We start from the raw sequence: 55891 nt of genomic DNA on the forward strand, positions 1-55891 counted from the left end.
CCCTCATCCCCCTCTGGGCGGCCGGTCAAGCTCATCAAGCCCCCCAGCCCCTGGATCATGAAGTCATACCCGGCGCGCTTGGCGTAAGGGCCGGTCTGTCCGAACCCGGTGATCGAGCAGTAGATCAACTGCGGATTGATCGCCTTCAGCGAGTCATAGTCCAGGCCATACGCGGCCAGGCCGCCCACCTTGAAATTCTCGATCAGGATATCGGACTTGGCCGCCAGCTCCCGCACCAGCCGCTGACCCTCTGGCCGCGTAAAGTCGATGGTCACCGACTGCTTGTTGCGATTGGCCGACAGATAATAGGCAGCTTCGGTCGTGTTCTCGCCTCTGGCATCCTTCAGGAAGGGCGGCCCCCAGGCGCGCGTATCGTCACCATTGCCGGGACGCTCGACCTTGATGACGTCAGCCCCCAGGTCCGCCAGGATCTGCCCAGCCCAAGGCCCGGCCAAGACCCTCGATAAATCCAATACCCGCAGATGCGAAAGCGCGCCCATGACCGTTCTCCTATTAATAGAACGCCTGGATACCGGTTTGCGCACGCCCCAGGATCAGCGCATGAACGTCGTGCGTGCCTTCGTAGGTGTTCACGACTTCCAGGTTTACGAGATGACGAGCGATACCGAACTCATCGGAAATACCGTTGCCGCCCAGCATGTCCCGCGCCATCCGAGCAATATCCAACGACTTGCCGCAGGAGTTGCGCTTCATGATCGAGGTAATCTCGACTGCCGCCGTGCCCTCATCTTTCATACGCCCCAAACGCAGGCACCCCTGCAGCGCAAGCGTGATTTCAGTCTGCATGTCGGCCAGTTTCTTCTGGATCAACTGATTGGCCGCGAGCGGACGACCGAACTGCTGGCGATCCAGCGTGTATTGGCGAGCGGTGTGCCAGCAGAATTCAGCGGCTCCCAAAGCGCCCCAGGAGATCCCGTAGCGCGCTGAGTTCAGGCAAGTAAACGGGCCTTTAAGACCACGGACATCGGGGAAAATGTTCTCTTCCGGGACGAATACATTGTCCATGACGATTTCGCCGGTGATCGAAGCGCGCAGCCCGACCTTGCCATGGATAGCCGGCGCGCTCAGCCCCTTCCAGCCTTTTTCAAGAACGAAACCGCGAATATCGCCAGCATCGTCCTTGCCCCAGACGACAAAGACATCAGCGATCGGACTGTTGGTGATCCACATCTTGCTGCCCGTCAGGCTGTCGCCACCTTCCACTTTGCGCGCACGAGTAATCATCGCGCCTGGGTCGGAACCATGGTTCGGCTCGGTCAGACCAAAGCAGCCGATCCACTCGCCAGACGCCAGCTTCGGCAAATACTTCTGCTTTTGTGCTTCAGTCCCGAATTCATTGATCGGCACCATGACCAGCGAGGACTGCACGCTCATCATCGAGCGATAGCCGGAATCGACGCGCTCCACTTCACGCGCGATCAGGCCGTAGCTGACGTAGTTCAGCCCGCTGCCGCCGTACTGCTCAGGAATGGTTGCCCCCAGCAAGCCCACTTCACCCATCTCGCGGAAAATCGCCGGGTCGGTTTTCTCATGGCGGAACGCCTCCAGCACTCGCGGTGCCAGTTTCTGCTGGGCGAACTGCTCGGCAGTGTCGCGAATCCTGCGTTCTTCTTCGGTGAGCTGCTGATCCAGCAACAATGGATCGATCCAGTTGAAGCTCGCTTTGCCGGCCATGAAAGAGTCCTCGCCAATTAAATGAAAATCGTGGGTTGATCCTAGGCGCGGTTTCCTACAAGGGCAAACGAGGATTACGCACTATGCTGTGCTAATTTCTCACTCCGTAAACGCCATAAACCCTGTTTAAGCAGTTATTGAGTGAGACTTACGTACATGCGCCGCAAAATTCCCAGCACAGCCGCCCTGGTCAGTTTCGAGGCTGCCGCACGCCATGAAAGCTTCACCAAGGCGGCACAGGAGCTTTCTCTCACGCAAGGCGCTATCTGCCGACAGATCGCCAGCCTGGAGGATTTCCTCAGCGTCGAGCTTTTCCGACGCTCGCGCCGAGGGGTCAAACTGACCGAAGCGGGTCTTTCCTACAGCCGCCGGGTTGCCACCCAACTGGATGCCGTCGAGCGCGACACACTTTCCGTGATGGGGCACACCGGCGCGAACGTGATTGAACTGGCCGTGGTTCCGACCTTCGGCACCCAATGGCTGCTGCCACGCCTCAAGGACTTCCAGCAGCAACATCCGGAAGTCACCGTCAACTTGACCAACCGCACACGCCCTTTTCTCTTCGCGGACCCTGAGTCTGATGCCGCCATTTATTTTGGTGACGCGGACTGGTCCGGTACCGAATCCCACAAACTGATGGGTGAAAATCCGATGCCGGTATGCAGCCCTGCGTTACTGGATGGTCGGAATGGCCTGACACCCGAGGCGATCGCCGAACTCCCCCTGCTCCAGCAGACCACTCGCCCGTACGCGTGGCGCCAGTGGTTCAACGCTCAGAACCTGAACATTGCACGAGACCTGACAGGCCCTCGTTATGAACTATTCTCCATGCTCGCCCAAGCGGCCATGCACGACATGGGCGTTGCGCTGATTCCGCCCTTTTTGATTCAGCGCGAGCTTGCAGAGCAACGTTTGGTCGTGGCCAACCGTAACGCGCTATCGAGCATCAAGGCCTACTACCTGATGATTCCGGAGCGAAAGGTCGAATCCGCCTCTCTTCGAGCTTTTCGTGATTGGTTGGTGAAACAAGCTACGGGCTATCACCTTGATTAATAAGGGAAAGCAAAAGTCCTACTTAGGTAGTCAACTAACAAAAGACGCTACAGATATAAGTTTATGTCGCATTCAGTCAATCTGTTATGAAACCCGTGAAGTAGTCTCCAAAGCGTCTAAATACATGGCTTAGAGCCATATCGCGCAGCGCATCAGCGCTTATTCATCTGGCCGATGGGAAAAATTGTCAATTTGAACCTAAATCCTTGGAAAGCACGGCCCACAAGGGCTGTCGATCGATAATTGCGACATTCGGTCACAGGGTGACTTGTAGTTAATTTTCCGTCACCCGTCATAATCCCTTGAAGGGCTGAATTTTCGCCTGCAAAATGCCGCGCCCCGCCTGGTTTGGCGGGATCGTGCTGATCGGCCGCCCCAGCCGCACCATCCGAAGTGCCTGGGTTTACTCAATAAGATCACGCAGGAGATTTGACGTGCACATTGGTGTTCCCCTCGAAACCCAAACGGGTGAAACACGGGTTGCTGCTACCCCGGAAACCATCAAGAAGTTGATCGGCCAAGGCCATAAAGTCACTGTCCAAAGCGGCGCCGGTATCAAGGCCAGCGTTATCGACAGTGCCTATGAGGCAGCGGGCGCAACCATTGGCAGCGCCAGTGATGCATTCGGGGCCGAACTGATCCTCAAGGTGGTCGCTCCCAGCGACAGCGAACTGATGCTGATCAAGAGCGGCACCGTTGTGGTGGGCATGCTCAATCCGTTCAACAACGAAACCATCGCCAAGCTGGCCGAACGCGGCATTACCGCTTTCGCCCTTGAGGCCGCGCCACGTACGTCCCGCGCCCAGAGCCTGGATGTGCTGTCGTCTCAAGCGAACATTGCCGGCTACAAAGCGGTGCTGCTGGCCGCTCATTACTATCCGCGCTTCATGCCGATGCTGATGACGGCAGCGGGCACCGTAAAGGCGGCGCGCGTACTGATTCTCGGCGCCGGCGTAGCCGGGTTGCAGGCGATTGCCACGGCCAAGCGCCTGGGCGCCGTGATCGAGGCATCGGATGTGCGCCCTGCGGTGAAGGAGCAAATCGAATCCCTCGGCGCCAAGTTCGTCGACGTGCCTTACGAGACCGACGAAGAGCGTGAATGCGCCGTCGGCGTCGGTGGTTACGCCCGGCCCATGCCAGCCAGCTGGATGCAGCGCCAGGCCCAAGCCGTGCACGAGCGCGCCAAGCAGGCGGACATTGTCATCACCACCGCATTGATTCCGGGCCGCAAGGCACCGACTTTGCTGAGCGCCGAAACCGTCGCGCAGATGAAACCCGGATCGGTGGTCATCGACCTCGCGGCCGCCCAGGGCGGTAACTGTCCGCTGACCGTGGCTGATCAGGTAGTGGTCGAAAACGGCGTGACCATTTGCGGCCCGACCAACCTGGCCGGTGAAGTCGCGGCCGACGCTTCGGCGCTGTACGCCCGTAACCTGCTGGACTTCCTGAAGCTGGTCTTCACCAAGGAAGGTCAGTTCGACGTGAACCTGGAAGACGACATCGTCGCCGCGTGCCTGATGTGCCGCGACGGCCAAGTCATCCGCAAAAACGCCTAAGCAGGGATTCAGACAATGGAAGAGCTTATCTCCCCCGGTATCTACAACCTGATCATCTTTGTGCTGGCCATTTATGTCGGTTATCACGTGGTCTGGAACGTAACGCCCGCGCTGCACACGCCATTGATGGCGGTGACCAACGCCATTTCGGCGATCGTGATCGTCGGCGCCATGCTCGCTGCAGCGCTGACCGTAACACCTCTGGGCAAGACCCTGGGCACCCTCGCCGTGGCCCTGGCCGCCGTGAACGTGTTCGGTGGCTTCCTGGTGACGCGCCGCATGCTTGAGATGTTCAAGAAAAAAGCCCCGAAAGCCGTAAAAGAAGAGGCGCCCAAGTAATGAGCATGAACCTGGTAACGACGCTCTACCTGATCGCGTCCATCTGCTTCATCCAGGCCCTCAAAGGCCTGTCGCACCCCACCACCTCCCGCCGCGGCAACCTGTTCGGCATGCTCGGGATGGCGTTGGCGGTGCTCACCACTGTGGGCCTTATCTATAAGCTCGGTGCTGAGCTGGCCACTGCCGGCATTGGCTACGTCATCGTCGGCCTGTTGGTTGGCGGTACTGCTGGCTCGATCATGGCCAAGCGCGTCGAGATGACCAAGATGCCGGAGCTGGTCGCCTTCATGCACAGCATGATCGGCCTGGCGGCGGTGTTCATTGCCATCGCGGCGGTCGTCGAACCGCAGTCCCTGGGCATTGTCAAGCAACTGGGGGATTCGATTCCGGCGGGTAACCGTCTGGAGCTGTTCCTCGGCGCCGCCATCGGTGCAATCACCTTCTCCGGCTCGGTGATCGCGTTCGGCAAGCTCTCGGGCAAATACAAGTTCCGCCTGTTCCAGGGCGCACCGGTACAGTTTGGCGGCCAGCACAAGCTCAACCTGATTCTGGGCCTGGCAACGCTGGGCCTGGGCCTGACCTTCATGTTTACCGGCAACCTCGGCGCGTTTGCCCTGATGCTGGCGCTGGCGTTTGTCCTGGGTGTACTGATCCTCATCCCGATCGGCGGCGCGGACATGCCGGTGGTGGTCTCGATGCTCAACAGCTACTCCGGTTGGGCAGCGGCGGGTATCGGCTTCTCGCTGAACAACTCGATGCTGATCATTGCCGGTTCGTTGGTGGGTTCGAGCGGTGCGATTCTCTCGTACATCATGTGCAAGGCGATGAACCGTTCGTTCTTCAACGTGCTGCTCGGCGGTTTCGGCAACACGGCCGATGCTGCTGGTCCGGCAGGCTCCAAAGAAGCCCGCCCAGTGAAATCCGGCTCGGCTGACGACGCTACCTTCCTGCTGACCAACGCCGACACGGTGATCATCGTTCCAGGCTACGGCCTGGCGGTGGCCCGGGCGCAACACGCGCTGAAAGAACTGACCGAGAAGCTGACCCACCACGGCGTAACCGTCAAATACGCGATCCACCCGGTGGCCGGTCGCATGCCCGGGCACATGAACGTCCTGCTGGCCGAGGCCGAAGTGCCTTACGACCAGGTGTTCGAGATGGAAGACATCAACTCCGAGTTCGGCCAGGCCGACGTGGTGCTGGTACTGGGCGCCAACGACGTGGTCAACCCGGCGGCGAAGAACGATCCGAAGTCGCCGATTGCCGGCATGCCGATCCTCGAGGCTTTCAAAGCCAAGACCATCATCGTCAACAAGCGCTCGATGGCCAGCGGCTATGCCGGCCTGGACAACGAGCTGTTCTACCTCGACAAGACCATGATGGTGTTCGGTGACGCCAAGAAGGTCATTGAGGACATGGTCAAAGCCGTGGAATAACCCCATCGCTGTTTCACCCAAAAACGCCCCGACTTGTCGGGGCGTTTTGATTTGTATCAAGGCAAAATATTACCGTTCCGGTAATGATGTTTTGCCTGAAACGCCCGTAATAGACGCCTAAAATGCGACCTTTGTAGCGGGTCGGGCACAGCGCTAATTCACTAGACTGCGCATCTTGCTTTCCAGCCCGAGATAATCCCTATGTACCGTGATCGCATCCGTCTGCCTTCGTTATTGAACAAAGTGATGAGCGCTGCCGAAGCAGCCTTGTTGATTCAGGACGGCATGACCGTTGGCATGAGCGGTTTTACCCGCGCTGGAGAAGCGAAAGCAGTGCCCCACGCCCTGGCTGAGCGCGCCAAGGTGACGCCGTTGAAAATCAGCCTGATGACCGGCGCGAGCCTGGGCAACGACCTCGACAAAGAGCTCACCGAAGCCGGTGTACTGGCGCGACGCATGCCGTTCCAGGTCGACAGCACGCTGCGCAAGGCGATCAATGCGGGCGAGGTGATGTTCATCGACCAGCACCTCTCGGAAACCGTCGAACAACTGCGCAACGGCCAGCTCAAGCTGCCCGATATTGCCGTGATCGAAGCAGTAGCCATCACCGAGCAAGGGCATATCGTACCGACCACGTCGGTGGGTAACTCGGCCAGTTTTGCCATCTTCGCCCGGCAAGTGATCATCGAGATCAACCTGGCCCACAACCCGAACCTGGAAGGGCTGCACGACATTTATATCCCGACCTATCGCCCTACCCGCACGCCGATTCCCCTGGTGAAAGTCGACGACCGCATTGGCAGTCCCGCGATCCCGATCCCGCCGGAAAAAATTGCTGCCATTGTCATTACCAACCAGCGGGACTCGCCTTCGACCGTCGCGACACCCGACAGCGACACCCAGGCCATTGCCGATCACCTGATCGACTTCTTCAAGCAGGAAGTCGCGGCTGGACGCATGACCAATAAGCTCGGGCCGTTGCAGGCCGGAATTGGCAACATCGCCAACGCCGTGATGTGCGGACTGATCGATTCCCCGTTCGAAGACCTGACCATGTATTCCGAGGTCCTGCAGGATTCGACATTTGACTTGATCGACGCCGGCAAGCTGAGTTTCGCCTCCGGCAGCTCGATCACCCTGTCGGGTCGACGCAATGCCGACGTCTTCGGAAACCTGGAGAAGTACAAGGACAAACTGGTCCTGCGCCCCCAGGAAATTTCCAACCATCCCGAAGTGGTGCGCCGCCTGGGCATCATTGGTATCAACACCGCGCTGGAGTTCGACCTGTACGGCAACGTCAACTCCACCCATGTCTGCGGCACGCGGATGATGAATGGCATCGGCGGTTCGGGGGATTTCGCCCGTAACGCCCACTTGGCGATCTTCGTTACCAAGTCGATTGCCAAGGGCGGCGCCATTTCCAGTGTCGTGCCGATGGTCAGCCATGTGGACCATACCGAACATGACGTTGACATCCTGGTGACCGAGATCGGCCTGGCCGACCTGCGGGGCCTGGCGCCGAGGGAGCGGGCACGCGTGATCATCGACAATTGCGTGCACCCTTCCTATCGCCAGGCCTTGAATGACTATTTCGTCGCCGCGTGCGCCTTGGGCGGGCATACCCCGCATATCCTTCGCGATGCACTGAGTTGGCACCTGAACCTGGAAGAAACCGGGCGCATGCTGGCTGTCTGATACAGCTGGATCACCGTTTATCGCAAATACAGTTTTGGTTGCTGCCTGCCATTCGCTTCCCTCGCACCAAAAACTGTACTGCTGTACCGGTGTTTTCCTACAGTCTTTTCCCTCAAAACTGCCAGCAGCGTATAAAATTGCACCAATAACGTGCGGATAGGTACAGTTGCTTCAATATCGACCAGTACACCGCCCTTTAACAGTTAACTGGTCTCTCACAATACAGGTGAACTGTATCTAGAGAGACTGGCCAAACGAGAGGATCATGGGCACCAGTTAAACCACTACCTAATCCCGCCACAAGCGGAAGGATGTCAACCATGGAACGTACACTCAGTTCCGAGCTGTTTTTCGAAGACAATGCTGAAAAAAACCAGGCTTCCCTGCCTCTTCGCGTTATCGCCAACCTGATGTTGTGGCAGCGCCGCATCGCCAGCCGTCACCAACTGGCTCGTCTGGATTCGCGCCTGCTGGCTGATGCCGGTATCAGCGAAGCACAACGCTACGAAGAGCTGAGCAAGCCGTTCTGGCGCTAACTCAGCGTCGCTGGCCCTGACCCACCGGGTCCACTGCCAGCACCGAATTGAACAAACAAGACCCGTCGCGGGTAACCGCGACGGGTCTTGTCGTTTCCGGGCCCCGATTTTTAGGGATGTGTGGAGAAAATAACAGTTTTCATAAAAGTAAAAACTTACCAGTACAGTTATGCTTGAACCGTAACGACCCCATGCAAGCGTCCTACAGTGACGCTCGCAAGGGCTGTCAGCCAACGCGTTCCTGCCCTAATATCGAGGCGAACGTGGCGAAGCGAGTCGAGCATGCGTCTCCTCTTCCAGCTACACGCACCGGCATCACCCTCATTCAAGGAGTTTCATCATGATCCGTCTTCGCCTGCTCAGCGCAGCTGCTCTCCTGGCCGTAGCCGCCCATTCCAACGCCAGCAGCTTTATTGTTACCACTGATTCCCTCGTCGGAGCGCTCAAAGCCACGTCCGACGTGACTTCCGATGCAACCTCGTCATTGCGTGACAACAAAATCGTTCAAGCCGCCCGTGACGACGCTGCCAGCTTCGTCGCCAGCGAAGGCGCCATTCGTGGTGTGAAACTGGAAAGTGCCCTGGATTACATCCGCCACCAGGCACCGCATCTCAACGCCACCGATGCGCAGCTGGCCCAGGCCATCCTGGTGATCTGATGCAACATGAAACATCGGGCGCCAATTGGTGTTCCGATGTTTCAGCACTGGCTCTGGCCCGCAGGTTTGCGCTAGCCTTCAGGCTCGCCATCAACCGTCGAGTCCCATGCGTTTTTACTCAGATCTGTTCATCGCGTCTTTCTTCGTCGTTTCTTGCTGGTCCGTGCCGGCCCATGCCTTCGATGTATCTACCCAGCAAGTGGTGGTCAGCGGCTATGCCACGAGCATGGTGACCTCCGCGCCCTTCGACCATAAACTGATCGTCGCCGCTCGTGATGACGCTGCGGCCTTCATTGCCAGCGACGGGCAGTTGCGAGGTGCACAACTGGAATCGGCCCTGGACTACCTGCGCCGGACCCAGCCAAAACTTCATGCCAGCGACCTTGAACTGGCACAAGCAATTCTCGTCCAATAGTTATCCTTATTTTTCCGGAGTCGTTCCATGCGTAGCCCGCTGATTGCTGCCGCCCTCGGCCTGTTGGTCTTGGCCGATGTGGCCCAGGCACAAACACTGGTAGCCACCAGTAACATCATCGTCCGCGCCTCACAGCGCACGATCGATTTCACCTCCGACACCACCACGTCCATCCGTGATTCGAAAATCGTCCGCGAAGCCCATGACGATGCGGCCAGTTTTGTCGCCAGCAATGGTGAAATTCGTGGTGCTCATCTCGAGGCCGCCTTCGACACCTTGCGCACCCGCGTACCGGAAGCCCGGGATGCCAGTGACCAGGTTCTCGCCGAAGCCATCCTCGCATTGTGAGGCGGTTCGCCGCCTGGATGGCGGCCGGGGTCTTGCTGCTCACCGGCAGCATGGCCCAGGCCGGCCTGCAACTGCACCTCAACGTCGAAGGACTGAGCCCGGCGCAACAGCAGGCCAGCCAGGCGCTGCTCGATGAAGCCATGCAAGCCCTGCCGCCGCGCTTCATCGAGCGACTGGACCGACGCATCAACGTCGGCTGGACCGACCAGATGCCCGCCAATGCCTACGGCCAGGCCTCGTTGGTGTCGCAACTGGACCTCAACAGCAACCTGCTCGACAGCCTTGTCGACGGTAGCGCCGCGACGCAAAAGACCCAGCGCCCCCACGGCACCGTCCGCCGGGAAATGCTCGCCACGGTCTTGCATGAACTGACCCACATCTACGACCGCTCGCGCCTGTGGCCAGACGCCGAACGCACGCTGATCCAGCGTTGCACTCGACGCAACGGCAGCGCCGGGCTGATCGGCCTCCCCGATGAATGCCGGGGCCAGAACGACCGCCGCTTCACCCTCAGCGATGATCCACGCTTGCTGGACCTCGCCGGCTGGCCGCAATACGTCGGCCGTCGCGGCGCGCGGGAACAGCACAACCGCCAGGTCGCCCGCAGCCCGGACCTCTACGAAACGAGCAGCCCCAAGGAATTCGTCGCGGTCAATATGGAGTACTTTCTCCTCGACCCGAGCTACGCCTGCCGACGCCCGGCCCTGTATCGCTATTACCGGGAACACTTCGGCTGGGCGCCTGCCGCCAAGGACACCTGCGCCCAATCGTTCGCCTTCCTCAACGCTGGAAACGACTTCGCCAAGACACCCCTGGGCAAGGTCGATCCAGAGCGGGTCTATGCCATTGATTACCTGCTGGCCGAGGCCAATCAGAACTGGGTAAGCCGCTGGGGCCACAGCATGCTCCGGCTGGTGATCTGCGCACCGGGCCGGCCACGCGGGCCAGACTGCCGGCTGGATCTGGACCAACACTTGGTGCTGTCCTACCGCGCCTTCGTGGGCGATGTGCAGTTGTCGAGTTGGGACGGGCTGGTCGGCAAATACCCCTCGCGCCTGTTCGTATTGCCGTTGGCCCAGGTGATCGATGAATACACCAAGACCGAGCTACGCAGCCTGGCATCGGTGCCGCTGATCCTGTCGCGCACCGAAATCGAGGAAACGGTCGAGCACGCCGCCGAAATGCACTGGAGCTATGACGGCAACTATTACTTCCTGTCCAATAACTGCGCCGTGGAGAGCCTGAAACTGCTGCGCAGCGGTAGCAACAACAAGCAGCTCAACGACCTGGACAGCATCATGCCCAACGGCCTGCTGGAAGTGCTCAAGGGTCGGGGCCTGGCAGATACCAGCGTGCTGGATGACCCCAAGGAAGCCTTGCGCCTGGGCTACCACTTCGACTCATTCCGCGAGCGGTACCAGGCCATGTTCGATGTGCTGAAGAAATATCTGCCGATCAAGCAACAGACGGTGGAAGACTGGCTGGCCCTGGACGCCGCCGAACGCCGCGTCTGGTTCGACCAGGCGGACCTGCGCACCAGCGCGGCGTTGTTGCTGCTGGAGCAGGCCAGTTATCGTCGGCAGTTGTTGTTGGCGCAGGATGAAGTCAAACAGCGCTACCTCGGAGCCCGTGAGTTGCAGAACGGTGGCATGGAAAGGGCTAACGCGACGCTGCAGCAGATCCTCGCCAATAGCGGTTTCCTCAGCCGCCCGGCCGAACTGCTGGGCAGCAGCGGCTACGGCTTGCCGCAACCCAGCGAGTGGCAACGCCTGGAATCGGAAAGCAGTTTGCGGCAAAAGCAACTGCAAACACTGACAGGCGATCTGGACAAGGAAGTCCGGGCCTTGCTCGAACCGAGCCGCGCGGCTGAAATTGCTGCAAGCGAGGCCAATGTGAAGGAGATCGGCGAGCATTTGCGCGAACTGCACAAGGCCGGGGGCGGGTTGGAGTTGCCCTGACGAACAGGGTCGTCATTGTGGCGAGGGAGCTTGCTCCCGCTCGGCTGCGAAGCAGTCGTAAACCAGCCAATGCGCCCTCTCTGAAAGAATTGCATGAACCTGTTTGGGGCCGCTCGCGACCCAGCGGGAGCAAGCTCCCTCGCCACAAGAGCAATCCCGGCGCAATAAAAAAGGGTTCAGAACCTAGTTCTGAACCCTTTTTTTGGCTCAGCGCCGAACCAGGAATCAGCCGAGACGCGCCTTGCGCACACCATCAGCCAGCGCCGCACACAAGCTCAACACGCCATCGATCGCCTGTTCCGATGTGTCGGCGCTGGCGATATGGTCGATCAGCGCCGAGCCGACCACCACCCCGTCGGCCAGCCGTGCGATGGCCGCCGCCTGCTCCGGTGTACGAATACCGAAACCAATGCTGATGGGCAGATCGGTATGGCGGCGCAGGCGCGCCACGGCTTCTTCCACATGCTCCAGCGTCGCGGCGCCGGCGCCGGTCACGCCCGCGACCGACACGTAGTACACAAAGCCCGAACTGCCGTTGAGCACCGTCGGCAACCGCACATCGTCAGTGGTCGGCGTGGTCAGGCGGATGAAATCCAGGCCAGCAGCCTGGGCCGGTTCGCACAGTTCGCTGTTGTGCTCGGGCGGCATGTCCACGACGATCAGGCCATCCACGCCAGCGTCCAGCGCCTCGCCAATGAAACGCTGCACACCATAACGGTGGATCGGGTTGAAGTAGCCCATCAACACCAGCGGTGTCTCAGTGTTGTCTTTGCGGAACTCACGAACCATCTGCAGGGTTTTCGCAAGGTTCTGCTGGGCCCCCAGGGCGCGAATGTTCGCCAACTGGATCGCCGGGCCGTCAGCCATCGGGTCGGTGAACGGCATGCCCAACTCGATCACGTCGGCACCCGCCGCCGGCAGGCCCTTGAGGATCGCCAGCGACGTGTCGTAGTCCGGGTCGCCCGCCGTGACGAAAGTCACCAGGGCGGCGCGGTTCTGTTCCTTGAGTTCAGCAAAACGGGTTTGCAGGCGGCTCATCAGTGTTTCTCCTGCTGGGACTGTTCCATGTGGTGCATCACGGTTTGCATGTCTTTGTCGCCACGACCGGACAGGTTGACCACCATCAGGTGATCTTTCGGCAGGTTGGCTGCGCGCTTGAACACTTCGGCCAGGGCATGGGCGCTTTCCAGTGCAGGAATGATCCCTTCCAGGCGACAGCATTTGTGAAAGGCTTCGAGGGCTTCGGCGTCAGTGACCGAGGTGTACTGGACGCGGCCAATGTCGTGCAACCAGGCATGTTCCGGGCCGATACCGGGGTAGTCGAGCCCCGCGGAAATCGAATGGGCGTCGATGATCTGGCCGTCGTCGTCCTGCAACAGGAAGGTGCGGTTGCCGTGCAGTACGCCGGGGACGCCGCCGTTCAGGCTCGCCGCGTGCTTACCGGTCTCGATGCCATAGCCTGCGGCTTCGACGCCGATGATTTCGACACTCTTGTCGTCCAGGAACGGGTGGAACAGGCCCATGGCGTTGGAGCCGCCACCAATGCACGCCACCAGGCTATCCGGCAGGCGACCTTCCTGGGCTTGCAGTTGATCGCGGGTTTCCTTACCGATCACCGCTTGGAAGTCACGCACCATCGCAGGATAAGGATGCGGGCCCGCCACGGTGCCGATCAGGTAGAACGTGCTGTCGACGTTGGTGACCCAGTCGCGCAGGGCCTCGTTCATGGCGTCTTTCAGGGTGCCGGTGCCGGCGACCACCGGGATGACTTCCGCCCCGAGCAGCTTCATGCGGAACACGTTGGCCTGCTGGCGCTCGATGTCGGTGGTGCCCATGTAGATCACGCAATCCAGGCCGAAACGCGCGGCCACGGTGGCGGTGGCCACGCCGTGCATACCCGCGCCGGTCTCGGCGATGATGCGTTTCTTGCCCATGCGCCGCGCCAGCAGGATCTGGCCGATGCAGTTGTTGATCTTGTGCGCGCCGGTGTGGTTCAGCTCTTCACGCTTGAGGTAGATCTTGGCGCCACCGCAATATTCGGTCAGGCGCTCGGCGAAGTAGAGCGGGCTCGGACGACCGACATAGTCACGCTGGAAGTAGGCCAATTCCTCAATGAAGGCCGGATCTTCCTTCGCCACTTCGTACTCACGGGCCAGATCAAGGATCAGCGGCATCAAGGTCTCGGCCACATAACGGCCGCCGAATGCGCCGAACAGGCCGTTGGCATCAGGGCCGCTGCGCAGGTTGAAAGAGGTCGTAGGCTGGGTCATCGGGCGCTCCAGGCAAATGCGTTGAAAGACAATGAGGTTCACTCTACCCCTGACATCCCTCAGTGAAAACCGATAAGATCGCCGCAACCTGTCAGGAAAACTCACAAATAAAATGAGCCACGACCTGCCCCCCCTCAACGCCTTGCGCGCCTTCGAGGCCACCGCCCGCCTGAACAGCGTAAGCCAGGCGGCCGAACAGCTGCACGTCACTCATGGCGCTGTAAGTCGACAGTTGAAGGTGTTGGAAGAGCATCTGGGCATCAGCTTGTTCATCAAGGACGGGCGCGGCCTTAAACTCACAGATGCCGGCGTGCGCCTGCGGGACGCCAGCACCGATGCGTTCGAGCGTTTACGCGGTGTTTGCGCGGAGCTGACACAACGTACGGCAGACGCCCCGTTTGTACTGGGCTGCTCGGGAAGCCTGCTGGCGCGCTGGTTTATTCCTCGCCTGGGCAGGCTCAATGCTGACCTGCCGGATTTGCGCTTGCACCTGTCCGCCGGCGAAGGCGACCTGGACCCCAGGCGACCGGGATTAGACGCCTTGTTGGTATTCGCCGAGCCGCCCTGGCCGGCCGACATGCAGGTGTACGAACTGGTGAGCGAACGGATCGGTCCCGTGATGAGCCCGCACTACGCCGGATTCGCTCGATTGCAGGGTGCACCAGCGAGCGCGCTGCTCGACGAACCGTTGCTGCACACCACCTCGCGTCCACAGGCTTGGCCGGCCTGGGCACGGCAAAACGACCTTGAACCCCAGGCATTGAAGTTCGGGCAAGGATTCGAGCATTTATATTATTTGCTGGAAGCCGCCGTAGCGGGGTTAGGCGTGGCGATAGCGCCCGAACCGCTGGTGGCCGAGGACGTGCGCGCCGGTCGCCTGGTCGCGCCGTGGGGCTTCGATGAAACCGCGGCGAGACTGGTGTTGTGGCTACCCAAGCGCGCCGCAGACGGGCGCGCTCGGCAATTGGCCCAATGGCTCAGGCATGAGCTGGGCCAACCGGTTCAGTCACCGCGTTTGCACAGCAGGTAAGCAGCCAGCAAACCCAGCGCACCGACCGCGACACCGGCCGTGGTCCATGGGTGTTCCTGCGCGTAATCTCGCGTGGCGATCCCGGTTTCACGGGTTTTCACCTTGACCTCTTCATAGGCGGCGCTGAGCAGATGGCGAGAATGTTTCAGCGCGTTTTCGGCATTGGCCTTGAGCGACTTGAGGGGTTTACGCGACTCGTCCGAAGCGTCATCCTTCAGACTTTCCAACGACTTGAGCAGACTTTCGATCTCCGCTTCCATGCTTTGCAACGAGGCTTTGCGTAACGAAGTGCTGGCCATGGTGGCTCTCCTGCAGTGGTTGAGTTCGTGTGTGAATTGGGACTCCGACGGTTTGGGAAAGTGCAGTAAATCTGAACTTTCACCGCTTGAGCGGCCACACATGTAAGGCGAAAAATCGCTGCTAGGCTGTTAAAGACAACCAAGGAGAACGTTATGAGTGATCACCATACGTACAAAAAGGTCGAACTGGTCGGTTCCTCTCCCACCAGCATTGAAGACGCCATCAACAACGCCCTGGCCGAAGCCAGCAAAAGCCTCAAGCACTTGGAATGGTTCGAAGTCACGGAAACCCGCGGCCACATCGAAAATGGCCGGGCCGCGCACTTTCAGGTGACGATCAAGGTCGGTTTCCGGATTGCCAATAGCTGAGGTTCGTTGAACTTGCACGCTGGCGGAGTGCCATAGGGAGTGGCGATGCGCTATGGTCTGCGCATTACGTTTTCCAATACCTGCCCTATTTGATCCGACCAAGGAGTGCGAGCGATGAACAAGTTGATGGTGGCCCTGGGTTTGCTGAGCCTTGCCGGTGGTGCGTTTGCGGCCGGCAAGCCCTGCGAAGAGCTGAAAAGCGAAATCGCAGCGAAGCTGGACGCCAAGGGCGTGTCAGGTTATTCGCTGGAAATTGTCGATAAAGGCGCAGCGGCTGAAGGACAACAAGTCGTCGGCACCTGTGAGAGCGGTACGAAGGAAATCGTCTACAAGCGCGGCTGATAGCGCGTTCAGTTCAAAGCCGACGCACAGCGTCGGCTTTTTATTGGCCGCGATTCAGCCCTTCATGACCTGCGCCAGCAACTCGTAGGAGTGCAAGCGATCAGCGTGCTCATACAGATCACTGGTGAAAATCAGCTCATCGGCCTGGGTTTGCTCGATCAGCACTTGCAGCTTGGCGCGAATCTTCTGCGGACCGCCGACCATGGCTAGCCCCAGGAAATCGCCGACCGCCTCCTTCTCATGGGGCAACCAAAGACCGTTCATGGACTCGACCGGCGGGCGCTGCACCAGGCTCTGGCCGCGCATCAACGCCAGGATCCGCTGGTACACCGACGTCGCCAGGTAATCGGCCTGTTCATCAGTATCCGCAGCCACCAGCGGCACGCCGAGCATCACATAGGGCTTGTCGAGCACCGCCGACGGCTTGAAGTGGTTGCGGTAGATGCGAATCGCCTCGTGCATATATCGCGGTGCGAAATGGGAGGCGAATGCGTAGGGCAAACCGCGTTCACCGGCCAATTGCGCACTGAACAGACTCGAACCCAGCAGCCAGACCGGCACGTAGGTGCCGGTGCCGGGCATGGCGATGATGCGTTGATCCGGGGTACGCGGGCCCAGGTAGCGCATCAGCTCGGCCACATCCTCGGGAAAATCGTCCGCGCTGCCGGAGCGCTCGCGACGCAGTGCCCGGGCGGTCATCTGGTCGGAACCTGGTGCGCGCCCCAGCCCCAGATCGATTCGACCCGGATAGAGGCTTTCCAGCGTGCCGAACTGTTCGGCGATGATCAACGGTGCGTGATTGGGCAGCATGACGCCACCGGAGCCGACGCGAATGGTCGAAGTGCCCCCCGCCAGATAACCCAGCAGCACCGCCGTTGCCGAACTGGCGATACCGTCCATATTGTGGTGTTCGGCCACCCAGAAGCGGGTGTAGCCGTATTTTTCCACGTGCTGCGCCAAGTCCAGCGAGTTGTGCAAGGATTGAGCGGCATTGCCATCGGCGCGCACAGGCACCAGGTCGAGGGTTGAGAATTTCACGTCGGACAGCTGTTTCATGGGCCGGGATCTCCAACGGCGTTCCGGGCTTTTTCCTACGGGTAAAAGCCTGCCGTTTCTTAAAGGTGTGTGCCATTGCAATGTGGGCATATACCCGAGTTTCAATAGTTGCGACGAAATTTCCTACTAAATTCGTCGGCTAATCGACAAGGTGAACTTTTCCAGGCGGTCTATCCTCACAACCCAGACAGTTAAGAAAACACCCAGGCGCGGCGTTCGCGCCGGATCTTCAGGAGGCAGACATGGCTATCATCAAGAAAGCATCGGCTCATTGGGAAGGTGACCTGAAAACCGGTATCGGCTCGATTTCCACGGAAACCGGCGTGTTGCGCGAGGCGCCCTATGGCTTCAAGGCGCGATTCGAAGGCGGCAAGGGCACCAACGCCGAGGACTTGAGCGGCGCGGCCCACGCCGGCTGCTTTTCCATGGCCTTTTCGATGATCCTGGGCGACGCCGGGCTCAAGGCCGACAGCATCGACACCAACGCTGAAGTGACCCTGGACCAGGTCGAGGGCGGTTTCGCGATCACGGCGGTCAAGCTGATACTCAAGGCGAAAATCCCCGGCGCGAGCCAGGCGCAATTCGACGAATTGAGCAAGAAAGCCAAGGAGGGGTGCCCGGTATCCAAAGTGCTGAACGCCCAGATTACCCTGGATGCGACGTTGGTGAACTGACCCATGAAAGGGTCGCAGCCTTCGCAGGCATTATCGAAGGCTGCGATTTCTTGAATACGGTCGAGCTGTTTACCCTGGCGCAATTATGATCGAATGAAGCTCGCAGTTTCAGCGCACAGGCAGTGCGTGCTGCCATGAGGAATTCGAACATGAAACGATCAGCCCTGGTGGTCATCGGCTGCGCATTCGCTGCATCAGCCCTTGCGGCTCCCAAATCCTGTGAGGAGCTGAAAGGGGAAATCGAAGCGAAGATCCAGGCGAACAACGTGTCGTCCTACACGCTGGAAATCGTCACCAATGACGAAGTCCACGACGAGAACATGGTGGTGGGCAGTTGCGATAACGGCACGAAGAAAATCATCTACCAGAAGAACGACCGCTAGGGAGTCCTACGGAACGCAATTGATCTGCCGTTCCTCGGCGACGATTTGACGCTTGCCGTCATAGAGCCGGGCGCTCGGCGTGAATGCCAGGTTGCGAGCCTCCAGACGATAGCGCTGGCCGGCCTCGAAATGGTCGTAACGCACGAGCATATAGCACATCCGCTCTTGGGGTTCGGCCTGCATGCCCACCCCACCCCCACTGAATACTTCGAAGTCGAAGCGCACTTTCAGTTCGTGGCTGCCCGGCGAAACCTGGAAGAACCGTCCGTCGCGCAAGCGCTGGCCGTCCAGGCTTTCAGCCATCAGCATTTTGCCGCCCGGCATCGGCGTAGCAAAATCAACCCACGCCATGTTCGGGTCGACCTGGGGCAGCGGGCTCGTTGCGCAACCGCTCATGGAGACCAGGGCCAGTAACAGCAAGGATAAGCGCATGATGAGTTTCCTTAAAACCAGGCCCTGAGCATAGCGCCAATCACGTTTGTTGGCAGCCCGCCGGCGTACCTTGCCCCACCACCTTGCGTTGCTGATCGTAAAGCTTGGCCCATGGCCGGAAACCAATGCTGCCGGCCTGCAGCTGGTAACGTTGGCCGGCATTGAAATCCTTGAATTTCAGGCTCAACCGGCAATCGCGCCACAGCGGCTCCGCGTCCGGGCCGATGTTGCCGGGTTCGACGGCAAACTGGTAACGCACCGTCAACTCATGGCTGCCGGGTTGCACTTCGAAATAACGTCGGTCGACGGACATCTTGTCATCGACTTCCAGCGCCTGTAGCGCGGTGTCCTGCTGGTTGCCCAGATCGATCCACGCTTGGGATGGATCGGGGTCAGGCAAGCCGGCACAACCGGTGAGCAACAACAGGCCACTCGTCAGCATCAACACGCGCATAGCGAAGCTCCAGGCAAGCGAGATAGTCTTGTGGGCAGACTTCCCAGGGTGATTCCAATTGATCAGGCCGCGTTCAAGCCATCGGTTACTCGACCGTGTTTTCCAGATTTTGTTTCCAGGCCTCCTGCTTTTGTTACTGAACGGTTGCGCTAGCGCCGGTTATTACAGCCAACTCGGCGGCGGGCAGCTAAGGCTGTTGCAGGCCCGCGAGCCTATCGACCAGGTCATTGTCGACCCCGCCCGCGATCCCCAACTCAAGGCGCACCTGGCCCCGGCGCGCGAGGCACGGACGTTCGCCAGTACTCACCTGCATCTACCGGACAATCGAAGCTATCGCCTGTATGCGGATATTGGCCGGCCGTTCGTAGTCTGGAATGTCTTCGCCACGCCAGAGTTTTCCCTGGCACCGCCCACCCATTGTTTTCCCGTTGCCGGTTGCGTGGCTTATCGCGGCTATTACAGCCAGGGCGCCGCCCGTGGCGAGGCCGCGTTGCAGCGCTTGCAAGGCATGGACGTCACGAGTGGTGGGGTAGAAGCCTATTCGACGCTGGGCGGGTTCGACGCTCCGATCCTGAGTTCCATGATGCATTGGGGCGACGATCGCCTGGCGACGCTGATCTTTCATGAACTGGCGCACCAACGGTTTTATGTACAGGACGACACCGAATTCAATGAGTCCTTCGCCACCTTCGTCGAACAGGAAGGCACCCGGCAATGGCGCGCCAGTCGAGGGCTGGCGCCGGACAATGGCAAGCAGGTGCGCCAGCGCGACCAGTTCATCCAACTGATCCTCGATACCCGCCAGCGCCTGGAAAAGCTCTACGCCCAACCCTTGCCGGCCGAGGGAATGCGCCAACACAAAGCGGCGGAGTTCGAACGCCTGCGCACCGACTATGAGCAACTGCGCGATACCCAATGGGCAGGCGATAAACGCTACGACGCCTGGGTCTATGCGCCCTTGAACAATGCGCGATTGCTGCCGTTCGGGCTGTATGACCAGTGGGTGCCGGCGTTTGCGGCGCTGTTCAAGCAGAAGGATGGGGACTGGGTTGGGTTTTACACGGCGGTGGAACAGCTGGGCAAATTGCCGATCGACGAGCGCAAGGCGGCCTTGAAGGTGTTGGCGGAGCCGAAGACTTCCGCGGACTAGGCGGGCGCCATCGCGAGCAAGCTCGCTCCCACATTTGTTCGTCGTTGTTCATGCCATCCAGGCTCGACGCCGTTTCAGTGTGGGAGCGCGCTTGCTCGCGATAGCGGTGGGTCAGCTTGCTTCAATGGTGACGGTACTATCGCCATCGCGAGCAAGCTCGCTCCCACATTGGATGCCTCGCCACGGCCAGCAACGGCACATAAAAAAGGGCATACCGATTCATCGGTATGCCCTTTCGATTGCTGCTTTCTTCCCCCTGGCCGAGGTACTCGTCGCAATTATGGGTTAACGCTATCTTTCAAGAACTTGCCTGGTTTGAAGGCAACGGTGTTGCTGGCCTTGATCTTTACTGGCTCACCGGTTTGTGGATTCTTGCCAGTGCGGGCGCCGCGGTGGCGTTGCAGGAAAGTGCCGAAGCCCACCAGGGTAACGCTGTCCTTGCGGTGCAGGGCGCCGGTGATTTCTTCGAGGACGGCGTTGAGGACGCGGTTGGCTTGTTCTTTGGTGAGGTCTGCTTTTTCCGCGATAGCGGCGGCGAGTTCTGGTTTACGCATGAAATGAAGCCCCTTTGACGGTTTTTTTGTTGTTATGTCCGTGCTGTTCTCTTTGGAACAGCCCCTAAGGCGCCGCAGGCTCTACTCTGCGGCAGACGGGAGTGAGGATGGCACGGTGCCGAACACCGCGCCAGTGTCCGGAAGACCTTTGTGGGACCAAAAGTAGGGTTTTTGCGACAGAACGACCAGTATTTACGCCAGCAGGGCTGGAAGCTCCTTGTTCAGCGCCAGTTTCTCCATCACTGCCGTGCCCGTCAGCGCGTAGCCCAACAGATTGCCTTGAGCGTCTCGGCACAGTGCCTTGATGTCCGCGCCCAGCCCTTCGACGCTCCACACGCCTTCGCTGCCTCGCGGTGGCGGCGACACGACCAATGGGCACACCGGGGTTTTTACGGTAATCGGCATGGCACCGTAACTGACGGCAGTCGGGTTGCCGGCCAGGGTTTGGGCCAAGGCCCGGGCGCAGCTCATCAGCGGCATGACATACAGCAGGTTCAAGCCGTCGACCTCGGCGCAATCGCCCAGGGCGTAGATATTGGCGTGGGAGGTTTTCAGGTGGCGATCGACCACGACGCCGCGGTTGGCCACCAGCCCGGCGGCCGCCGCCAGGTCGATGCGTGGACGCAGGCCGACGGCCGAGACCACCAGGTCGCAGGCGATCACCTGGCCGTCGGACAGGTGCGCCTCCAGCCCATCGGCGACCTTCTGCAAGCGGTTGAGCACAGGGCCCAGGTGGAAGCGCGCGCCGAGGCTTTCCAGCCCGGCCTGGACCGCTGCCGCAGCGGCCGGATGCAGCAGCGTCGGCATGACTTGCTCGCACGGCGCCACCAACTCGACTTCGTAGCCCCCCAGGCTCAGGTCGTTGGCGAACTCGCAGCCAATCAGACCGGCACCCAGCAGCAACACCCGGCGCTTGCCGACGGCCGCAGCCCTGAAGCGCGCGTAGTCTTCCAGGTCGTTGATGGGAAAGATCAGGTCCGCCGCGTCGCCCTGTACCGGCACGCGCACGGTTTCGGCGCCCCAGGCCAGGATCAGGTCGCGGTAGTTCACCGCCTCCTCGCCAATCCACAGCCGTTTGTGGCCCGGATCGATGCCGCTGATGCGGGTGTGGGTCCGCACCTCGGCCTTGAGTTGTTCGGCCATGGCCCCCGGTTCAGCCATGCTCAAACCGTCGGCATCCTTGTTCTTGCCAAAGCCCGTGGAAAGCATCGGCTTGGAGTATGAGCGACCGTCATCCGCGGTGATCAGCAGCAGCGGGGTCTCGCTGTCGAGCTTGCGAAACTCCCGGGCCAGGTTATAACCGGCCAGCCCAGTACCGACGATGACGACAGGTGCACTCATGTTGCTCTCCATTAAATGAAACGATCAGTTGATTTCGATCATTTCGAAATCCATTTTGCCGACACCGCAGTCTGGGCACAGCCAGTCCGCCGGTACATCTTCCCAGCGAGTGCCGGGCGCGATGCCATCGTCAGGCCAGCCGTCAGCTTCGTTGTAGATCAGGCCGCAGACGATACATTGCCACTTCTTCATTCCAATACTTCCTCGAGATGTCAGGCCTTGGCCGGTATTTTCCGGCTCAGGGCCGTTTTGTACTGATCGGTCGCGCCAGATGCAAGCACGATCGGCAGGCCGCAGGCCAGGCCGGTCAAAACCCGCGACCGACATGGTAAGCTCGCGGCCTCATTTGCTGCCATTCAAGACCTCTGTGCCGCATACAAATTCGATTTTTCCTACACTCCAATGGCTGCCCCAGCACCTGCTGTCGCCCCGTCCCGATGCCGGAGTACTCGATTGGTTGTTCGACGAAGGCTCCCTGACCCGGCGCCTCACGCGCCTGTCGGACGGCCACTTCAGCGTGACCCCATTGTTCGAAGGCTGGCAGCCATTGCGCGCCGACGAATGTGCCGCGCTCGACCTGACCGAGGGCAGCGAGGGTTGGGTACGCGAGGTGTATCTGCGCGGTCGCGACCAGCCCTGGGTGTTCGCCCGCAGCGTGGCGGCGCGCAGCGCCTTGCAGGGTGACGGGTTACAGATGGACGAGTTGGGCAGCCGCTCCCTGGGCGAATTGCTGTTTTGCGACCAGGCGTTCCAGCGCCGCGCCATCGAGGTTTGCCATTACCCCGAGGCCGGCTTGCCGGAAGACGTACGCGCCAGTGGCCTGTGGGGGCGCCGTTCACGTTTCGACCGCGGTGCGTTGAGCGTGCTGGTGGCGGAAATCTTCCTGCCCCGCTTGTGGACCGTCGCCCGCGCCTATTCGGAGAATTGCTGATGTATGTGCAACTGCTCAAATCCTTGAATCGCCTGAACCCACGGGCATGGGACTTCGTGCAACTGACCCGCATGGACAAGCCCATCGGCATCTACCTGCTGTTGTGGCCGACGTTGTGGGCACTGTGGATTGCCGGTGAAGGCTCGCCGTCCATCGCCAACGTGGTGATTTTCATCCTCGGTGTGGTGCTGACCCGTGCCGGTGGCTGTGTGATCAATGACTGGGCCGACCGCAAGGTGGACGGCCACGTCAAACGCACCGAACAACGCCCGCTGGTGAGCGGCAAGATCAGTTCGAAGGAGGCGCTGGTGTTCTTCGCCGTGCTGATGAGCGTGAGCTTCCTGCTGGTGTTGTGCACCAATGCACCGACCATCCTGCTGTCCCTCGGCGGCCTGGCCTTGGCATTCAGTTACCCGTTCATGAAGCGTTATACCTACTACCCGCAAGTGGTGCTGGGGGCGGCGTTCTCCTGGGGCATGCCGATGGCGTTCACCGCCGAAACCGGGCATCTGCCGGCGGCCGCCTGGTTGCTGTACATCGCCAATCTGCTGTGGACAGTGGGCTACGACACCTATTACGCCATGACCGACCGGGACGACGACCTGCGCATCGGCGTGAAGTCCACGGCGATCCTGTTTGGCGATGCCGACCGGGTGATCATCCTGACGCTGCAAGGCCTGGCCTTGGGTTGCCTGGTGTTGGCCGGGTCTAAGTTCCAACTGGGTGGCTGGTTCCCCGTGGGGTTGGTGGCCGCGGCCGCGTGCTTCGCCTGGGAATTCTGGTACACCCGAGGCAGGGACCGGATGCGCTGCTTCAAGGCTTTCTTGCACACCCATTGCGCCGGCTTGGCGACTTTCGTGGGGATTGTGTTGGATTACGCGTTGCGCTGAAGCCGAGCCCGAGCACTGAACGTTAGCTCATGCCAGCATGAACCTTGGCTTATGAAAGCCTTTTGTGGCGAGGGAGCTTGCTCCCGCTGGGCTGCGGAGCGGCCCCAAGATTTTTGCGGTCGCTACGCAACCGAGCGGGAGCAAGCTCCCTCGCCACAAAAAAGTGTCTCAGCGGGACGCGTTACTTGGCCTTGGCCACTTTCCAGGCGCCGTCCATTTTGCCGTCGCCGGTCATGTCCCCGGCCTTCTTGTCCATCACGAAGGTGTACAGCGGCATGCCCTGATAAGCCCACTGCATTGAGCCATCATCGCGCTTGATCACGGTCCAGTCGCCCATGGATTTATCACCCGCCGCAGCCATCAGCGGTGGCCAGTTAGCCGCACACTTGTCATTGCATTCCGACTTACCAGCCGAGTCTTTGGCAAAGGTGTAAAGGGTCATGCCCTTATGGTCGGTGAACATGCCATCCTTCTCCATTGCAGGATCGGCAGCCATCGCAACCCCAGGCAGGGCCAGAGCAGCTGCCATCAGCAGGGCTTTGAAAGAAACAGTCATTTGTTTCATGGAAACCTTCTCTTGTGGTTGTCAGGATTCGGACTGAAAAGCTTAGTCCAGGATCCCCCTCGCTGCCGCTGAGGAAATAACTGTCACACGACTGCAATAATTCCGTTATCTAATGCGGCGCAAGACAGTTAAATGACAAGAGGATTACCCCATGGTTGGCAGGAGCATTCTGATCGTCGACGACGAGGCGCCCATCCGCGAGATGATCGCCGTTGCGTTGGAGATGGCCGGCTATGACTGCATGGAAGCAGAAAACTCTCAACAGGCCCATGCCATCATCGTCGACCGCAAGCCCGACCTGATCCTGCTGGACTGGATGCTGCCCGGCACGTCAGGCATCGAACTGGCGCGACGGCTCAAGCGCGACGAGCTGACCGGTGATATTCCGATCATCATGCTCACCGCCAAGGGCGAAGAGGACAACAAGATCCAAGGCCTGGAAGTCGGCGCCGACGACTACATCACCAAGCCGTTCTCCCCACGGGAGCTGGTGGCGCGCCTGAAGGCCGTGCTGCGACGCGCCGGGCCGACCGATGGCGAAGCGCCGATTGAAGTCGGTGGCCTGCTGCTCGACCCGATCAGCCACCGCGTGACCATCGACGGCAAACCCGCCGAGATGGGCCCGACCGAATATCGTCTGCTGCAATTCTTCATGACTCACCAGGAACGTGCCTACACCCGCGGCCAACTGTTGGACCAGGTCTGGGGCGGCAACGTCTACGTCGAGGAACGCACCGTGGACGTGCACATCCGACGCCTGCGCAAGGCCCTCGGCGATGCCTATGAAAATCTGGTACAAACCGTGCGCGGCACCGGTTATCGTTTTTCGACAAAGGCCTGATCCGAGCCCTTACCGCCCGACAAGCTGACAAGGACGCGCGTCACGTGAATCAAAACTGGCATGGCACCCTGATTCGCCACATGTTGTTGCTGGTGACTGGCTGTTTGCTGATCGGCCTGATCAGCGGTTATTACGGCTGGAGCCTGGCCGCGGGCCTGGGGCTTTACCTGGCCTGGACACTCAAGCAACTGCTGCGCCTGCATGAATGGCTGCGCCTGCATCAACCCGACGAAGCCCCGCCCGACGGCTATGGCTTATGGGGTGAGGTGTTCGACAGCATCTACCACCTGCAACGGCGCGACCAGCGCGTCCGCGGGCGCCTGCAGGCGGTAATCGACCGGGTCCAGGAATCCACCGCCGCGCTGAAAGACGCGGTGATCATGCTCGACAGCGAAGGCAACCTGGAATGGTGGAACCGCGCTGCCGAGACCCTGTTGGGCCTCAAGACGCCCCAGGACAGCGGCCAACCAGTGACCAACCTGGAGCGCCATCCGCGCTTCAAGGAATATTTCGAGCAAGCCAACTACGCCGAGCCGCTGGAGATCCCTTCGCCCACCAATGACCGGTTGCGTATCCAGCTGTACATCACCCGCTACGGCAACAACGAGCACTTGATGCTGGTGCGCGACGTCACGCGCATCCATCAGCTGGAACAGATGCGCAAGGATTTCATCGCCAACGTGTCCCACGAATTGCGCACGCCGTTGACGGTGATCTGCGGCTACCTGGAGACCCTGCTCGACAACGTCGAGGAGGTGAACCCGCGCTGGAGCCGGGCCTTGCAGCAGATGCACCAGCAGAGCGGACGCATGCAGACCCTGCTCAACGACTTGTTGCTGCTGGCGAAGCTGGAAGCCACCGATTACCCGTCGGACAACCAGCCAGTGCCGATCGACGACCTGCTGCAAACCATTGTTGAAGATGCCCAGGAGCTGTCCGGTTCCAAGCAGCAGACCATCACCTTGGAAGCCGACCCGGCGGTGCAGCTCAAGGGCAGCGAGGCGGAACTGCGCAGTGCGTTTTCCACCCTGGTATTCAACGCGGTCAAGTACACGCCGGAGCAGGGCCGCATCCATGTGCGCTGGTGGGGCGACGAGCAAGGCGCGCACCTGAGCGTGCGCGATTCGGGCATCGGCATCGACAGCAAGCACCTGCCGCGCCTGACCGAACGTTTCTACCGCGTCGACTCCAGCCGCAACTCCAATACCGGTGGCACCGGGCTGGGCCTGGCCATTGTCAAACACGTCCTGCTGCGCCATCGCGCCCGCATGGAGATCAGCAGCGTGCCCGGCCATGGCCGCACGTTTACCTGTCATTTCGCCCCGGCCCAAGTGGTTCGCACACGCCTCGCTCGCCCCGCTGATTGAAAGCGCCCACTAGGCAATCGCCGAGTCAGCCGCTACATTGACTGACTTGCGCCTGCCTTTTCAGGCGCTCATTTTCAATTCCTACGACTATTCGGAACCCGCAAAACCCCATCATGGACCCTTCCCCTGGCTTGTCCCTCGTCACACTCTTCGCCGAATTCGGCATGATTCTTTTTGCTCTGATCCTGGTTCTGCTCAACGGATTTTTCGTTGCGGCCGAATTCGCCATGGTCAAGCTGCGTTCGACCCGGGTCGAGGCCATCGCCGAGCAGAACGGCTGGCGCGGGCATATCCTGCGCACCGTCCACAGCCAGCTCGACGCTTACCTGTCGGCATGCCAGCTGGGTATCACCCTGGCGTCCCTGGGCCTGGGCTGGGTCGGTGAGCCAGCGTTTGCCCACATCCTCGAACCGTTGCTGGGCGCGATTGGCGTGCAATCGCCGGAAGTGATCAAAGGCGTGTCGTTCTTCACCGCGTTCTTCATCATTTCGTACCTGCACATCGTGGTCGGTGAACTGGCGCCCAAATCCTGGGCCATCCGCAAACCCGAGCTGCTGTCGTTGTGGACCGCCGTGCCGCTGTACCTGTTCTACTGGGCCATGTATCCGGCGATCTACCTGCTCAACGCTAGCGCCAACGCCATCTTGCGCATCGCCGGCCAAGGCGAGCCCGGGCCCCATCACGAACACCATTACAGCCGCGAAGAACTGAAGCTGATCCTGCACTCCAGCCGGGGCCAGGACCCGAGCGACCAAGGCATGCGCGTGCTGGCCTCGGCCGTGGAAATGGGCGAGCTGGAAGTGGTGGACTGGGCCAATTCCCGGGAAGACCTGGTGACGCTGGAGTTCAACGCGCCCCTCAAGGAAATCCTGGCGATGTTCCGTCGCCACAAGTTCAGCCGTTATCCGGTGTACGACAGCGAGCGCCAGGAGTTCGTCGGCCTGCTGCACATCAAGGACCTGCTGCTGGAACTGGCGGCCCTGGACCACATCCCCGAATCGTTCAACCTGGCCGAACTGACCCGGCCGCTGGAGCGCGTGTCGCGGCACATGCCGCTGTCGCAGTTGCTGGAGCAGTTCCGCAAGGGCGGCTCGCACTTCGCCGTGGTCGAGGAAGCCGACGGCAACATCATCGGCTACCTGACCATGGAAGACGTGTTGGAAGTGCTGGTAGGCGACATCCAGGACGAACACCGCAAGGCCGAACGCGGGATCCTGGCCTACCAGCCGGGCAAGCTGCTGGTACGTGGCGACACGCCGCTGTTCAAGGTCGAGCGCCTGCTGGGGATCGACCTGGACCACATCGAAGCCGAAACCCTGGCCGGGCTGGTCTATGAAACCCTCAAGCGCGTGCCGGAAGAGGAAGAAGTGCTGGAAGTCGAAGGCCTGCGGATCATCATCAAGAAGATGAAAGGGCCGAAGATCATCCTGGCGAAGGTGTTGATGCTCGATTGAGCATCAAACTTCCCGCAAGTTGAAGGCATAACCCGCTGTGGCGAGGGAGCTTGCTCCCGCTGGGGCGCGACGCGGCCCCAAAAGCGACGACTGCTTCGCAGCCGAGCGGGAGCAAGCTCCCGCGCCACAAAAAAGCCTCCCGAATCTACAGTGCTACTGCTTGCCCAACGCAAAGTTGGGCAAGTCGCCCACCGGTTGATTGAACTGATAGGGAATCGACACCAGCCCCAACCCGGTATTGCGCTGCACCACGAAATGCAGGTGCGGGCCTGAGCTGTTGCCGGTATTGCCCGACAACGCCAACGGCGTGCCCACCGCGACCCGCTGCCCTTCCCGTACGCTCACCGAGCCTTTCTGCAGGTGCAGGTAGACGCCCATGGTGCCGTCGTCGTGCAGCACCCGCACGAAGTTGCCCGCAGGATCATCCCCGCGGCCGGTCTGTTCGTTTTCGGTCTTGATCACCACGCCTCCTCGCGCGGCGATGATCGGCGTGCCTACGGGCATGGCGATGTCCATGGCGTAGCGGTTCTTCGGGCCGTAATGGCTATATTGGCCGTTGGCGCCTTGGCTCAGCCGGAACGGCCCGCCGCGCCAAGGCAGCGGGTATCGATAGGCCTCGGCGGCGCCTGCCGGGTCGCCCAGGGAATATTCGAACCTTGGGGTATACACCAGCGGCCGACCGGGCCGGGTAGCCGTCAGCAGCGCCAGGCGCAGGTTGCTGCGTGCCGGCAGCACCCGACGAATCGGCCGGCTCGGCGCCCCGCTGACATTGCGCAGCCCGGCGAAACTCAACTCGATCTCCACCGGCGCGTACAAATCGTTGCGCACGAACACCGCGTCCGCACCATTCTGCTTCTTGATATCGAGAAACACCTGGCGCTCCAGGCGTTCGACCATGCGGTCGCGAAACACGAACACCTGGGCGCCCTTGCTGGGACGGTCGCTATAGGACACCACGCCGTTGGCATCGGTGGATTTGTAGATGGTCATGGCCATGGCCGGGGTGGCGGCCAGGACGAGACCACAGGCGAACAGCAACGGCACGAGCATGGGCAAGAATTCTGTCGATAAATGAAGGCCTGTACAGCAGCCTAGCAGCTGGGATGGACCAGCGTAGTCGACGGATGTTTCAAAATTGGATCAACGATTGTTGTTGAGGCTGATGGCCCCATCGCGAGCAAGCTCGCTCCCACAGGGGATTTGCGTCAGGCACGCACCTGTGGCCTGCACGCATCACTGTGGGAGCGAGCTTGCTCGCGATAGCGGGCTGAAGGGCGCCGCCGAATCAGGCGCCCGGTACGAAGTGCTTCTGCGCCGTGCCGCGGGCGATTAGGCGGGAGATGTAGTCGAGCTTCTGGGGGTCTTTGTCGACGAAGCGGAACGTCAGTTGCAACCATTCGCTGTCGGGCGTCTGCTCATGGGCGACGATGGCGTGCAAATAGCCGTTGAGACGCGCGGTTTCGGCGTTGTCGCCCTGTTCCATGTCCAGCACCGCGCCTTCGAGTACTTGCGGCAGGGTGTCGGAGCGTTTGACCACCAGCAGCGCTTCCTTGAGGCTCAGGGCCTTGATCACGCATTGCTGGGTGCCACTGGACAGACGCAACTGGCCTTGGCCGCGATTGGCCGTCGAAGCGGCGGCTACCGGTGCCTTGACCGGTGGGCTGTTGAGCAGGCCACGAGCCGGGGCGGCAGCAGCAGGGACGGCCGGGGCCGACGCAACCGCCGCCACCGGCGCCTTGCCGCCCGTCAGGGCGCTGAGGGAGTCATTGCCGAACGCCGAGTTCATCTTGGTCGGGGCACTGTTCATCAGCGTGTCGAGCTTGCCGACCTTGTGCAGGGCCTGCTTGACCTTGGTCAGCAGCTGTTCGTTGGTGAACGGCTTGCTGACGTAGCCGGAAACGCCGGCCTGGATCGCCTGGACCACGTTTTCCTTGTCGCCGCGGCTGGTGACCATCACGAACGGCATGCCCTTGAGGTTGTCCTGCTGACGGCACCAGGTCAGCAGTTCCAGGCCGGACATTTCCGGCATTTCCCAATCGCACAGCACCAAGTCGAACGCCTCGCGAGCCAGCAGGGCCTGGGCTTTCTTGCCGTTCACCGCGTCTTCGATACGCACGCCCGGGAAGTAGTTGCGCAGGCACTTCTTCACCAGGTCACGAATGAACGAAGCATCGTCCACGACCAACACACTGACCTTACTCATCCAGATACACCTCTAAAAAATCCCGGCAAGCATACCGCTTTTACTGATGGCACATTGCCAAAAAACCTTCAGTCACGCCGGGACTTTTCGTTCGCGGGGTGCTGCTTTCGATGAAAAAAAATCCAAAAAAAAGCCCGACCAGAAGGCCGGGCGCTTTTCTTGGCAATCTTACTTATCGTCAGTTGCGCCCGGAACATTAGCGGTTTCGGACGGGGTGCCCTCAACTTCTTCCTTCATGCGCTTGAGCCCCATATGGCGTACATCGGTGCCGCGCACCAGGTAGATGACAAGTTCCGAGATGTTGCGCGCATGATCGCCGATACGCTCCAAGGAACGCAGCACCCAGATAATGCTCAACACCCGGGAGATGGAACGCGGGTCTTCCATCATGTAGGTCGCCAGCTCGCGCAGGGCGGTCTTGTATTCGCGATCGATGATCTTGTCGTACTGGGCCACCGACAACGCCAGGTCGGCGTCGAAGCGGGCAAAGGCATCCAGCGCGTCGCGAACCATGTTGCGCACCTGGTCGCCAATGTGGCGAACCTCGACGTAACCACGCGGCGCTTCGCCTTCTTCGCACAACTGGATGGCGCGACGAGCGATCTTGGTGGCTTCGTCGCCGATCCGCTCAAGGTCGATCACTGACTTGGAGATGCTGATGATCAGCCGCAGGTCGGACGCAGCCGGCTGGCGACGGGCCAGGATACGCAGGCACTCTTCGTCGATGTTGCGTTCCATCTGGTTGATCTGGTCATCGATTTCGCGCACCTGCTGGGCCAGGCCGGAGTCGGCCTCGATCAGCGCGGTCACCGCGTCGTTGACCTGCTTTTCCACCAGCCCGCCCATGGCCAGCAAGTGACTGCGCACTTCCTCAAGCTCGGCATTGAACTGTGCGGAAATGTGGTGAGTAAGGCCTTCCTTCGAAATCATCTTGTTCGCTCCGCGAAAGTTGCAAGCTTCAAGCTGCAAGCTTCAAGCAGTTAAATGTTGATCCTGATAGCGCAGTGCGGCTATGCAGTTGCCTCGACTAGCCGTAGCGACCGGTGATGTAGTCTTCGGTCTGTTTCTTGGCCGGATTGGTGAACAGCGTATCGGTATCGCCAAATTCCACCAGTTTGCCCATGTACATGAACGCGGTGTAGTCGGACACCCGCGCCGCCTGCTGCATGTTGTGGGTCACGATGACGATGGTGAACTTGGACTTGAGCTCGTAGATCAGCTCCTCGACTTTCAGCGTCGAGATCGGGTCCAGGGCCGAGCAAGGTTCGTCGAGCAGCAGCACTTCCGGCTCCACGGCGATGGTACGGGCGATCACCAGGCGCTGCTGCTGACCACCGGACAGGCCCAGGGCCGACTCATGCAGACGGTCCTTGACCTCATCCCACAGTGCCGCGCCCTTGAGGGCCCATTCCACGGCTTCGTCGAGGACGCGCTTTTTGTTGATGCCCTGGATGCGCAGGCCGTAGACCACGTTCTCGTAGATGGTTTTCGGAAACGGGTTAGGCTTCTGGAACACCATGCCGACGCGACGACGCAGCTCGGCCACGTCTTCGCCCTTGCGGTAGATGTTGTTGCCGTAGAGGTTGATTTCACCTTCGACGCGGCAGCCGTCCACCAGATCGTTCATGCGGTTGAAGGTGCGCAGCAAGGTCGACTTGCCGCAACCCGACGGGCCGATGAACGCGGTGACGCGTTGTTTCGGGATATTCAGGCTGACGTCGTACAGCGCCTGTTTCTCGCCGTAGAACAGGTTCAGGCCGGGCACTTCGATGGCCACAGTTTCCTGGGCCAGGTCCAGGCTCTGCTTGTCGCGGCCCAGGGCCGACATGTTGATGCCGTGTGTATGTGCTTCGTGTTGCATGGGAGGCTCCCTGTGCTAACAAATTCGGTTCGGAACGCCTTTTCTGGCGGCCCCATGAAATTCCAGTGAACGCCGATCAGTGTGGGAGCGAGCTTGCTCGCGATGGGGCCATCGAGGCCGCCAAAAGCTTCGCGAGCAAGCTCGCTCCTACAGGGTCCGCGTCGACCATCAACTATCCAGTGCTTTGTATTTTTCGCGCAGGTGGTTACGGATCCACACCGCCGACAGGTTGAGGGTGGCGATCACCAGCACCAGCAGCAGTGCCGTGGCGTAGACCAACGGCCGGGCTGCCTCGACGTTCGGGCTCTGGAAGCCGACGTCATAGATATGGAAGCCAAGGTGCATGATCTTCTGGTCCAGGTGCAGGTACGGGTAGTTGCCGTCCAGCGGCAGCGACGGGGCCAGCTTCACCACGCCCACCAGCATCAACGGTGCCACTTCACCGGCGGCACGGGCCACGGCGAGGATCATCCCGGTCATCATCGCCGGGCTCGCCATCGGCAGGACGATTTTCCACAAGGTCTCGGCCTTGGTCGCGCCGAGGGCCAGGGAGCCTTCGCGCACGGTGCGCGGGATCCGCGCCAGGCCTTCTTCCGTGGCCACGATCACCACCGGCACCGCCAGCAACGCCAGGGTCAGGGACGCCCAGAGCAGGCCCGGGGTGCCGAAGGTCGGCGCCGGCAAGGCTTCGGGGAAGAACAGGCGGTCGACCGAACCACCCAGCACGTAGACAAAGAAGCCCAGGCCGAACACACCGTAGACAATGGCCGGAACGCCGGCGAGGTTGTTCACCGCGATGCGGATCAAGCGGGTCATCGTGCCTTGGCGGGCATATTCACGCAGGTAGACCGCTGCCAGCACACCAAACGGCGTGACGATCATCGCCATGATCAGGGTCATCATCACGGTGCCGAAAATCGCCGGGAAGATGCCGCCTTCGGTGTTGGCCTCACGAGGGTCGTCGCTGAGGAATTCCCAGCCCTTGCTGAAGTAGAAACCCATCTTGGTGAACGTGCCCATGCCGTTTGGCTGGTAGGCGTGCACGACTTTGCCGATTTCGATTTCCACTTCCTTGCCGTTGGCATCGCGGGCCGTCAGGCTGTCGCGGTTGAACTGCGCGTGCAGGTCGGCCAGGCGCGCTTCGATGTCCTTGTAGCGGGCGTTGAGTTCGGCGCGTTCGCTTTCCAGGTCGGCCTGGGCGGCGGCGTCGAGCTTGCCGTCCAGTTCCAGTTTGCGACCGTGCAGGCGGATACGCTCCAGGCCAGCGTTGATGGCGCCGATGTCGACTTTTTCCAGGGTCTTGAGCTCGGCGGCCAACTGGTTGACGCGCTGTACCCGAGCCTGCAGTTGCGGCCAGGCGGCCTCGCCTTCGGCGATGACCTTGCCGCCTTCCTTGACGTTGACCAGGTAGCCGTAGAAATTGCCCCACTCACGACGCTCGATGGCCATCAGTTCCGGCGGCGTCGTCTGGTTGCTCAGCCAATCGCCGACGATCCAGGTGAAGTCGGTGCCGTTCAGGTCGCGGTTGCCGACCTTGATCAGTTCGCGGGTCATGAACTCGGGGCCTTCGTCCGGCACCGGCAGGCCGGCGCTTTTCAGGCGCTCACGAGGCACTTCTTCTTTCTGTACGACTTCGCCGACCACCAGGTGCGCAGGCATGCCCGGTACGTTGTAGCTGGCGTGGATCAGGTCCGCCGGCCAGAAGTGGCCCAGGCCGCGCACGGCGATCACCGCCAGCAGGCCAATGGTCATGATGACCGCGATGGACACCGCGCCACCGCTGATCCAGACGCCGGGGGCGCCGCTCTTGAACCATCCTTTCAGGGAGTTCTGTTTCACAGACTTCTACCTTTCTTAAAGCGACGAATATTTCTTGCGCAGACGCTGACGGATCAGCTCGGCGAGGGTGTTCATGACGAAGGTGAACAACAGCAGCACCAGGGCCGACAGGAACAGCACGCGGTAATGGCTGCCGCCGACTTCGGATTCCGGCATCTCCACCGCCACGTTGGCCGCCAGGGTGCGCAGGCCTTCGAACAGGTTCATTTCCATGACCGGCGTGTTACCGGTGGCCATCAACACGATCATGGTCTCGCCCACTGCACGGCCCATGCCGATCATCAGCGCCGAGAAAATGCCCGGGCTGGCGGTGAGGATCACCACGCGAGTCATGGTCTGCCATGGCGTGGCACCGAGGGCCAGGGAGCCCAGGGTCAGGCCGCGCGGCACGCTGAACACGGCGTCTTCGGCGATGGAATAGATGTTCGGGATCACCGCGAAGCCCATCGCCAGGCCAACCACCAAGGCGTTGCGCTGGTCGTAGGTGATGCCCAGGTCATGGGAGATCCACATGCGCATGTCGCCGCCGAAGAACCAGGTTTCCATGTACGGGCTCATGTACAGCGAGAGCCAGCCCACGAACAGGATCACCGGGATCAACAGGGCGCTTTCCCAACCGTCCGGCACTCGCAGGCGAATGGATTCCGGCAGGCGACTGAAGGTGAAACCGGCGACCAGGATGCCGATGGGCAGCAACATCAGCAGACTGAAGATGCCCGGCAGGTGCCCTTCGACGTACGGCGCCAGGAACAGGCCGGCGAAGAAACCGAGGATCACCGTCGGCATCGCTTCCATCAGCTCGATCACCGGCTTGACCTTGCGCCGCATGCCCGGGGCCATGAAGTAGGCGGTGTAGATCGCCGCGGCCACCGCCAGCGGCGCCGCCAGCAGCATCGCGTAGAACGCCGCTTTCAGGGTACCGAAGGTCAGCGGCGAGAGGCTCAGCTTGGGTTCGAAGTCGGTGTTGGCGGCGGTCGATTGCCAGACGTATTTAGGTTCGTCGTAGTTTTCGTACCAGACCTTGCTCCACAACGCGCTCCAGGACACTTCCGGGTGCGGGTTGTCCAGCGTCAACGGTTGCAGCTTGCCACCCTGTTCGACGATCAGGCGGTTGGCCCGTGGCGACAGGCCGAACAAGCCTTGGCCGTCGACCACTTGGTCCACCAGCAGGGTGCGGTGGGCGGTGCTGTGGAACACGCCCAGCTTGCCGGCGATGTCGAGTGCCACGAAACCTTTGCGACGTTCTTCGGCGCTGATCTCAATGATGGGCGCGCTGCCCATCTGGAAGGTACGAATCTGTTTGAAGCGCAGCTCGCCGTCCGGGTCGCGGGCCATGAACCACTGGGCCAGGCCGCCCTTGGAGTCGCCGATGATCAGCGAGATCCCGCCGACCAACTGGGCGGCGGCGGTGACTTGGGCGTCGCCGTTCTCCAGCAGTTTGTAACGGCCATTGAGGCTCTTGTCCCGCAGGCTGAACACATCGGCCTGGGCGCGACCGTTGACCACGTACAACCATTGCTGGCGCGGGTCGACGAAAATGTTCTTCACTGGCTCGGTCATCTGCGGCAGGTCGATACGCGTCTGCTCGCTGGTGACTTCACCGGTCATCATGTTTTCTTCGCTGGTAAGCGACAGTACATACAGCTGGGCGCCGCTGGAGCCGGCCAGCAACAGGGTCGAATCGGTGGCGTTGAGGCTGACGTGCTCCAAAGGCGCGCCCTGCTCGTTCAACGCTATCGGCGCCTCGCCGTAAGGGTATTCGATGGCGGGCGAAATGGTTTTCTTGCCGTCAGGATAGCTGACTTTATAGGTGTGGCGGAACACCAGGGCCTGGCCGTTGGACAGACCGATCGCCACCAGCGGGCTGCCGGGCTGGTCTTCCGCAATGGAGACCACAGTGGCACCGGCAGGAACCGGCAGGTCGACACGGCGCAGGTCGGCGCCGCTGTCGAGTTCGTAGAACAGTGCCTGGCCCTTGTCGGAAACGCGCATGGCCACCTGGTTCTGTTCTTCGATGGCGATCATCAGCGGTTTGCCGGCGTCTTGCATCCAGGCCGGGGTGATCGAATCCTTGGCGGTCAGGTCCGCGCCCTGGAACAGGGGCAGCACCACGTAGGCCAGGAAAAAGAAAATCAGCGTGATGGCAGCCAGGACGGCGAGACCGCCGACCAGCACGTACCAGCGGGTCAGGCGATCCTTGAGCGCGCGGATGCGGCGCTTGCGTTGCAGCTCAGGCGTATTGAAGTCAATGCGCTTGGGAGGGGAAGTCGTAGTCATTGTGGAGTTGGCCAGATCATTCATGCGCACACCCTAGCGATCCTGTATGACAGAAAGATGACAGTGAAGTGACGCAACAAATCCGCCGCCAGCTAGAAGCGGCAGCGGACAGAAAATTTGGCTGTGGGAGTGGCATCCACTCCCACAGCAGCCCGGGCGTTGGCCCGGGCTCAGGTGTTACTGCTTGGCGACGTTGCCGCCTTCTTGCAGACCCAGGTCAGCCAGTGCCTTGGCGGCGACTTTGGCAGGTACCGGGATGTAACCGTCCTTGACTACGACTTCCTGGCCTTGCTTGGACAGGATCAGCTTCACGAACTCAGCTTCCAGCGGGGCCAGAGGCTTGTTCGGCGCCTTGTTGACGTACACGTAGAGGAAACGCGACAGCGGATACTTGCCGTTCAGGGCGTTTTCTTCGGTGTCCTCGACGAACTCGCCGCCTTCTTTCTTGGCCAGGGCAACGGTTTTCACGCTGGCGGTCTTGTAGCCGATACCCGAGTAGCCGATGCCGTTAAGCGAGCTGCTGATCGACTGCACGACCGAAGCCGAACCTGGCTGTTCGTTGACGTTTGGCTTGTAGTCGCCTTTGCACAAGGCTTCTTCCTTGAAGTAGCCGTAGGTGCCGGATACCGAGTTACGACCGAACAGCTGGACCGGCTTGTTGGCCAGGTCGCCGGTCACGCCCAGGTCGCCCCAGGTCTTGACGTCAGCCTTGGCGCCGCACAGGCGAGTCGAGGAGAAGATCGCATCGACCTGAGCCATGGTCAGGTGCTTGATCGGGTTGTCCTTGTGCACGAATACGGCCAGGGCGTCCACGGCTACCGGGATAGCGGTTGGCTTGTAGCCGTATTTGGTTTCGAAGGCCTGCAGCTCGTTGTCCTTCATCTTGCGGCTCATCGGGCCCAGGTTGGCGGTGCCTTCGGTGAGTGCGGGCGGCGCGGTGGAGGAACCGGCGGCCTGAATCTGGATGTTTACGTTCGGGTATTCTTTCTTGTAGTTCTCGGCCCACAAGGTCATCAGGTTGGCCAGGGTATCGGAGCCGACGCTGGAGAGGTTGCCCGATACACCAGTGGTCTTGGTGTAGCTCGGGATCGCAGGGTCAACAGCGGCAACCGCGTTGGCAGTCGCAACGCCAGCAGCGACAAACGTCATTGCCGCCATCAAACGCTTCAGTTTCATGCCTTACTCCTAGCAGATAGGGTGTGTTAAGTCGGCAAAGTATCGGTAAGCCGTATGAACACTCTATGGCTGAAATATGACAATTGGATGAAAGGCCAGCATTGAGTTTTGCAGGATGGTTCTGTGGCGGTAGAGCATTTGAGAGAAGATTAATCCGTGGCGAGGGAGCTTGCTCCCGCTTGAGTGCGCAGCACTCACAAAAAAGGGGTCGCTGCGCAACCCAGCGGGAGCAAGCTCCCTCGCCACAATGAACACACCTACCTTGTGTAGGCAGCGCCGCCTAGCGCCCCTGCTTCCAGAGATACCCGCCCACCACACTCCCGATCCCACAGATGGCCGCCACATAATACGCCGGCCCCATCGAGCTCTCTTTCAGCAACAGGGTCACGATCATCGGCGTCAACCCGCCAAAAATCGCGTAGGCCAAGTTGTAGGAAAACGACAGGCCGCTGAAGCGCACCACGGCCGGGAAGGCGTTGACCATGACATAAGGCACCGCGCCGATGGTGCCTACCAGCAAGCCACTCAGGGCATACAGCGGGAACAGCCACTCGGGGTGGTCGAACAGGCAGTGGTAGAACGTCCAGAAGGTGATCAACAGCAAACCACTGCCGAAGACAAACACCCGCCCGGCACCAAAACGGTCGGCCAGCACACCCGCACCAATGCAACCCAAGCTCAGGAACACGATCGCCAGGCTGTTGGCCTGCAGCGCGACGGTCGGGCTGAAGTGGTACACCGTCTGCAGCACGGTCGGTGTCATCAGGATGACCACGATGACGCCGGCCGACAGCAGCCAGGTCAGCAGCATGGAAATGGCGATGGCACCGCGATGATCACGCAGCACGGCCCGCAGCGGCACTTCCTCGGCCAGGGCCTTGCGCAGTTGCAGTTCGGCGAATACCGGGGTTTCGTGCAGCCAGCGGCGCAGGTACACCGAAAACAACCCGAACACGCCACCCAGCAGGAACGGGATCCGCCAGGCGTAATCGGCCACTTCCACCGGCGTATAAATGCTGTTGATCGCCGTTGCCACCAGCGACCCCAACAGGAGCCCCGCCGTCAGGCCGCAGGTCAGCGTGCCGCAGGCATAGCCGATGTGGCGCGCCGGAACGTGTTCGGAAACGAAGACCCAGGCGCCCGGCACTTCCCCGCCGATGGCCGCGCCTTGGATCACCCGCATCAGCAACAGCAGGATCGGTGCCCACATGCCGATCTGTGCATAAGTCGGCAACAGCCCCATGATCAGGGTCGGAACGGCCATCATGAAAATGCTCAGGGTGAACATTTTCTTGCGCCCCAGCAGGTCGCCGAAGTGGGCCATGATGATCCCGCCCAGCGGCCGGGCCAGGTAACCGGCGGCAAAAATGCCGAACGTCTGCATCAGGCGCAGCCACTCGGGCATTTCGGCCGGGAAAAACAATTTGCCGACCACGGTGGCAAAGAACACGAAAATGATGAAATCGTAGAACTCCAGCGCACCGCCCAGGGCTGAAAGCGACAGGGTCTTGTAATCGTTGCGGGTCAGCGGACGTGCCGGTTGTGCGGGCGTCGCCGTGCTCGAAGGCGCAGTGGTCATGGCAAGGGCTTCTCTTATAGTCGGTTCTGCAACCCTGGCAACTCGGGTTGGGGCCTGGGCAGGTTCGGCACGATAGCAAATTGTTCGAAAAAGCACATAGAGGCGCGTATTTGACAGTCGAAATCAGAACCGAGTGGTCGTCTCGACGTCTATCGCCCGATATACTCGCAACCTTGCAGTACTCTGTAAGGGGTTGCTGTGCGAAAACGTCGTTGGTGATGTAGTACAAGATCAGCCGGTTTCGCAGAGTTTCCCTTTGGCACGCCTTTACGAAAAACGTGACGAACGCAGTATGTTCGGGCTGAATCGTTTTTTACGAAGACGGCTATTCACCTGAAGTACCAGACAGCGTTACGGGTCAGAGGCACCCCCGGCATGATAGAGCTCGAACAAGAAGATCCCATCCCGCAAGGCGACCTGGCCCTGCAAATCACCGCACTCCCACGGGAGACCAACGGCTTCGGCGATATTTTCGGCGGCTGGCTGGTGTCCCAGATGGACTTGGCCGGCACCGCCATGGCCAGCAAAGTGGCCGGCGGACGCGTGGCCACCGTGGCGATCGATCGCATGGCGTTCCTGGTGCCGGTGGCGGTGGGCGCGCAGTTGTCCTTCTATACCCAGGCGCTGGAAATCGGCCGCAGCTCGATCCAGATGATGGTCGAGGTCTGGAGCGACGATCCGCTGTCCAGTGAATGGCGCAAGGTGACCGAGGCGGTATTCGTCTTCGTCGCCATCGACGGCAGCGGTCGTACCCGCTCGGTTCCGCCGCGCGCCCGTTAAACACGGCGACCGTTTTGCGGTCCATTGCAGTCCCTGTCACCGAACGAGATTTGCAACATGCCTACGCCCAACGTCGACGCGGTCAAACTGGATGAACTGAACGCCTGGCGCATCCGCCACGGTCAGGCCGAGTTGCTGGTGGCCCAGCAAGGCGCGCACATCCTCAGTTATCAAGTGGACGGCCAGCCGCCACTGATCTGGCTCAACGACCAGGCCACATTCAAGGCCGGCAAGAGCATCCGCGCGGGCGTGCCGGTGTGCTGGCCGTGGTTCGGCAACCTGACGCGCAACCCCGACAGCGTGCAGGCCATGCGCGTGAGCAACGACCCGGCCACCGCCCACGGCCTGGTGCGGGCGATGGATTGGGAATTGAAGGGCATCGAGGCCGAAGGCGAAAGCCTGAAGATCGAATTCGTGCTGCCTTATCCCGACAACGGCCTTGCGGGCTGGCCTCATCAGGTCGACCTGACGCTGGCCATCGTGATGGACGCGCAACTGCACATCCGCCTCACCAGCCATAACCGTGGCAGCGAAACCGTCAGCCTCAGCCAGGCGCTGCACAGCTACTTCGCCGTGAGCGACGTGCGCAACGTGCAGGTCGAAGGCGTCGATGGCTTGAACTACATCGAGACCCTCGACGACTGGAACACCCACACCCAGGCCGGCGACCTGCATTTCACCGGCGAGACCGACCGTATCTACCTCGACACCCCGCCGACGCTGAGCATCGTTGATCCGCAGTGGCAACGACGGATCGAGCTGACCAGCAGCGGTTCGCGCTCGGCGGTGATCTGGAACCCCTGGACCGAACGCGCCAAGGCCTTCAGCGACATGGCCGACGATGGCTGGCAGCGCATGCTGTGCATCGAGACGGCGAATGTGATGGAGGATGTGGTGACGTTGTTGCCGGACGCCAGCCATACCCTGGGCGTGAGCATCCGCAGCAAACCGCTCTAAGCCACACTGAAAAATCCCCATGTGGGAGCGAGCCTGCGCGCGATAGCGCACTGACAGTCAATATTTTCATTGACTGATACACCGATATCGCGAGCAGGCTCGCTCCCACAGTGGGCTCGTGTCAGGCCTACAAATCCGCCTCCTGCACCACCCTCACTTTCTCTGCCTCCAACGCATACGCCGCGCTCGCCAGATCGTTGTCGACCTTTTCGATCTTCAGCGTGCCCGTCACCCAGAGCGGCGTGTAGATGTCATCCAGCTTCAGGCCCTTGGGGTAACGCACCAGCACCAACTGGTTAGGCGGCGGTGGCGGGACGTGGATGCAGGCGCCGGGGTAGGGCACCAGGAAGAACAGCGTGCTGTGGCCCTTGGCGTCGGTTTCCAGCGGCACCGGATAACCACCGATGCGGATGTGCTTGTCGTTCATCGACGCCACGGTCTTGGTCGAATACATCACCGCCGGCAAGCCCTTGCTTTGCTTCAAGCCACCTTTTTCGGTGAAGGTGCCGTTGGCTTCCGGGGAGTTGTGGTCGATGTCAGGCATGGCCTCGAGGGCTTTCTGGTCCGACTTGGGCATCAGTTCGAGCCAGTCGGTTTCCGGCAGCTCGGCAGCATGGGCCAGGCCACTGCCCAGCAGAAGAAGGGTCAACACTAGACGGCGCATGAAAGGGCTCGGCAATGAATGAAAAGTGAAACGCCGAGCATTCTAGCCCCCTCAGCTCGCGACGCAGAGGGGGCCTTGATGCATTTGGATCAGTTTCTTTTGATCAGGCCGTAGATCACCAGCAGCACGATCGCGCCCACCAGGGCCCCGATGAAACCCGCGCCTTGGCCGGCCTGGTAGATGCCCAGGGCCTGGCCGCCGTAAGTGGCTGCCAACGAACCGCCGATACCGAGCAGGATGGTCATGATCCAGCCCATGCTGTCATCGCCCGGTTTCAGGAAGCGTGCCAGCAGGCCAACGATCAAGCCGATAAAAATGGTTCCGATGATTCCCATGGCATTCCCCTCTCATTGAGTCGCTAAGCCAAAGCCCGATCAGGTTTTGGCACTTAGCCATGAGAGAGGTTAGCCGACGAATGGTTCCAACGGTATGACAGATTATTGCTCGGCGATCAGCGTCTCGACCTTGATGATCTGCTGGGCCAGCGTGGCCCGATCAGCGCAGCGCAGGTTGGCGTGGCCAACCTTGCGCCCGACCTTGAACGCCTTGCCATAGTGATGCAGATGGCAGTCGGCGATCGACAGGACTTTCTCGGTGTCTGGCACCTTGCCGATAAAGTTGAGCATCGCGCTTTCGCCGATCTTGGCGGTCGACCCCAGCGGCAGCCCGGCCACCGCCCGCAGGTGGTTTTCAAACTGGCTGCACTCGGCGCCTTCGGTGGTCCAGTGCCCGGAGTTGTGGACCCGCGGTGCGATTTCGTTGGCCTTGAGGCCGCCGTCCACTTCAAAGAACTCGAACGCCATCACGCCGACATAGTCGAGCTGCTTGAGCACCCGACTGGAATAGTCTTCGGCCAAGGCCTGCAACGGGTGATCGGTGCTGGCGACGGACAGCTTGAGGATGCCGTCCTTGTGGGTGTTGTGCACCAGCGGGTAGAAGCGGATTTCACCATCGCGGGCACGCACGGCGATCAGCGAGACTTCCCCAGTGAACGGCACGAAGCCTTCCAACAGGCAGGCCACGCTGCCGAGCTCGGCGAATGTACCGGCCACGTCTTCAGGCTTGCGCAGGACTTTCTGGCCCTTGCCGTCATACCCCAGGGTGCGGGTCTTGAGCACGGCGGGCAGGCCGATGGCCGCGACGGCGGCGTCCAGGTCGGCCTGGGACTGAATGTCGGCGAAGGCCGGCGTCGGGATGCCCAGGTCCTTGAACATGTTCTTTTCGAACCAGCGGTCACGGGCGATCCGCAAGGCTTCGGCGCTCGGGTAGACCGGGACGAACTGGGACAGGAAGGCCACGGTTTCGGCCGGGACGCTTTCGAACTCGAAGGTCACCAGGTCGACTTCATCGGCCAATTGGCGCAGGTGGTCCTGGTCGCCGTAGTCGGCCCGCAGGTGTTCACCCAGCGCCGCGGCACAGGCGTCCGGCGCCGGGTCCAGGAAAGCGAAGTTCATCCCCAGCGGCGTACCTGCCAGGGCCAACATGCGACCCAACTGGCCGCCACCGATTACACCGATCTTCATTCGTCAACAACCTCAGGCAATGCGTGGGTCTGGATTGTCCAGGACGCTGTCTGTCTGCTCAGCGCGGAATTTTTTCAGCACGGTATGAAATTGTGGATGCTTGGCGCCCAGGATGCTCGCCGACAGCAGGGCCGCATTGATCGCGCCGGCCTTGCCGATGGCCAGGGTCGCGACCGGAATACCGGCCGGCATCTGCACGATCGACAACAACGAATCAACGCCCGAAAGCATCGACGACTGGACCGGCACGCCCAGCACCGGCAGGTGGGTCTTGGCCGCGCACATGCCCGGCAGGTGGGCCGCGCCACCGGCACCGGCGATGATCACCTCGATGCCACGCGCTTCGGCCTCTTCGGCGTACTGGAACAGCAGGTCCGGGGTACGGTGGGCAGAGACCACTTTCACCTCGTAAGGGATGCCGAGCTTTTCCAGCATATCGGCGGTGTGGCTAAGGGTGGACCAATCGGACTTGGAGCCCATGATCACGCCAACCAGTGCACTCATCGTCGTGCCTCTTCTCTCTGGGCGCCCGCAGGCGCGTCAAAAAACAACAAGCCACGCAGGAAACCGGCGTGGCTTGTTGTACGAATGATGGCCGGGCGAACCGACCGAAGGCCGGGCAGTATACCGAAAATGGTGCGTTAAACGCACTTTCGCCGACCATCTGTCATTTGCGCTGAAGCAGCGGTTTTATTGACTCGCAGGTCAGCGAACTATCACCGTGAATCCCTTGTGGGAGCGAGCCTGCTCGCGAAAGCGGTGTACCAGTTCAGAATATGGAGACTGACACACCGCCTTCGCGAGCAGGCTCGCTCCCACAGGGTTTTCAGTTTTTTCAAGAGCCGACAGCACCCTGCGCCACACCGCCTTCAAGCTTGCGCCACAACAACCGCACATTGGCCTTGCGCACCAGGGCGCAGCGGTACAGGCGGATCTCCAGGGGCACGTGCCATTGCGTGCCGCCGCAAATCACCAGTTCGCCCCGGGCCAGTTCGGCACGTACGCTCAGGTGCGGTACCCAGGCGATGCCCAGGCCTTCCAGGGCCATGCTTTTCAGGCTGTCGGCCATGGCTGTCTCGTAGATCGTGGTGAAGCGCAGCGCCCGCTGGCGCAGCAACTGGTTGACCGAACGCCCGAGGAACGCCCCGGCGCTGTAGGCCAGCAACGGCACGCTGGCCTCGCCTTCAAGGTCAAACAGCGGGTTGCCGTTGGCATCGGCGGCGCACACCGGGAGCATTTCGGTCTGGCCCAACTGCAGCGACGGGAAGATTTCCGGGTCCATCTGCATGGCCGAATCCGGGTCGTAGAAGGCCAGCATCAAATCGCAGCCGCCCTCCCGCAAGGCGTGGACCGCATCGCCGACGTTGGTCGCCACCAGGCGCGTGGCGATGTTCATCCCTTCGTTGCGCAGTTGCGCGATCCAGCGCGGGAAGAAGCCCAGCGCCAGGGAATGGGCGGCGGCCACCTGGATGACTTCGCCCTGCCCGCCTTCCAAGTGATGCAAATGGCGCAGCACTTCGCCCAGCTGCTCCACCACCGTACGCGCCGTCACCAGGAACAACTGCCCCGCCGCCGTCAGCTCGCCGGGCGTACGTGAACGGTTGACCAGGGTCAGCCCCAGCGCCGCCTCGAGGCTGCGGATTCGTCGACTGAACGCCGGCTGCGTCACGAAACGCCGCTCGGCCGCCTGGGAAAAACTGCGAGTAGCGGCCAGGGCACTGAAGTCCTCAAGCCAGTTGCTTTCAAGATTCATCACGCCTCCCTACACGCACCAAAACAGGTCACACGTTCGCCGCATCGTCGGCGTCACACCGGCATTATGCCGAATATGCATAGGCCAGTGTTTAACAGCATTGGCCCTATTTTTCCCCAGAGCCTAGGATCCACAGCGTTCCGGCACAGACCGGGTCCTTATCGAGATGATTTCCGTCATGTCCTCCGCTGCATCATTCCGCACAGAAAAAGACCTGCTTGGCGTACTCGAAGTACCGGCGCAAGCGTATTACGGCATCCAGACCCTACGAGCGGTAAACAACTTCCGTCTCTCCGGCGTCCCGATCTCGCATTACCCGAAGCTGGTGGTCGGTCTGGCAATGGTCAAACAGGCCGCCGCTGACGCCAACCGCGAACTCGGCCAGCTCAGCGAAGCCAAGCACGCTGCCATCAGTGAAGCCTGTGCACGTTTGATCCGCGGCGATTTCCACGAAGAATTCGTGGTGGACATGATCCAGGGCGGCGCCGGCACGTCGACCAACATGAATGCCAACGAAGTCATCGCCAACATCGCGCTGGAGGCCATGGGCCACCAGAAAGGCGAGTACCAGTACCTGCACCCCAACAACGACGTGAACATGGCGCAGTCCACCAACGACGCCTACCCGACCGCGATCCGCCTGGGTCTGCTGCTGGGTCACGACGCGTTGCTGGCCAGCCTCGACAGCCTGATCCAGGCGTTCGCGGCCAAGGGTGAAGAATTCAGCCACGTCCTGAAAATGGGCCGCACACAGCTGCAGGACGCCGTGCCGATGACCCTCGGCCAGGAATTCCGCGCCTTCGCCACCACCCTGAGCGAAGACCTGGCGCGCCTCAAAACCCTGGCGCCTGAACTGCTCACCGAAGTGAACCTGGGCGGCACCGCCATCGGCACCGGCATCAACGCCGCCCCGCGCTACCAGGCCTTGGCCGTACAGCGCCTGGCAACCATCAGCGGCCAGCCGCTGGTCCCGGCCGCCGACCTGATCGAAGCCACCTCCGACATGGGCGCCTTCGTGCTGTTCTCCGGCATGCTCAAGCGCACCGCGGTCAAGCTGGCGAAGATCTGCAACGACCTGCGCCTGCTGTCCAGCGGCCCACGCACCGGCATCAACGAACTCAACCTGCCGGCCCGCCAGCCAGGCAGCTCGATCATGCCCGGCAAGGTCAACCCGGTGATCCCGGAAGCGGTCAACCAGGTGGCGTTCCAGCTCATCGGCAACGACCTGGCCCTGACCATCGCGGCCGAAGGCGGCCAACTGCAACTGAACGTGATGGAACCGCTGATCGCCTTCAAGATCTTCGACTCGATCCGCCTGCTGCAACGGGCCATGGACATGCTGCGCGAGCACTGCATCGTCGGCATCACCGCCAACGAAGCGCGCTGCCGCGAACTGGTCGAGCACTCCATCGGCCTGGTCACCGCCCTGAACCCGTACATCGGCTATGAAAACGCCACCCGTATCGCCCGCATCGCCCTGGAAAGTGGCCGCGGCGTACTGGAACTGGTGCGCGAAGAAGGCTTGCTCGACGACGCCATGCTCGACGACATCCTGCGCCCGGAAAACATGATTGCTCCGCGTCTGGTCCCGCTCAAAGCGTGATCGACACGGCCACCGCTCACCAGGTCGAGGGACTAGACACCTCTCACCTTTTGAGGGCTTGGGGATCTTCCCCAAGCCCTTTTTTTAATTGATAGCCGCCAAGGATGACTGAATCTGTGGGAAGGAACCTGCTCGCGATAAACGACGACGCGCTGCCCGTTGTAAACCGCGTCGCCAGCCAACGCGAGCAGGCTCGTCCCCACAAGAACCTGACCGGAAGGCCAGGTGTTTCAAAGGGTCCGCTTCGTCGGACGCACCACAACTGTGCAGACGGGCACCGCACTGATAGGTATAGTGCCGCCCCTCTTCGCATGACGGTCGTCCGCAACGAGACCTTTAAACATGCGAAAACCGAACTAATAACAAACCCGCGAAAATGGACCGGGACGAAACTCCGCCTCACCTGTCAGGCCGCGCGCCGACCGATGTAACGCGATGTTTCCAAATGGCCAGCATTTGCTTAAACAAAAAACAGCGAGGAATACTCATGCTCGAAGTCATCAGCGACTTCCTATCAGGGAAAGTGCTGATCGTGCTCATTGTCGGGCTCGGTGGCTACTTCACGATCCGCTCGCGTTTCGTCCAGTTCCGTCACTTCTTCCACATGTTCACGGTGTTCCGTGACAGCCTGAAAAGCAGCACTGACCAGCTCAGTTCCTTCCAGGCCCTGATGCTCAGCCTGGCCGGCCGTGTCGGCGCGGGCAACATCGCCGGTGTCGGCATCGCCGTGACCCTCGGTGGTCCTGGTGCGGTGTTCTGGATGTGGGTGACCGCGCTGGTCGGCATGTCCAGCAGCTTCTTCGAATGCTCCCTCGGCCAGCTCTACAAGCGCTGCGACTCCGAAGGCCAGTACCGTGGCGGCCCGTCCTATTACATCCAGCACGGCCTGCAGAAACGCTGGCTGGGCATGATCATGGCATTCCTGCTGTTGGTGACCTTCGGCTTCGCCTTCAACGGCCTGCAAGCCCACGCGGTCACCCACTCCCTGAACAACGCCTTCGGCTTTGACACCACCTACACGGGCCTGGGCCTGGCGGTGCTGCTGGGCCTGGTGTTCATCGGCGGGATCAAGCGTATCGCCAAGGTTGCCGACCTGCTGGTTCCGGTCAAGACCCTGGCGTACATCGGCGTGACCCTCTACGTGATCGTGCTGCAGTTCGAACACGTACCGGACATGCTGGCGACCATCGTCAGAAGCGCCTTCGGTCTGGACCAGGCCTTCGGCGGCCTGATCGGCAGCGCCATCGTCATGGGCGTCAAGCGTGGCGTGTTCGCCAACGAAGCCGGCCTGGGCAGTGCGCCTAACGTTGCCGCCGTCGCATCGGTCGAGCACCCGGTCGCCCAGGGCGTGGTCCAGGCGTTCAGCGTGTTCCTGGACACCTTCGTGATCTGCACCTGCACCGCGCTGCTGATCCTGCTGTCGGGCTTCTACACCCCAGGTTTCGAAGGCGACGGCATTGCCCTGACCCAGAACTCCCTGGCGGCGGTCGTGGGTGACTGGGGCCGGATATTCATCTCCGTGGCCCTGTCGTTGTTCGTGTTCACCTCGATCCTCTACAACTACTACCTGGGCGAGAACAACCTGCGCTTCATGATCGGTGACAATCGCAAGGTCCTGATGGGCTACCGCGCCTTGGTCCTGGTCCTGATTTTCTGGGGTGCCATCGAAAACCTCGGCACCGTGTTCGCGTTCGCCGACATCACCATGACCCTGCTGGCGTTCGTGAACCTGATCGCGCTGTTCCTGCTGTTCAAGGTCGGCATGCGCATCCTGCGTGACTACGATGACCAGCGTGCGGCCGGCATCAAGGTCCCTGTGTTCGACTCCAGCAAGTTCCCGGCCCTGGACCTGGACCGCAACGCATGGCCAGCCACCCCGTCGGCACCGGTTGCCAAACCTGACGCCGCGACTGCCGGCGTGGCCGCAGCGCAACGCTGAGCCGCAGACTATCGTAGAAAACCGGGCGCATCCCCTGCGCCCGGCGTGACACAGCGTAAGGTCGGCGTCATGCTCGGCCTTATGTTGTGGCGGCTGACCCAAGCCGCCGTTTTCGTCCTCGGAGAACAACCATGAATTCCTTGACCTACCCTGCCGCCCAGCACGTCATGGTGCTCTACACCGGCGGCACCATCGGCATGCAGGCCAGCGCCCACGGCCTGGCCCCGGCATCCGGTTTCGAAGCACGGATGCGCGATTACCTGCACAGCCAGCCCGAACTCGTCATACCGCAATGGCGCTTCCGGGAGATGTCGCCGCTGATCGACAGCGCCAACATGACCCCGACCTATTGGCAGCAACTGCGCGAAGCGGTGGTCGACGCCGTGGATGTGCAGGGCTGCGACAGCGTGTTGATCCTGCATGGCACCGACACCCTGGCCTATAGCGCGGCGGCGATGAGCTTCCAACTGCTGGGCCTGCATGCGCGGGTCTGCTTCACCGGCTCGATGCTGCCCGCCGGCGTGACCGACAGCGACGCCTGGGAAAACCTCAGCGGTGCCCTGGTCGCCCTCGGCCAGGGCCTGGCGCCGGGCGTGCACCTGTACTTCCACGGTGAGCTGCTGGCGCCGACCCGTTGCGCGAAAGTGCGCAGCTTCGGTCGCCACCCCTTCAAGCGCCTGGAACGCCAGGGCGGCGGCACCCCGGCACCGGCCCTGCCGGCGCAGTTGAATTACAACCAGCCCAAGCAATTGGCGAACATCGCGGCGCTGCCGCTGTTTCCCGGCATCAGCGCCCAGGTGCTCGATGGTCTATTGGGCAGCGGCATCCAGGGCCTGGTGCTGGAGTGCTACGGCAGCGGCACCGGGCCGAGCGACAACCCGGCCTTCCTCGCCAGCCTCGAGCGGGCGCGGGACAGCGGCGTGGTGGTGGTGGCGGTGACCCAATGCCATGAAGGTGGCGTTGAGCTGGACGTGTACGAAGCCGGCAGTCGCTTGCGCGGTGTCGGCGTGCTGTCCGGTGGCGGCATGACCCGCGAGGCCGCGTTCGGCAAGTTGCAGGCGCTGATTGGCGCGGGCCTGCCGGTGGAAGAGGTTCGGCGGCTGGTGGAGCTGGACCTGTGCGGCGAGCTGAGCTGATCCGAACCTGCATCAACTTGTGGTGAGGGGCTTTTGTGGCGAGGGAGCTTGCTCCCGCTCGGTCGCGCAGCGGCCGCAAGATTTTGGGGGCCGCTTCGCGGCCCAGCGGGAGCAAGCTCCCTCGCCACAAAAGCGACGTCATGCCAAAGTACCCGGCATATAACTTGCTCCGTCTCCAGCCTACCCCAGGCTGGAAACGGACATGCTGCATTCCCACCTCACCACCCTTAACGCCGTCTCGTTGGTACTGAGCACCTTCAAAAACGAGGGGCTGCCCAGTGATGCCTTGTTGGCCGGCAGTGGCATCAGCGCCGCGGACCTGAGCCGGGCCGATACGCGCATCACCACCAACCAAGAGATGCAGGTCTGCGCCAACGCCGTGGCCCTCAAGCGCGACATCGGCCTGGAGCTGGGCCTGCGCATGCACGTTTCGTCCTACGGCATGCTCGGTTATGCCCTGCTCACCAGTGCCACCTTAGGTGACGCCTTGCGCCTGGCGCTGCGCTATCCGGCGCTATTGGGAACACTCTTCGAGCTGAACCTGGACGACGACGGCGAGCACATCTGGTTCAGCGCCAGCGACTATCGGGAGAACCCGGCCCTGGCGGTGTTCAATGCCGAGTTCTGCATGGTTTCGCTGAAGGTGATCTGCAATGACCTCCTCGGCCATGTCTTGCCCTTGCACGCTGCGCGCTTCGAACATCCGGCGCCCGATTACCAGGCGCGCTACACCGCACCCTTCGATTGCCCGGTGCGCTTCGACAGCGTCGATAACGCGTTTGCCTTCGACCGCCACTGGCTCGAACACCCCTTGCCCCTGGCCGACCCCATCACCCATCACGCCATGGCCGAACGCTGCCGCCGGCAGAACACCGAATTCACCGGACGCCAGGCCTGGCTAGGAAGGATCCGCCAGTTGCTCGACGCCCAACTGAACGCAGCCCCCGGCCTGGAAGGCTTGGCCGAACAGATGAACTGCTCGGCGCGCACCTTGCGCCGGCACCTCAAGGACCTGGGCTGCAGCTATCAGGAACTGCTGGACGAACTGCGCTTCGAACGAGCCAAGCAGATGCTCTGCGAGGAGCAATTGCCGATCCATCGAATCGCCGAACAACTGGGCTTCAGCGAAACCGCCAGCTTCCGCCATGCCTTCGTGCGCTGGAGCGGCGTGGCGCCGAGCCAGTTCAGGGCCTGAATTGTCCCTTTCATATACCAGGATATGGCTAATCCCTGTGGTGAGGGTTGTGACTTGAAACAGGGGTGTTTGTGCTGCCGCCATCGCGAGCAAGCTCGCTCCCACAGGGGTTTGGCGGTGGGCACCCGTTTTGTGGACGTCTCGGAACAATGTGGGAGCGAGCTTGCTCGCGATGGCGATCCCGTCAACGCCGCAAAAACGCCTGGTGCAACTCGTCCACCGTCTGGAAGTGATACGCCGGGCGTTCGGTGTTGAGTTCTTCGTGGCTGCCGAACCCATACCCCACCGCCGCCGCATCCAGGCCATTGCTGTGGGCGCCGATCAGGTCGTGCTTGCGGTCGCCGATCATCAGGGTGCTGGCGGGGTCGAGGCTTTCTTCGGCCAGCAGGTGGGCGATCAGTTCGACTTTGTCAGTGCGGGTGCCGTCCAGTTCGCTGCCGTAGATCACCTTGAAGTGCCGGGCGAAGTCGAAATGGCGGGCGATTTCCCGGGCGAACACCCAGGGCTTGGAAGTGGCGATGTACAGATGGCGCCCTTGGCCGCCCAAGGTTTCCAGCAGCGGCATCACGCCGTCGAAGACCCGGTTCTCATAAAGGCCGGTGACCTTGAAGCGTTCACGATAGAAATTCACCGCCTCCCAGGCCTTCGCTTCGTCGAAGTCATAGAACTGCATGAAGGCCTGCAACAACGGCGGGCCGATGAAATGTTCGAGGCGGGTCAGGTCGGGTTCGTCGATGCCCAGCTTGGCCAAGGCGAACTGGATCGAACGGGTGATGCCTTCACGGGGGTCGGTGAGGGTGCCGTCGAGGTCGAAGAGTACGGTCTGGTAGTGCATGGCAGGTCCTGGCAGTGGCATCACGTGGCGAGGGAGCTTGCTCCCGCTTGAGCGCGAAGCGCTCACAAAAATGGGTCTGCTGCGCCCGAAGCGTCGGACCGGCCCAGCGGGAGCAAGCGCCCTCGCCACAATGGGTCATTCAACACTTCGGGGGGCGCTTCACGGTTGGTCGTAGCCTTCGGCCAGATGCAGGTCCTTGAGCTTCACGTAGTTCGCCGCGCTGTAGGTGAAGAACGCGCGCTCCTTGTCCGTCAGTGGCCGGGCCTGCTTCACCGGGCTGCCCACGTACAAAAAGCCGCTTTCCAGGCGCTTGCCCGGCGGTACGAGGCTGCCGGCGCCGATGATCACATCGTCTTCGACCACCGCGCCGTCCATGACGATACTGCCCATGCCGATCAGGATCCGGCTGCCCACCGAGCAGCCATGGAGCATGACCTTGTGGGCGATGGTCACGTCGTCGCCGATCAGCAACGGGAAGCCATCCGGATTGAAGGGCCCTGCATGGGGGATGTGCAGCACGCAACCATCCTGGACGCTGGTACGCGCACCGATACGGATGCGGTGCATGTCGCCGCGAATGACCGTCAGCGGCCAGACGGAGCTGTCTTCGCCGATTTCGACGTCGCCGATCACCACCGCGGTGCTGTCGACAAAAGCCCCACGGGCAAGCTTCGGGCTGTGGTTCTGGTACGTGCGAAGGGTCACGATAGGCTCTCTCTTATCCGGTGATAGGCGCTGCTAGCTGCGGTGAACGTCGATTGTAATTAAGATGGGCCGATGTTTCTTCCAGCCAAGGTGTCGACCGTGAGCGTGAACAACCCTCTTTTGCAGCCCTATGACCTGCCGCCATTCTCGGCGATCCGTGCCGAGCACGTACAACCGGCCATCGAGCAGATCCTGGCGGACAACCGTGCGGCCATCGCCGAAATCCTCAAGACCCAAGTCCAACAGCCTACCTGGGCCGGCCTGGTGTTGGCGATGGACGAGCTCAATGATCGTCTCGGCGCGGCCTGGAGCCCGGTCAGCCATTTGAACGCCGTGCGCAACAGCCCGGAACTGCGCGAGGCCTACGAGGCCTGCCTGCCGGCGCTGAGTGCCTACTCCACCGAGCTGGGCCAGAACCGCGAGCTGTTCCAGGCCTTCGAAGCCCTGGCGAACAGCCCCGAGGCGGCCGGTTTCGACGTCGCGCAGAAAACCATCCTGGAACATTCCCTGCGGGATTTCCGCCTGTCGGGCATCGACCTGCCGCCCGAGCAACAGAAGCGCTACGCCGAAGTGCAGAGCAAACTGTCCGAGCTGGGCAGCCGCTTCTCCAATCAACTGCTGGACGCAACCCAGGCCTGGACCAAGCACGTCACTGACGAAGCCGCCCTCGCCGGCCTGACCGACTCGGCCAAGGCGCAAATGGCCGCCGCTGCCCAGGCCAAGGAGCTGGACGGCTGGCTGATCAACCTGGAGTTTCCTAGCTACTACGCGGTGATGACCTACGCCGAAGACCGCGCCCTGCGCGAAGAAGTCTACGCGGCCTACTGCACCCGTGCCTCGGACCAAGGCCCGAATGCCGGCCAGAACGACAACGGCCCGGTGATGGAACAGATCCTCGACCTGCGCCAGGAACTGGCCCAATTGCTCGGTTTCGCCAACTTCGCCGAGTTGAGCCTGGCAACCAAGATGGCCGAATCCAGCGATCAGGTCCTCAGTTTCCTGCGTGACCTGGCCAAGCGCAGCAAACCGTTCGCGGCCCAGGACCTGGAACAACTGAAAGCCTACGCCGCCGAACAGGGCTGCCCCGACCTGCAAAGCTGGGACAGCGGTTTCTACGGTGAAAAACTGCGCCCGCAGCGCTACAGCGTGGCCCAGGAAGCCCTGCGCGCCTACTTCCCGATCGACAAGGTACTGAGCGGCCTGTTCGCCATCGTGCAGCGCCTCTATGGCATCGAGATCGCCGAACTGAAAGGCTTCGACAGCTGGCACCCGGACGTGCGCCTGTTCGAAATCAAGGAGAACGGCCAGCACGTCGGCCGCTTCTTCTTCGACCTCTACGCCCGCGCCAACAAGCGTGGCGGTGCCTGGATGGACGGTGCCCGCGACCGTCGTCGCACCTTCGACGGCGTCCTGCAAAGCCCGGTCGCCAACCTGGTGTGCAACTTCACCCCGGCCGACAGCGGCAAGCCGGCGCTGCTGACCCACGATGAAGTCACCACCCTGTTCCACGAGTTCGGCCATGGCCTGCACCACCTGCTGACCCGCGTCGAACACGCCGGCGTGTCCGGCATCAACGGCGTGGCCGGGGATGCCGTAGAGCTGCCGAGCCAGTTCATGGAAAACTGGTGCTGGGAGCCCGAAGGCCTGGCGCTGATTTCCGGTCACTACGAAACCGGCGAGCCGCTGCCCCAGGACCTGCTGGAAAAAATGCTCGCGGCGAAAAACTTCCAGTCCGGCCTGATGATGGTCCGTCAGTTGGAGTTCTCGCTGTTCGACTTCGAGCTGCACGCCACCCACGGCGATGGCCGCAGCGTGCTGCAAGTGCTCGAAGGCGTGCGTGACGAGGTCTCCGTCATGCGTCCGCCGGCCTACAACCGCTTCCCCAACAGCTTTGCGCACATTTTCGCCGGCGGCTACGCGGCGGGTTACTACAGCTACAAATGGGCGGAAGTGCTCTCGGCCGATGCCTTCTCCAAATTCGAAGAAGACGGCGTGCTCAACGCCGACACCGGCCGAGCCTTCCGCGAGGCGATCCTGGCCCGTGGCGGTTCCCAGGAACCGATGGTGCTGTTCGTCGACTTCCGTGGCCGCGAGCCGTCGATTGACGCACTCTTGCGCCATAGCGGCCTGACCGAGGACGCGGCAGCATGAGTGAGGGGCCTGTGATTACCAAGCGACGCTTTATCGCCGGGGCGGTCTGCCCGGCCTGCAGCGAGCCGGACAAGTTGATGATGTGGAACGAAGACGGCGTGCCGCACCGCGAATGCGTGGCCTGCGGTTATTCCGACACGCTCAACGAGCAAGGCCTGTCGGTGCCCAAGGAATTGGGCACCCGGGTCAATACGTCGGCGCTCAAGACGCCGGATGCGAAAGTCCAGGCCGTGCAGTTTTTTCCCAACCCGAAGCTGAAGAAAAAAACCGACTGACATCGTTGGCATTGCCTTCCGGGCCGCCCGGCCCGGAAGCGATACATATGTACCGCAGCGCCTCATGCATTCCTCATCAGACTGGCCTGACACGTCCAGACTGACAGGAAGCCTCCATGCATCGCCCTTATGATCCCCTCTTGCAGGCCTATGTCCTGCCGCCCTTTTCAAACATCCGCGTCGAACACTTCGCTCCCGCGCTAGACCAGATCATTGCCGAAAGCCGTGCCAAAGTCGCCGAGATCATCAAGACCCAGACACCGTTCCCTACGTGGGATGACCTGGTGTTGGCGATGGATGAAATCCACGCACGCCTGAGAAGCTTCGGCTTTGTACTGGAACTCATGGCGTCGACCAGGACTGATGATGCCTGGGGGCAGGTTTCGGACGATTGCCAACAACGGCTGCAGGATTTCCAGGGATCGCTGATGCGACATCCCGAACTGTTTCAGCTTTACCAACGCTTGGCGGACAGCCAGATCGCCCCGCATTTCTCCCCCGTGCGTAAAAGAACGCTGGCAAAAATCCTGCGGCGGTTGCGCCAGCACGGAATGGGATCGCCGTCACCGCAGAAGCTCAATGACCTGAAGCTACGAATCCAAGGCGCCCAGACCTTGTTCCTTGAGCACTTGCACGCAGCGAACAACGCGTGGAGCAAAATAATCCACGATGAAGCCCAGTTGAGTGGCCTGCCGCCATCCTTCAAGCGGCGCATGGCCGAGCAAGCCCGTGAAAAGGGCGGCACAGGCTGGCTGCTGACTCTCAACGACGAGTCGTTTCGCATCGTCACCCGATACGCCGACGATCCTGCCTTGCGCAAGCAAATGTACGTTGCCTATAGCACCCGCGCATCGGATCAAGGGCCGCAAGCCGGGGTCTACGACAACGGCGAAATGCTGCGCCAATTGCTCAGGGATCGGTATGCACTGGCCAAACTGCTGGGCTATTCAAGCTACGCGCAGATGGCTGTCGAGCCCGAGCAAGCGCAGTCGCCAGAAGACGTCATGACGTTCCTGCAAGGGCAGCTCGACCAACAGCAAGCCGTGTTTGCCGAAGATACGAAGCAACTGCAGGCGTTTGCCAAGACGCAACAGGTCAACGAATTAACGCCCTGGAATGTGCAGTACCTGGCAGAAAAGCTTCGTTGGCAAACAACCGGTATCTCGGAGCAGGACGTCAACGCCTGGTTCGCACTGGAACCGACGTTTACCCAGCTGCTGCTGATCGCCACGGATCTGTTTGGCGTGGACTTCATCGAGCGCCAGGACGTGACGAACTGGCATCCGCAAGTGCGTCTTTTTGAAGTCCGGGAGGGGGACGAAACCCTCGGCTACTTTTATTTCGATCCC

At 61.2% G+C, this 55891-nt stretch carries 57 protein-coding genes (1 of these 57 cut by a window edge); 30 read left to right on the top strand and 27 right to left on the bottom strand.

Annotated features, from left to right (window positions below):
* The coding region (locus HGO40_RS16250; protein WP_250963844.1) for a CaiB/BaiF CoA transferase family protein at nucleotides 1-500 on the bottom strand (500 nt) is incomplete at its 3' end.
* Nucleotides 501-513: 13 nt separating this feature from the next.
* Nucleotides 514-1695, bottom strand: coding sequence for an acyl-CoA dehydrogenase (locus HGO40_RS16255; protein ID WP_250963845.1), 1182 nt, complete (start codon nucleotides 1693-1695; stop codon nucleotides 514-516).
* A gap of 156 nt (nucleotides 1696-1851) precedes the next feature.
* Here HGO40_RS16255 and HGO40_RS16260 point away from each other — a divergent pair, with 156 nt between their 5' ends.
* The 10 genes from HGO40_RS16260 to HGO40_RS16305 all read left to right on the top strand — a co-directional run bounded on the left by HGO40_RS16260 (nucleotide 1852) and on the right by HGO40_RS16305 (nucleotide 11689).
* The gene (locus HGO40_RS16260) at nucleotides 1852-2748 is read left to right on the top strand and encodes a LysR family transcriptional regulator (protein ID WP_250963846.1); all 897 of its coding nucleotides are present in this window, start codon (nucleotides 1852-1854) and stop codon (nucleotides 2746-2748) included.
* A 434-nt stretch (nucleotides 2749-3182) separates the two neighbouring features.
* Nucleotides 3183-4304 (top strand): Re/Si-specific NAD(P)(+) transhydrogenase subunit alpha, encoded by a 1122-nt coding sequence (locus HGO40_RS16265; protein ID WP_250963847.1) that lies wholly within the window; start codon nucleotides 3183-3185, stop codon nucleotides 4302-4304.
* 15 nt (nucleotides 4305-4319) lie between these two features.
* Nucleotides 4320-4643 carry an NAD(P) transhydrogenase subunit alpha part 2 gene (locus HGO40_RS16270; RefSeq protein WP_250963848.1) on the top strand — a complete coding sequence of 108 codons (324 nt, stop codon included), beginning with the start codon at nucleotides 4320-4322 and terminating at the stop codon, nucleotides 4641-4643.
* Nucleotides 4643-6079 (top strand): NAD(P)(+) transhydrogenase (Re/Si-specific) subunit beta, encoded by a 1437-nt coding sequence (locus tag HGO40_RS16275; protein ID WP_250963849.1) that lies wholly within the window; start codon nucleotides 4643-4645, stop codon nucleotides 6077-6079. Before HGO40_RS16270 ends, HGO40_RS16275 begins: the two co-directional genes overlap by 1 nt.
* A 201-nt stretch (nucleotides 6080-6280) precedes the next feature.
* Nucleotides 6281-7774, top strand: coding sequence for a succinyl-CoA:acetate CoA-transferase ScpC (gene scpC / locus HGO40_RS16280; protein ID WP_250963850.1), 1494 nt, complete (start codon nucleotides 6281-6283; stop codon nucleotides 7772-7774).
* Between the two features lie 320 nt (nucleotides 7775-8094).
* Nucleotides 8095-8310, top strand: a complete 216-nt coding sequence (locus HGO40_RS16285) for a DUF1127 domain-containing protein (protein ID WP_250963851.1) — start codon at nucleotides 8095-8097, stop codon at nucleotides 8308-8310.
* Nucleotides 8311-8650: 340 nt separating this feature from the next.
* Nucleotides 8651-8968: a DUF2388 domain-containing protein gene (locus HGO40_RS16290; RefSeq protein WP_250963852.1), complete on the top strand. Its 318-nt coding sequence runs from the start codon at nucleotides 8651-8653 to the stop codon at nucleotides 8966-8968.
* A 106-nt stretch (nucleotides 8969-9074) separates the two neighbouring features.
* Nucleotides 9075-9383: a DUF2388 domain-containing protein gene (locus tag HGO40_RS16295; protein ID WP_186708196.1), complete on the top strand. Its 309-nt coding sequence runs from the start codon at nucleotides 9075-9077 to the stop codon at nucleotides 9381-9383.
* A gap of 27 nt (nucleotides 9384-9410) precedes the next feature.
* Nucleotides 9411-9731, top strand: a complete 321-nt coding sequence (locus HGO40_RS16300) for a DUF2388 domain-containing protein (protein WP_186708198.1) — start codon at nucleotides 9411-9413, stop codon at nucleotides 9729-9731.
* Nucleotides 9732-9748: 17 nt separating this feature from the next.
* Nucleotides 9749-11689 carry a DUF7844 domain-containing protein gene (locus HGO40_RS16305; RefSeq protein ID WP_284739133.1) on the top strand — a complete coding sequence of 647 codons (1941 nt, stop codon included), beginning with the start codon at nucleotides 9749-9751 and terminating at the stop codon, nucleotides 11687-11689.
* Between the two features lie 225 nt (nucleotides 11690-11914).
* On the opposite strand, the gene trpA is transcribed toward HGO40_RS16305, so the two are convergent.
* Together trpA and trpB are read right to left on the bottom strand one after the other, a co-directional pair.
* The gene (gene trpA, locus HGO40_RS16310) at nucleotides 11915-12727 is read right to left on the bottom strand and encodes a tryptophan synthase subunit alpha (protein WP_186708202.1); all 813 of its coding nucleotides are present in this window, start codon (nucleotides 12725-12727) and stop codon (nucleotides 11915-11917) included.
* Nucleotides 12727-13959 (bottom strand): tryptophan synthase subunit beta, encoded by a 1233-nt coding sequence (trpB, locus tag HGO40_RS16315; RefSeq protein WP_250963854.1) that lies wholly within the window; start codon nucleotides 13957-13959, stop codon nucleotides 12727-12729. Before trpB ends, trpA begins: the two co-directional genes overlap by 1 nt.
* Nucleotides 13960-14071: 112 nt before the next feature.
* Here trpB and HGO40_RS16320 point away from each other — a divergent pair, with 112 nt between their 5' ends.
* On the top strand, nucleotides 14072-14989 hold the full coding sequence (locus HGO40_RS16320) for a LysR family transcriptional regulator (RefSeq protein WP_250963855.1): 918 nt from the start codon (nucleotides 14072-14074) through the stop codon (nucleotides 14987-14989).
* Here HGO40_RS16320 and HGO40_RS16325 read toward each other — a convergent pair.
* Entirely contained in the window at nucleotides 14962-15288 is a 327-nt protein-coding gene (locus tag HGO40_RS16325; protein WP_250963856.1) for an ElaB/YgaM/YqjD family protein, read from the bottom strand. The genes HGO40_RS16320 and HGO40_RS16325 overlap by 28 nt on opposite strands.
* Before the next feature lie 153 nt (nucleotides 15289-15441).
* On the opposite strand from HGO40_RS16325, the gene HGO40_RS16330 reads away from it, so the two are divergent.
* Both HGO40_RS16330 and HGO40_RS16335 read left to right on the top strand, forming a co-directional pair.
* A complete protein-coding gene (locus HGO40_RS16330; protein WP_003177209.1) occupies nucleotides 15442-15657 on the top strand; it encodes a dodecin in 216 nt (71 codons plus the stop codon).
* A gap of 114 nt (nucleotides 15658-15771) precedes the next feature.
* On the top strand, nucleotides 15772-15999 hold the full coding sequence (locus tag HGO40_RS16335; RefSeq protein ID WP_250963857.1) for a DUF1161 domain-containing protein: 228 nt from the start codon (nucleotides 15772-15774) through the stop codon (nucleotides 15997-15999).
* 54 nt (nucleotides 16000-16053) lie between these two features.
* On the opposite strand, the gene HGO40_RS16340 is transcribed toward HGO40_RS16335, so the two are convergent.
* Nucleotides 16054-17055: an LLM class flavin-dependent oxidoreductase gene (locus tag HGO40_RS16340; protein WP_250963858.1), complete on the bottom strand. Its 1002-nt coding sequence runs from the start codon at nucleotides 17053-17055 to the stop codon at nucleotides 16054-16056.
* A gap of 242 nt (nucleotides 17056-17297) precedes the next feature.
* On the opposite strand from HGO40_RS16340, the gene HGO40_RS16345 reads away from it, so the two are divergent.
* On the top strand, nucleotides 17298-17729 hold the full coding sequence (locus HGO40_RS16345; RefSeq protein ID WP_250963859.1) for an OsmC family protein: 432 nt from the start codon (nucleotides 17298-17300) through the stop codon (nucleotides 17727-17729).
* A 149-nt stretch (nucleotides 17730-17878) separates the two neighbouring features.
* Nucleotides 17879-18112: a DUF1161 domain-containing protein gene (locus HGO40_RS16350; protein ID WP_250963860.1), complete on the top strand. Its 234-nt coding sequence runs from the start codon at nucleotides 17879-17881 to the stop codon at nucleotides 18110-18112.
* A gap of 6 nt (nucleotides 18113-18118) precedes the next feature.
* Here the strand turns inward: HGO40_RS16350 and HGO40_RS16355 are convergent, their stop codons facing one another.
* A complete protein-coding gene (locus tag HGO40_RS16355; RefSeq protein ID WP_250963861.1) occupies nucleotides 18119-18544 on the bottom strand; it encodes a PA0061/PA0062 family lipoprotein in 426 nt (141 codons plus the stop codon).
* A gap of 40 nt (nucleotides 18545-18584) precedes the next feature.
* Nucleotides 18585-18998: a PA0061/PA0062 family lipoprotein gene (locus tag HGO40_RS16360; RefSeq protein ID WP_250963862.1), complete on the bottom strand. Its 414-nt coding sequence runs from the start codon at nucleotides 18996-18998 to the stop codon at nucleotides 18585-18587.
* Nucleotides 18999-19056: 58 nt separating this feature from the next.
* On the opposite strand from HGO40_RS16360, the gene HGO40_RS16365 reads away from it, so the two are divergent.
* Entirely contained in the window at nucleotides 19057-20148 is a 1092-nt protein-coding gene (locus HGO40_RS16365; RefSeq protein WP_250963863.1) for an aminopeptidase, read from the top strand.
* A 278-nt stretch (nucleotides 20149-20426) separates the two neighbouring features.
* Here the strand turns inward: HGO40_RS16365 and HGO40_RS16370 are convergent, their stop codons facing one another.
* The 3 genes from HGO40_RS16370 to HGO40_RS16380 form a co-directional block, all read right to left on the bottom strand.
* A complete protein-coding gene (locus tag HGO40_RS16370) occupies nucleotides 20427-20702 on the bottom strand; it encodes an HU family DNA-binding protein (RefSeq protein ID WP_003177201.1) in 276 nt (91 codons plus the stop codon).
* A 192-nt stretch (nucleotides 20703-20894) separates the two neighbouring features.
* Nucleotides 20895-22043: an NAD(P)/FAD-dependent oxidoreductase gene (locus tag HGO40_RS16375; protein ID WP_250963864.1), complete on the bottom strand. Its 1149-nt coding sequence runs from the start codon at nucleotides 22041-22043 to the stop codon at nucleotides 20895-20897.
* A 24-nt stretch (nucleotides 22044-22067) separates the two neighbouring features.
* Nucleotides 22068-22235, bottom strand: coding sequence for a rubredoxin (locus HGO40_RS16380; RefSeq protein ID WP_003177199.1), 168 nt, complete (start codon nucleotides 22233-22235; stop codon nucleotides 22068-22070).
* Between the two features lie 175 nt (nucleotides 22236-22410).
* Between HGO40_RS16380 and HGO40_RS16385 the strand changes: the two genes are divergently transcribed.
* Nucleotides 22411-22974, top strand: a complete 564-nt coding sequence (locus tag HGO40_RS16385; RefSeq protein ID WP_186708222.1) for a chorismate lyase — start codon at nucleotides 22411-22413, stop codon at nucleotides 22972-22974.
* A complete protein-coding gene (ubiA, locus tag HGO40_RS16390; protein WP_250963865.1) occupies nucleotides 22974-23864 on the top strand; it encodes a 4-hydroxybenzoate octaprenyltransferase in 891 nt (296 codons plus the stop codon). Before HGO40_RS16385 ends, ubiA begins: the two co-directional genes overlap by 1 nt.
* A 181-nt stretch (nucleotides 23865-24045) precedes the next feature.
* On the opposite strand, the gene HGO40_RS16395 is transcribed toward ubiA, so the two are convergent.
* On the bottom strand, nucleotides 24046-24429 hold the full coding sequence (locus HGO40_RS16395) for a COG4315 family predicted lipoprotein (RefSeq protein ID WP_250963866.1): 384 nt from the start codon (nucleotides 24427-24429) through the stop codon (nucleotides 24046-24048).
* A gap of 151 nt (nucleotides 24430-24580) precedes the next feature.
* Between HGO40_RS16395 and phoB the strand changes: the two genes are divergently transcribed.
* The 3 genes from phoB to HGO40_RS16410 all read left to right on the top strand — a co-directional run bounded on the left by phoB (nucleotide 24581) and on the right by HGO40_RS16410 (nucleotide 28091).
* A complete protein-coding gene (gene phoB, locus HGO40_RS16400; RefSeq protein ID WP_003177195.1) occupies nucleotides 24581-25270 on the top strand; it encodes a phosphate regulon transcriptional regulator PhoB in 690 nt (229 codons plus the stop codon).
* Nucleotides 25271-25350: 80 nt separating this feature from the next.
* Nucleotides 25351-26637 carry a phosphate regulon sensor histidine kinase PhoR gene (phoR, locus tag HGO40_RS16405; RefSeq protein ID WP_250963887.1) on the top strand — a complete coding sequence of 429 codons (1287 nt, stop codon included), beginning with the start codon at nucleotides 25351-25353 and terminating at the stop codon, nucleotides 26635-26637.
* 113 nt (nucleotides 26638-26750) lie between these two features.
* A complete protein-coding gene (locus tag HGO40_RS16410; RefSeq protein ID WP_186708230.1) occupies nucleotides 26751-28091 on the top strand; it encodes a hemolysin family protein in 1341 nt (446 codons plus the stop codon).
* Nucleotides 28092-28244: 153 nt separating this feature from the next.
* Here HGO40_RS16410 and HGO40_RS16415 read toward each other — a convergent pair whose 3' ends face one another.
* From HGO40_RS16415 to HGO40_RS16450, 8 genes are all read right to left on the bottom strand, one after another.
* Entirely contained in the window at nucleotides 28245-29141 is an 897-nt protein-coding gene (locus HGO40_RS16415) for a peptidoglycan DD-metalloendopeptidase family protein (RefSeq protein ID WP_250963867.1), read from the bottom strand.
* 235 nt (nucleotides 29142-29376) lie between these two features.
* The gene (locus tag HGO40_RS16420; RefSeq protein ID WP_250963868.1) at nucleotides 29377-30294 is read right to left on the bottom strand and encodes a response regulator; all 918 of its coding nucleotides are present in this window, start codon (nucleotides 30292-30294) and stop codon (nucleotides 29377-29379) included.
* Between the two features lie 168 nt (nucleotides 30295-30462).
* Nucleotides 30463-31224, bottom strand: a complete 762-nt coding sequence (gene phoU / locus HGO40_RS16425; RefSeq protein ID WP_250963869.1) for a phosphate signaling complex protein PhoU — start codon at nucleotides 31222-31224, stop codon at nucleotides 30463-30465.
* A 97-nt stretch (nucleotides 31225-31321) separates the two neighbouring features.
* Nucleotides 31322-32155 carry a phosphate ABC transporter ATP-binding protein PstB gene (pstB, locus tag HGO40_RS16430; protein WP_053127038.1) on the bottom strand — a complete coding sequence of 278 codons (834 nt, stop codon included), beginning with the start codon at nucleotides 32153-32155 and terminating at the stop codon, nucleotides 31322-31324.
* A gap of 168 nt (nucleotides 32156-32323) precedes the next feature.
* Nucleotides 32324-33994 (bottom strand): phosphate ABC transporter permease PstA, encoded by a 1671-nt coding sequence (gene pstA, locus HGO40_RS16435; RefSeq protein ID WP_250963870.1) that lies wholly within the window; start codon nucleotides 33992-33994, stop codon nucleotides 32324-32326.
* A gap of 15 nt (nucleotides 33995-34009) precedes the next feature.
* Nucleotides 34010-36043, bottom strand: coding sequence for an ABC transporter permease subunit (locus HGO40_RS16440; RefSeq protein WP_250963888.1), 2034 nt, complete (start codon nucleotides 36041-36043; stop codon nucleotides 34010-34012).
* Between the two features lie 405 nt (nucleotides 36044-36448).
* Nucleotides 36449-37447, bottom strand: coding sequence for a phosphate ABC transporter substrate-binding protein PstS (locus HGO40_RS16445; RefSeq protein ID WP_250963871.1), 999 nt, complete (start codon nucleotides 37445-37447; stop codon nucleotides 36449-36451).
* Nucleotides 37448-37727: 280 nt separating this feature from the next.
* Nucleotides 37728-39026: an MFS transporter gene (locus HGO40_RS16450; protein WP_250963872.1), complete on the bottom strand. Its 1299-nt coding sequence runs from the start codon at nucleotides 39024-39026 to the stop codon at nucleotides 37728-37730.
* A gap of 375 nt (nucleotides 39027-39401) precedes the next feature.
* Here HGO40_RS16450 and HGO40_RS16455 point away from each other — a divergent pair, with 375 nt between their 5' ends.
* Nucleotides 39402-39806, top strand: coding sequence for an acyl-CoA thioesterase (locus HGO40_RS16455; protein WP_003177184.1), 405 nt, complete (start codon nucleotides 39402-39404; stop codon nucleotides 39804-39806).
* Between the two features lie 57 nt (nucleotides 39807-39863).
* Nucleotides 39864-40763 carry a D-hexose-6-phosphate mutarotase gene (locus tag HGO40_RS16460; protein WP_250963873.1) on the top strand — a complete coding sequence of 300 codons (900 nt, stop codon included), beginning with the start codon at nucleotides 39864-39866 and terminating at the stop codon, nucleotides 40761-40763.
* A 127-nt stretch (nucleotides 40764-40890) separates the two neighbouring features.
* Here the strand turns inward: HGO40_RS16460 and HGO40_RS16465 are convergent, their stop codons facing one another.
* The 5 genes from HGO40_RS16465 to HGO40_RS16485 form a co-directional block, all read right to left on the bottom strand.
* Entirely contained in the window at nucleotides 40891-41427 is a 537-nt protein-coding gene (locus tag HGO40_RS16465; protein ID WP_207963444.1) for a DUF3299 domain-containing protein, read from the bottom strand.
* An 89-nt stretch (nucleotides 41428-41516) separates the two neighbouring features.
* Entirely contained in the window at nucleotides 41517-41762 is a 246-nt protein-coding gene (locus tag HGO40_RS16470) for a GlsB/YeaQ/YmgE family stress response membrane protein (RefSeq protein WP_003187057.1), read from the bottom strand.
* A gap of 102 nt (nucleotides 41763-41864) precedes the next feature.
* On the bottom strand, nucleotides 41865-42950 hold the full coding sequence (locus tag HGO40_RS16475; protein ID WP_186708248.1) for a 5-(carboxyamino)imidazole ribonucleotide synthase: 1086 nt from the start codon (nucleotides 42948-42950) through the stop codon (nucleotides 41865-41867).
* A gap of 12 nt (nucleotides 42951-42962) precedes the next feature.
* Nucleotides 42963-43454, bottom strand: a complete 492-nt coding sequence (purE, locus tag HGO40_RS16480) for a 5-(carboxyamino)imidazole ribonucleotide mutase (protein ID WP_003196369.1) — start codon at nucleotides 43452-43454, stop codon at nucleotides 42963-42965.
* Between the two features lie 331 nt (nucleotides 43455-43785).
* On the bottom strand, nucleotides 43786-44703 hold the full coding sequence (locus HGO40_RS16485) for a LysR substrate-binding domain-containing protein (protein WP_250963874.1): 918 nt from the start codon (nucleotides 44701-44703) through the stop codon (nucleotides 43786-43788).
* Between the two features lie 178 nt (nucleotides 44704-44881).
* Between HGO40_RS16485 and HGO40_RS16490 the strand changes: the two genes are divergently transcribed.
* The 4 genes from HGO40_RS16490 to HGO40_RS16505 all read left to right on the top strand — a co-directional run bounded on the left by HGO40_RS16490 (nucleotide 44882) and on the right by HGO40_RS16505 (nucleotide 50576).
* Nucleotides 44882-46306, top strand: a complete 1425-nt coding sequence (locus tag HGO40_RS16490) for an aspartate ammonia-lyase (RefSeq protein WP_250963875.1) — start codon at nucleotides 44882-44884, stop codon at nucleotides 46304-46306.
* 487 nt (nucleotides 46307-46793) lie between these two features.
* Complete coding sequence (locus HGO40_RS16495; protein ID WP_250963876.1) at nucleotides 46794-48245, top strand: alanine/glycine:cation symporter family protein; 1452 nt, start codon at nucleotides 46794-46796, stop codon at nucleotides 48243-48245.
* A gap of 131 nt (nucleotides 48246-48376) precedes the next feature.
* Nucleotides 48377-49381, top strand: a complete 1005-nt coding sequence (locus HGO40_RS16500) for an asparaginase (protein ID WP_250963877.1) — start codon at nucleotides 48377-48379, stop codon at nucleotides 49379-49381.
* 202 nt (nucleotides 49382-49583) lie between these two features.
* Nucleotides 49584-50576: an AraC family transcriptional regulator gene (locus tag HGO40_RS16505; protein WP_250963878.1), complete on the top strand. Its 993-nt coding sequence runs from the start codon at nucleotides 49584-49586 to the stop codon at nucleotides 50574-50576.
* Between the two features lie 184 nt (nucleotides 50577-50760).
* Here HGO40_RS16505 and HGO40_RS16510 read toward each other — a convergent pair whose 3' ends face one another.
* A complete protein-coding gene (locus tag HGO40_RS16510; RefSeq protein ID WP_250963879.1) occupies nucleotides 50761-51411 on the bottom strand; it encodes an HAD family hydrolase in 651 nt (216 codons plus the stop codon).
* 159 nt (nucleotides 51412-51570) lie between these two features.
* A complete protein-coding gene (locus HGO40_RS16515) occupies nucleotides 51571-52116 on the bottom strand; it encodes a gamma carbonic anhydrase family protein (RefSeq protein WP_250963880.1) in 546 nt (181 codons plus the stop codon).
* Between the two features lie 72 nt (nucleotides 52117-52188).
* Between HGO40_RS16515 and prlC the strand changes: the two genes are divergently transcribed.
* The 3 genes from prlC to HGO40_RS16530 form a co-directional block, all read left to right on the top strand.
* Nucleotides 52189-54267: an oligopeptidase A gene (gene prlC, locus HGO40_RS16520; protein ID WP_250963881.1), complete on the top strand. Its 2079-nt coding sequence runs from the start codon at nucleotides 52189-52191 to the stop codon at nucleotides 54265-54267.
* On the top strand, nucleotides 54264-54542 hold the full coding sequence (locus HGO40_RS16525; RefSeq protein WP_039593397.1) for a YheV family putative zinc ribbon protein: 279 nt from the start codon (nucleotides 54264-54266) through the stop codon (nucleotides 54540-54542). Before prlC ends, HGO40_RS16525 begins: the two co-directional genes overlap by 4 nt.
* A 116-nt stretch (nucleotides 54543-54658) precedes the next feature.
* A protein-coding gene (locus HGO40_RS16530; RefSeq protein WP_250963882.1) for a M3 family metallopeptidase crosses the window boundary here: on the top strand, nucleotides 54659-55891 show its 5' portion. 783 nt of this gene lie beyond the right edge of the window; only the first 1233 of its 2016 coding nucleotides appear in the window; its start codon is at nucleotides 54659-54661; its stop codon lies beyond the right edge, outside the window.

Source organism: Pseudomonas sp. CG7 (genome assembly GCF_023701885.1).
In the GTDB taxonomy this organism is placed as follows: domain Bacteria; phylum Pseudomonadota; class Gammaproteobacteria; order Pseudomonadales; family Pseudomonadaceae; genus Aquipseudomonas; species Aquipseudomonas zanjanensis.

Coding starts and splice junctions, on each gene's coding strand:
- HGO40_RS16255 (WP_250963845.1), bottom strand. CDS start 1,695: ATGGCCGGCAAAGCGAGCTTCAACTGGATCGATCCATTGTTGCTGGAT.
- HGO40_RS16260 (WP_250963846.1), top strand. CDS start 1,852: ATGCGCCGCAAAATTCCCAGCACAGCCGCCCTGGTCAGTTTCGAGGCT.
- HGO40_RS16270 (WP_250963848.1), top strand. CDS start 4,320: ATGGAAGAGCTTATCTCCCCCGGTATCTACAACCTGATCATCTTTGTG.
- HGO40_RS16275 (WP_250963849.1), top strand. CDS start 4,643: ATGAGCATGAACCTGGTAACGACGCTCTACCTGATCGCGTCCATCTGC.
- scpC (WP_250963850.1), top strand. CDS start 6,281: ATGTACCGTGATCGCATCCGTCTGCCTTCGTTATTGAACAAAGTGATG.
- HGO40_RS16285 (WP_250963851.1), top strand. CDS start 8,095: ATGGAACGTACACTCAGTTCCGAGCTGTTTTTCGAAGACAATGCTGAA.
- HGO40_RS16290 (WP_250963852.1), top strand. CDS start 8,651: ATGATCCGTCTTCGCCTGCTCAGCGCAGCTGCTCTCCTGGCCGTAGCC.
- HGO40_RS16295 (WP_186708196.1), top strand. CDS start 9,075: ATGCGTTTTTACTCAGATCTGTTCATCGCGTCTTTCTTCGTCGTTTCT.
- HGO40_RS16300 (WP_186708198.1), top strand. CDS start 9,411: ATGCGTAGCCCGCTGATTGCTGCCGCCCTCGGCCTGTTGGTCTTGGCC.
- HGO40_RS16305 (WP_284739133.1), top strand. CDS start 9,749: ATGGCGGCCGGGGTCTTGCTGCTCACCGGCAGCATGGCCCAGGCCGGC.
- trpA (WP_186708202.1), bottom strand. CDS start 12,727: ATGAGCCGCCTGCAAACCCGTTTTGCTGAACTCAAGGAACAGAACCGC.
- trpB (WP_250963854.1), bottom strand. CDS start 13,959: ATGACCCAGCCTACGACCTCTTTCAACCTGCGCAGCGGCCCTGATGCC.
- HGO40_RS16320 (WP_250963855.1), top strand. CDS start 14,072: ATGAGCCACGACCTGCCCCCCCTCAACGCCTTGCGCGCCTTCGAGGCC.
- HGO40_RS16325 (WP_250963856.1), bottom strand. CDS start 15,288: ATGGCCAGCACTTCGTTACGCAAAGCCTCGTTGCAAAGCATGGAAGCG.
- HGO40_RS16330 (WP_003177209.1), top strand. CDS start 15,442: ATGAGTGATCACCATACGTACAAAAAGGTCGAACTGGTCGGTTCCTCT.
- HGO40_RS16335 (WP_250963857.1), top strand. CDS start 15,772: ATGAACAAGTTGATGGTGGCCCTGGGTTTGCTGAGCCTTGCCGGTGGT.
- HGO40_RS16340 (WP_250963858.1), bottom strand. CDS start 17,055: ATGAAACAGCTGTCCGACGTGAAATTCTCAACCCTCGACCTGGTGCCT.
- HGO40_RS16345 (WP_250963859.1), top strand. CDS start 17,298: ATGGCTATCATCAAGAAAGCATCGGCTCATTGGGAAGGTGACCTGAAA.
- HGO40_RS16350 (WP_250963860.1), top strand. CDS start 17,879: ATGAAACGATCAGCCCTGGTGGTCATCGGCTGCGCATTCGCTGCATCA.
- HGO40_RS16355 (WP_250963861.1), bottom strand. CDS start 18,544: ATGCGCTTATCCTTGCTGTTACTGGCCCTGGTCTCCATGAGCGGTTGC.
- HGO40_RS16360 (WP_250963862.1), bottom strand. CDS start 18,998: ATGCGCGTGTTGATGCTGACGAGTGGCCTGTTGTTGCTCACCGGTTGT.
- HGO40_RS16370 (WP_003177201.1), bottom strand. CDS start 20,702: ATGCGTAAACCAGAACTCGCCGCCGCTATCGCGGAAAAAGCAGACCTC.
- HGO40_RS16375 (WP_250963864.1), bottom strand. CDS start 22,043: ATGAGTGCACCTGTCGTCATCGTCGGTACTGGGCTGGCCGGTTATAAC.
- HGO40_RS16380 (WP_003177199.1), bottom strand. CDS start 22,235: ATGAAGAAGTGGCAATGTATCGTCTGCGGCCTGATCTACAACGAAGCT.
- ubiA (WP_250963865.1), top strand. CDS start 22,974: ATGTATGTGCAACTGCTCAAATCCTTGAATCGCCTGAACCCACGGGCA.
- HGO40_RS16395 (WP_250963866.1), bottom strand. CDS start 24,429: ATGAAACAAATGACTGTTTCTTTCAAAGCCCTGCTGATGGCAGCTGCT.
- phoB (WP_003177195.1), top strand. CDS start 24,581: ATGGTTGGCAGGAGCATTCTGATCGTCGACGACGAGGCGCCCATCCGC.
- phoR (WP_250963887.1), top strand. CDS start 25,351: ATGTTGTTGCTGGTGACTGGCTGTTTGCTGATCGGCCTGATCAGCGGT.
- HGO40_RS16410 (WP_186708230.1), top strand. CDS start 26,751: ATGGACCCTTCCCCTGGCTTGTCCCTCGTCACACTCTTCGCCGAATTC.
- HGO40_RS16415 (WP_250963867.1), bottom strand. CDS start 29,141: ATGCTCGTGCCGTTGCTGTTCGCCTGTGGTCTCGTCCTGGCCGCCACC.
- HGO40_RS16420 (WP_250963868.1), bottom strand. CDS start 30,294: ATGAGTAAGGTCAGTGTGTTGGTCGTGGACGATGCTTCGTTCATTCGT.
- phoU (WP_250963869.1), bottom strand. CDS start 31,224: ATGATTTCGAAGGAAGGCCTTACTCACCACATTTCCGCACAGTTCAAT.
- pstB (WP_053127038.1), bottom strand. CDS start 32,155: ATGCAACACGAAGCACATACACACGGCATCAACATGTCGGCCCTGGGC.
- HGO40_RS16440 (WP_250963888.1), bottom strand. CDS start 36,043: ATGCAAGACGCCGGCAAACCGCTGATGATCGCCATCGAAGAACAGAAC.
- HGO40_RS16445 (WP_250963871.1), bottom strand. CDS start 37,447: ATGAAACTGAAGCGTTTGATGGCGGCAATGACGTTTGTCGCTGCTGGC.
- HGO40_RS16450 (WP_250963872.1), bottom strand. CDS start 39,026: ATGACCACTGCGCCTTCGAGCACGGCGACGCCCGCACAACCGGCACGT.
- HGO40_RS16455 (WP_003177184.1), top strand. CDS start 39,402: ATGATAGAGCTCGAACAAGAAGATCCCATCCCGCAAGGCGACCTGGCC.
- HGO40_RS16460 (WP_250963873.1), top strand. CDS start 39,864: ATGCCTACGCCCAACGTCGACGCGGTCAAACTGGATGAACTGAACGCC.
- HGO40_RS16465 (WP_207963444.1), bottom strand. CDS start 41,427: ATGCGCCGTCTAGTGTTGACCCTTCTTCTGCTGGGCAGTGGCCTGGCC.
- HGO40_RS16470 (WP_003187057.1), bottom strand. CDS start 41,762: ATGGGAATCATCGGAACCATTTTTATCGGCTTGATCGTTGGCCTGCTG.
- HGO40_RS16475 (WP_186708248.1), bottom strand. CDS start 42,950: ATGAAGATCGGTGTAATCGGTGGCGGCCAGTTGGGTCGCATGTTGGCC.
- purE (WP_003196369.1), bottom strand. CDS start 43,454: ATGAGTGCACTGGTTGGCGTGATCATGGGCTCCAAGTCCGATTGGTCC.
- HGO40_RS16485 (WP_250963874.1), bottom strand. CDS start 44,703: ATGAATCTTGAAAGCAACTGGCTTGAGGACTTCAGTGCCCTGGCCGCT.
- HGO40_RS16490 (WP_250963875.1), top strand. CDS start 44,882: ATGTCCTCCGCTGCATCATTCCGCACAGAAAAAGACCTGCTTGGCGTA.
- HGO40_RS16495 (WP_250963876.1), top strand. CDS start 46,794: ATGCTCGAAGTCATCAGCGACTTCCTATCAGGGAAAGTGCTGATCGTG.
- HGO40_RS16500 (WP_250963877.1), top strand. CDS start 48,377: ATGAATTCCTTGACCTACCCTGCCGCCCAGCACGTCATGGTGCTCTAC.
- HGO40_RS16505 (WP_250963878.1), top strand. CDS start 49,584: ATGCTGCATTCCCACCTCACCACCCTTAACGCCGTCTCGTTGGTACTG.
- HGO40_RS16510 (WP_250963879.1), bottom strand. CDS start 51,411: ATGCACTACCAGACCGTACTCTTCGACCTCGACGGCACCCTCACCGAC.
- prlC (WP_250963881.1), top strand. CDS start 52,189: ATGTTTCTTCCAGCCAAGGTGTCGACCGTGAGCGTGAACAACCCTCTT.
- HGO40_RS16525 (WP_039593397.1), top strand. CDS start 54,264: ATGAGTGAGGGGCCTGTGATTACCAAGCGACGCTTTATCGCCGGGGCG.